The 57,671-nt window shown below is 61.4% G+C and carries 43 protein-coding genes; 6 read left to right on the top strand and 37 right to left on the bottom strand.

Going from position 1 to position 57,671, the window contains the following annotated elements:
* Nucleotides 1–578 precede the first annotated feature (578 nt).
* Nucleotides 579–851, top strand: coding sequence for a DUF2312 domain-containing protein (locus DC522_RS17950; protein WP_116530048.1), 273 nt, complete (start codon nt 579–581; stop codon nt 849–851).
* A 1,208-nt stretch (nt 852–2,059) separates the two neighbouring features.
* On the opposite strand, the gene DC522_RS17960 is transcribed toward DC522_RS17950, so the two are convergent.
* From DC522_RS17960 to DC522_RS18040, 17 genes are all read right to left on the bottom strand, one after another.
* Nucleotides 2,060–2,830: an SDR family NAD(P)-dependent oxidoreductase gene (locus tag DC522_RS17960; RefSeq protein WP_116530049.1), complete on the bottom strand. Its 771-nt coding sequence runs from the start codon at nt 2,828–2,830 to the stop codon at nt 2,060–2,062.
* A gap of 106 nt (nt 2,831–2,936) precedes the next feature.
* Nucleotides 2,937–3,833 (bottom strand): NAD(P)-dependent oxidoreductase, encoded by an 897-nt coding sequence (locus DC522_RS17965; protein WP_165820198.1) that lies wholly within the window; start codon nt 3,831–3,833, stop codon nt 2,937–2,939.
* A gap of 123 nt (nt 3,834–3,956) precedes the next feature.
* Nucleotides 3,957–4,793: a sugar phosphate isomerase/epimerase gene (locus DC522_RS17970; protein WP_116530051.1), complete on the bottom strand. Its 837-nt coding sequence runs from the start codon at nt 4,791–4,793 to the stop codon at nt 3,957–3,959.
* A 201-nt stretch (nt 4,794–4,994) separates the two neighbouring features.
* The gene (locus DC522_RS17975; protein WP_116530052.1) at nt 4,995–5,972 is read right to left on the bottom strand and encodes a quinone oxidoreductase; all 978 of its coding nucleotides are present in this window, start codon (nt 5,970–5,972) and stop codon (nt 4,995–4,997) included.
* A gap of 78 nt (nt 5,973–6,050) precedes the next feature.
* Nucleotides 6,051–6,365 carry a putative quinol monooxygenase gene (locus DC522_RS17980; protein WP_116530053.1) on the bottom strand — a complete coding sequence of 105 codons (315 nt, stop codon included), beginning with the start codon at nt 6,363–6,365 and terminating at the stop codon, nt 6,051–6,053.
* 7 nt (nt 6,366–6,372) lie between these two features.
* Nucleotides 6,373–7,824 carry an aldehyde dehydrogenase family protein gene (locus tag DC522_RS17985; protein ID WP_205769670.1) on the bottom strand — a complete coding sequence of 484 codons (1,452 nt, stop codon included), beginning with the start codon at nt 7,822–7,824 and terminating at the stop codon, nt 6,373–6,375.
* Between the two features lie 81 nt (nt 7,825–7,905).
* Complete coding sequence (locus DC522_RS17990; RefSeq protein ID WP_116530054.1) at nt 7,906–8,970, bottom strand: SDR family oxidoreductase; 1,065 nt, start codon at nt 8,968–8,970, stop codon at nt 7,906–7,908.
* Between the two features lie 3 nt (nt 8,971–8,973).
* On the bottom strand, nt 8,974–9,804 hold the full coding sequence (locus DC522_RS17995) for a sugar phosphate isomerase/epimerase (RefSeq protein ID WP_116530055.1): 831 nt from the start codon (nt 9,802–9,804) through the stop codon (nt 8,974–8,976).
* Nucleotides 9,805–9,861: 57 nt separating this feature from the next.
* Entirely contained in the window at nt 9,862–10,716 is an 855-nt protein-coding gene (locus DC522_RS18000; RefSeq protein WP_116530056.1) for an NAD(P)-dependent oxidoreductase, read from the bottom strand.
* A 35-nt stretch (nt 10,717–10,751) separates the two neighbouring features.
* The gene (locus DC522_RS18005) at nt 10,752–11,774 is read right to left on the bottom strand and encodes a Gfo/Idh/MocA family protein (RefSeq protein WP_116530092.1); all 1,023 of its coding nucleotides are present in this window, start codon (nt 11,772–11,774) and stop codon (nt 10,752–10,754) included.
* A 57-nt stretch (nt 11,775–11,831) separates the two neighbouring features.
* Complete coding sequence (locus DC522_RS18010) at nt 11,832–12,509, bottom strand: hypothetical protein (protein WP_116530057.1); 678 nt, start codon at nt 12,507–12,509, stop codon at nt 11,832–11,834.
* Nucleotides 12,510–12,695: 186 nt separating this feature from the next.
* Nucleotides 12,696–13,520, bottom strand: coding sequence for an IclR family transcriptional regulator (locus DC522_RS18015; RefSeq protein WP_116530058.1), 825 nt, complete (start codon nt 13,518–13,520; stop codon nt 12,696–12,698).
* 19 nt (nt 13,521–13,539) lie between these two features.
* Complete coding sequence (locus DC522_RS18020; protein ID WP_116530059.1) at nt 13,540–13,725, bottom strand: hypothetical protein; 186 nt, start codon at nt 13,723–13,725, stop codon at nt 13,540–13,542.
* Nucleotides 13,726–13,728: 3 nt separating this feature from the next.
* Nucleotides 13,729–14,529, bottom strand: coding sequence for an SDR family oxidoreductase (locus DC522_RS18025; RefSeq protein WP_116530060.1), 801 nt, complete (start codon nt 14,527–14,529; stop codon nt 13,729–13,731).
* A gap of 41 nt (nt 14,530–14,570) precedes the next feature.
* A complete protein-coding gene (locus DC522_RS18030) occupies nt 14,571–15,482 on the bottom strand; it encodes an NAD(P)-dependent oxidoreductase (protein ID WP_116530061.1) in 912 nt (303 codons plus the stop codon).
* Between the two features lie 70 nt (nt 15,483–15,552).
* On the bottom strand, nt 15,553–16,524 hold the full coding sequence (locus tag DC522_RS18035; RefSeq protein WP_116530062.1) for an NAD(P)-dependent oxidoreductase: 972 nt from the start codon (nt 16,522–16,524) through the stop codon (nt 15,553–15,555).
* Between the two features lie 64 nt (nt 16,525–16,588).
* The gene (locus DC522_RS18040; RefSeq protein WP_116530063.1) at nt 16,589–16,954 is read right to left on the bottom strand and encodes a cupin domain-containing protein; all 366 of its coding nucleotides are present in this window, start codon (nt 16,952–16,954) and stop codon (nt 16,589–16,591) included.
* Between the two features lie 153 nt (nt 16,955–17,107).
* On the opposite strand from DC522_RS18040, the gene DC522_RS18045 reads away from it, so the two are divergent.
* Nucleotides 17,108–17,575, top strand: a complete 468-nt coding sequence (locus DC522_RS18045; RefSeq protein ID WP_245444273.1) for a type II 3-dehydroquinate dehydratase — start codon at nt 17,108–17,110, stop codon at nt 17,573–17,575.
* A 26-nt stretch (nt 17,576–17,601) separates the two neighbouring features.
* Here the strand turns inward: DC522_RS18045 and DC522_RS18050 are convergent, their stop codons facing one another.
* The 6 genes from DC522_RS18050 to DC522_RS18075 all read right to left on the bottom strand — a co-directional run bounded on the left by DC522_RS18050 (nt 17,602) and on the right by DC522_RS18075 (nt 25,568).
* The gene (locus tag DC522_RS18050) at nt 17,602–19,269 is read right to left on the bottom strand and encodes an FAD-dependent oxidoreductase (protein WP_116530065.1); all 1,668 of its coding nucleotides are present in this window, start codon (nt 19,267–19,269) and stop codon (nt 17,602–17,604) included.
* Between the two features lie 20 nt (nt 19,270–19,289).
* The gene (locus DC522_RS18055; protein ID WP_116530066.1) at nt 19,290–20,231 is read right to left on the bottom strand and encodes an NAD(P)-dependent oxidoreductase; all 942 of its coding nucleotides are present in this window, start codon (nt 20,229–20,231) and stop codon (nt 19,290–19,292) included.
* Between the two features lie 27 nt (nt 20,232–20,258).
* A complete protein-coding gene (locus tag DC522_RS18060) occupies nt 20,259–22,046 on the bottom strand; it encodes a thiamine pyrophosphate-binding protein (RefSeq protein ID WP_245444275.1) in 1,788 nt (595 codons plus the stop codon).
* A gap of 361 nt (nt 22,047–22,407) precedes the next feature.
* Nucleotides 22,408–23,937, bottom strand: a complete 1,530-nt coding sequence (locus DC522_RS18065; RefSeq protein WP_116530067.1) for a tripartite tricarboxylate transporter permease — start codon at nt 23,935–23,937, stop codon at nt 22,408–22,410.
* Between the two features lie 31 nt (nt 23,938–23,968).
* Entirely contained in the window at nt 23,969–24,496 is a 528-nt protein-coding gene (locus tag DC522_RS18070) for a tripartite tricarboxylate transporter TctB family protein (RefSeq protein ID WP_116530068.1), read from the bottom strand.
* Between the two features lie 64 nt (nt 24,497–24,560).
* Complete coding sequence (locus DC522_RS18075) at nt 24,561–25,568, bottom strand: tripartite tricarboxylate transporter substrate binding protein (protein WP_116530069.1); 1,008 nt, start codon at nt 25,566–25,568, stop codon at nt 24,561–24,563.
* Between the two features lie 772 nt (nt 25,569–26,340).
* On the opposite strand from DC522_RS18075, the gene DC522_RS18080 reads away from it, so the two are divergent.
* Entirely contained in the window at nt 26,341–27,171 is an 831-nt protein-coding gene (locus DC522_RS18080) for a sugar phosphate isomerase/epimerase (RefSeq protein WP_165820199.1), read from the top strand.
* 135 nt (nt 27,172–27,306) lie between these two features.
* Here the strand turns inward: DC522_RS18080 and DC522_RS18085 are convergent, their stop codons facing one another.
* From DC522_RS18085 to tcuA, 5 genes are all read right to left on the bottom strand, one after another.
* Nucleotides 27,307–28,029: an SDR family oxidoreductase gene (locus tag DC522_RS18085; protein ID WP_116530071.1), complete on the bottom strand. Its 723-nt coding sequence runs from the start codon at nt 28,027–28,029 to the stop codon at nt 27,307–27,309.
* Between the two features lie 1,094 nt (nt 28,030–29,123).
* On the bottom strand, nt 29,124–29,675 hold the full coding sequence (locus tag DC522_RS18090) for an IS6 family transposase (RefSeq protein ID WP_245444277.1): 552 nt from the start codon (nt 29,673–29,675) through the stop codon (nt 29,124–29,126).
* A gap of 306 nt (nt 29,676–29,981) precedes the next feature.
* Nucleotides 29,982–30,947: a tripartite tricarboxylate transporter substrate binding protein gene (locus DC522_RS18095; protein ID WP_116530073.1), complete on the bottom strand. Its 966-nt coding sequence runs from the start codon at nt 30,945–30,947 to the stop codon at nt 29,982–29,984.
* A gap of 64 nt (nt 30,948–31,011) precedes the next feature.
* A complete protein-coding gene (tcuB, locus tag DC522_RS18100) occupies nt 31,012–32,169 on the bottom strand; it encodes a tricarballylate utilization 4Fe-4S protein TcuB (protein ID WP_116530074.1) in 1,158 nt (385 codons plus the stop codon).
* Entirely contained in the window at nt 32,156–33,544 is a 1,389-nt protein-coding gene (gene tcuA, locus DC522_RS18105) for an FAD-dependent tricarballylate dehydrogenase TcuA (RefSeq protein ID WP_116530094.1), read from the bottom strand. The genes tcuB and tcuA overlap by 14 nt, the downstream gene beginning before the upstream one ends.
* Nucleotides 33,545–33,944: 400 nt before the next feature.
* On the opposite strand from tcuA, the gene DC522_RS18110 reads away from it, so the two are divergent.
* Both DC522_RS18110 and DC522_RS18115 read left to right on the top strand, forming a co-directional pair.
* Nucleotides 33,945–34,625, top strand: a complete 681-nt coding sequence (locus tag DC522_RS18110) for a GntR family transcriptional regulator (protein ID WP_116530075.1) — start codon at nt 33,945–33,947, stop codon at nt 34,623–34,625.
* Between the two features lie 308 nt (nt 34,626–34,933).
* A complete protein-coding gene (locus DC522_RS18115) occupies nt 34,934–35,569 on the top strand; it encodes a LysE family translocator (protein WP_116530076.1) in 636 nt (211 codons plus the stop codon).
* A 150-nt stretch (nt 35,570–35,719) separates the two neighbouring features.
* Here DC522_RS18115 and DC522_RS18120 read toward each other — a convergent pair whose 3' ends face one another.
* The 5 genes from DC522_RS18120 to DC522_RS18140 all read right to left on the bottom strand — a co-directional run bounded on the left by DC522_RS18120 (nt 35,720) and on the right by DC522_RS18140 (nt 41,911).
* Nucleotides 35,720–37,189 carry a multicopper oxidase family protein gene (locus DC522_RS18120; RefSeq protein ID WP_205769673.1) on the bottom strand — a complete coding sequence of 490 codons (1,470 nt, stop codon included), beginning with the start codon at nt 37,187–37,189 and terminating at the stop codon, nt 35,720–35,722.
* A 58-nt stretch (nt 37,190–37,247) separates the two neighbouring features.
* Nucleotides 37,248–38,492 (bottom strand): MalY/PatB family protein, encoded by a 1,245-nt coding sequence (locus DC522_RS18125; protein WP_245444279.1) that lies wholly within the window; start codon nt 38,490–38,492, stop codon nt 37,248–37,250.
* A 48-nt stretch (nt 38,493–38,540) separates the two neighbouring features.
* Nucleotides 38,541–39,284 (bottom strand): SDR family oxidoreductase, encoded by a 744-nt coding sequence (locus DC522_RS18130; RefSeq protein ID WP_116530096.1) that lies wholly within the window; start codon nt 39,282–39,284, stop codon nt 38,541–38,543.
* Nucleotides 39,285–39,359: 75 nt separating this feature from the next.
* The gene (locus DC522_RS18135) at nt 39,360–40,583 is read right to left on the bottom strand and encodes an MFS transporter (RefSeq protein ID WP_116530078.1); all 1,224 of its coding nucleotides are present in this window, start codon (nt 40,581–40,583) and stop codon (nt 39,360–39,362) included.
* A gap of 8 nt (nt 40,584–40,591) precedes the next feature.
* Nucleotides 40,592–41,911 (bottom strand): tetratricopeptide repeat protein, encoded by a 1,320-nt coding sequence (locus tag DC522_RS18140; RefSeq protein WP_116530079.1) that lies wholly within the window; start codon nt 41,909–41,911, stop codon nt 40,592–40,594.
* A gap of 128 nt (nt 41,912–42,039) precedes the next feature.
* Here DC522_RS18140 and DC522_RS18145 point away from each other — a divergent pair, with 128 nt between their 5' ends.
* Nucleotides 42,040–42,867, top strand: a complete 828-nt coding sequence (locus DC522_RS18145; RefSeq protein ID WP_116530080.1) for a helix-turn-helix domain-containing protein — start codon at nt 42,040–42,042, stop codon at nt 42,865–42,867.
* A 413-nt stretch (nt 42,868–43,280) separates the two neighbouring features.
* Here the strand turns inward: DC522_RS18145 and DC522_RS18150 are convergent, their stop codons facing one another.
* From DC522_RS18150 to DC522_RS35420, 4 genes are all read right to left on the bottom strand, one after another.
* Nucleotides 43,281–43,571, bottom strand: a complete 291-nt coding sequence (locus tag DC522_RS18150) for a M48 family metallopeptidase (protein WP_116530081.1) — start codon at nt 43,569–43,571, stop codon at nt 43,281–43,283.
* 469 nt (nt 43,572–44,040) lie between these two features.
* Complete coding sequence (locus DC522_RS18155; RefSeq protein ID WP_245444281.1) at nt 44,041–45,084, bottom strand: AraC family transcriptional regulator; 1,044 nt, start codon at nt 45,082–45,084, stop codon at nt 44,041–44,043.
* A 179-nt stretch (nt 45,085–45,263) separates the two neighbouring features.
* Nucleotides 45,264–48,323: a calcium-binding protein gene (locus DC522_RS18160; RefSeq protein WP_116530082.1), complete on the bottom strand. Its 3,060-nt coding sequence runs from the start codon at nt 48,321–48,323 to the stop codon at nt 45,264–45,266.
* A 128-nt stretch (nt 48,324–48,451) separates the two neighbouring features.
* A complete protein-coding gene (locus DC522_RS35420; protein ID WP_116530083.1) occupies nt 48,452–57,532 on the bottom strand; it encodes a cadherin domain-containing protein in 9,081 nt (3,026 codons plus the stop codon).
* Between the last annotated feature and the right edge of the window lie 139 nt (nt 57,533–57,671).

Consider the following 57,671-nt stretch of genomic DNA (forward strand, 5'->3'; position numbering starts at 1 on the left):
GAGAGCCAAGATGAGTGAATCACGAAGCCGCCACACCGCATAGCCCCAACGATTCCGTCAGAACTGCCGTTGCTCTAAATCAGGGCAACTTCCGAGGCATTTCTCCAAGCGGCTCTGCTCAAGACTACTGGAGTGGCCACAAGAACGAACTTCCAGCAGCCGGCATTTCGGTGGTGGGGCCTCGGTCTACGCCGGCATTAGCTCCGCTGGGCGCACATCGATGATGTTCCATGTCGAAGCCGGATGCCATGCCTGCAACGGGGACGGACAGGTCAGGATAATGGAAACAATCCTCACGTCCGTCAGCATCGGCAGCGACGCCTGTCCACGCCCAGATCCGCCGATTTGAGGGCACCCCGCTGGTTATCGAAGGTCTGTTCTGGGTCAAAGTGGGAGCTTTAGGCAGGTTGAAGGAAGGACCGCTTGTCGCCGCTCAGCGGACCAACGCTTTATTTCCGAGGAGTGCCAGCTCCTGACGTTCCCTTTTGGTGACTTCCTGTGCGGCTGCTGCTCCGGATTAACCGGGTGCTTACTCCCCTGCCGGATAGTGCCGATCTAAGTACGGCAAAGGAGAAGCCATGAGTGACGTCGTTGGAATTCCGGGCAATCGAATCCGCTCGTTCGTGGAGCGCATCGAGCAGATCGAGACCGAAATCAAGGAGCTGAACGAGGCCAAGAAGGAAATCTTCTCCGAGGCCAAGGGCGAGGGCTTCGACGTGAAGGTCCTCAAGGAGATCATCAGGCTGCGCAAGCAGGATCAGGACGAGCGCGACGAGCACGACAGCCTGCTCGACGTCTACATGCGGGCCATGGACGAAGCCGGCCCCGCCCCTGTCGCCGAAGCGGCTTGATAACGTCTGAGTGTATCCGAAGATGAGAAGGCCGCCTGCAAAGAGGCGGCCTTTTTGCTCACCTGTACGCGGGACGATGCACCTGTCACATGCGGCATGCAATAGTCCGCCGTCGCCCACTCGATGGACGGAGCCGCAATGAAGGTCACGCGAGCGCCGGCGCCCGCCAGCCTCTATGGGAGCGGGCGTCAGGCGAATGACATTCCGAGCCAAAACGTGACGAAGGCAAGGGAGCTGACGATGGCGACCCACTCTGATGCTGTCAGCCTGCCCGAGCCCGACGTTGATGAATTGTCCGTGACCATGGTACCCCCATCCCCGATGTACCCTCGTTGCCGCCAAGGACATCGAAGTGCTCACTGAGACCGATTTCAAGAATATGGCGAGAGGCTCGGCCTCGATGTGCTGGGGAACACATCCGTTAGTACTGCCACCTTGAGGTCGACAGGAAGAAGTTCGCCGGGACAGTCATCCAGTCACCCCAGATCAACGCACGAGGACAGTCCCTGTCACATCACGCCAAGTGGCGAAGGCGCGATCCCGGGCAGCGCGGTACTCCTTGGCGAGAGGCGACGGCGCTCAAAGCGATAATGGATCGGGCCGTGGTGGCAAGGAATTGCTGGGCCTGTCGGGCGGACTTGAACCGCCTCACGTCGCGTTCGAGCTGGCGGGCAGGTTGGTGCGAGACCTCACGGCCATTGTTGAGACAGCGACTCTGCCGATGCTGGACGCTCGGCAGGAGTTCACGTTTCGCGGCGCCATAGGACCCAAGTTAATCAGTCATGATCGCTCTCGGCACGGAACACAATCCCTTCAGCAGCTTGCGCAACAAGCGCTGGGCTGCCTTGTTGCGGCGGCCTGGACCAGCACATCGAGCACGTTCCCGTGCTGGTCGACCACCAGAGATCGTGCGGTTTGCCTCGGATACGGACGAACCCTCATCCAGGAACCACTTGTCGCCGGGCTTGCGGCCGGCGGCGCTTGAGGCTGGTGGCCTAGACTCGTCCGAAGCGCAGGCTCGGGCTGAAGCACTGATCCAACCAGGCCGCCTGGTTGATGATCTCGGCTGGAAGGCGGAAACCCGGTAGGCTTTGAAGGTCGTGCTCATGCCCGAGACCCTGCCATAGGTTCCGAACCTCTGCCGACTTGATAGTTCCGCTCCTCGCTATGCCGCCAAGGTTAATAAGACAGTCCCGATGTCGAACAGATCAGCGCCTTTTCACAGCAAACGGTGAGAAGGCCTGCATGATTGGCATCATCTGCATGCGGTTGATATTCAAGTGCCGTGGCAGCGTGCAGGACCAGAAGATTGTTTCCGCAATGTCCTCGGCCGTCATTGGAGTGAGGCCCTCATAGATCTTCCCGACTCGTTCCTGATCCCCCTTCATCCGCACAACCGAGAATTCCGTTTCGGCCATTCCGGGCTCGATGTTGGTGACCCTTACGTTGGAGCCCAGGAGATCCGCACGCAAGTTGAGCGCGAACTGTTTCACGAAGGCTTTCGTGGCACCGTAAACATTGCCTCCAGGATAGGGATAGTCGCCGGCCACCGACCCGAGGAGGACCAAATGCCCTTCATCGCGCGCGACCATACCCGGCAGAACAGCGCGCACCGTGGAGACTGCGCCGTTGATGTTTGTTGCGATCATCTGCTCCCAATCGGTGATATCGGCCTCATGGGCAGGTTCGAGGCCCAGAGCAAGGCCAGCATTTGCAACGCACACATTGGGACGGTTGAAGGCCTCCGGGAGCAATTCAATTGCCTCGAACACCGCCTCTCGTTTCGTGACGTCGAGCTCGATCGTATGGCAGCGTTCGCCTAGCTCGTTCTTGAGCGCAGCCAGACGGTCCTGACGGCGCCCCGTTGCGATCACCTTCGCCCCCGCTTGATGGAAACGTCGGCACACAGCGGCACCGAAGCCAGCCGTTGCGCCGGTGACAAGCACGGTCAGTGTTTCTGGATTGAGCATCTGGATCATGTTTCAGTCCTCTAGGGTCGGAAGAAAGAGACGTCTGCATGTTGCCTCACAAGCGTCAACAGGCGATCGCATGCATTATGCTTACAGGCAAAACAACGGTTCACATTCAAGTGCGCTCATTTCCGATTGGTCGAAAAATTCTGTAAGCAGAGGTGAGGTCCTCGTCAGCAAAGCCATTGGCCATGAGCCACTGGTGAAGTTCCGCCACGATTGCCGTGATCGGCATGGCGGCGTGGACGGCCTGCCCAAGCGACTGTACCAACTTCAGGTCCTTTACCATGCTCTGAATGGTTCCCGTCGGCGCAAAATCATTCTCAACCATGCGAGGCCAGAGGTGCTGGAGCATTGTTGAATCGGCACGCCCGCCGGCCAAAGCCGCAGGCAGCGCCGCTACGTCGAGTCCCGTCCGCTTTGCCAGACCGAGCGCTTCCGCGAGCACCATCATCGTACAGGCGACAATGGTCTGGTTGATGAGCTTGGTCGTCTGTCCTGAGCCGATGTCTCCCATGAGAGTAATACGCTTTCCAAGATGATCCAGGAATGGTCGAACCCGGCCCAGATTGGCTGATGATCCGCCAACCATGATGGTCAGCGTTCCAGCCTGCGCTCCTGTCGTCCCTCCCGAGACCGGAGCATCCATCCACTCCCTCCCGCATCGGCTCTTCAGTTCCGCTGCCATCCGGATTGTCGCATCGGGAGACACCGTCGACATATCCACCAGAATGCCTCTGGATCGCTGTGCCGCGCTAATTCCTTCGGGGCCAAGGACGACCTCTTCCACGGCAGCTGTATCGCTGAGGCACGTGAAAATGATCTCTGCATTCTCAGCCAGGTCCCTCGGGCTCGAACTTGCGGTGGCGCCGGCCTGGAGCATGGGACCGAGTCGGTCAGGATTACGGGCCCAGACGTGAACAGGAAGTCCAGCGGACAGGAGCCGCATCACCATGGGGCTGCCCATCTTGCCCAATCCGATGTATCCGAGAGTGGGAGTCCGAGTGGTCATGCAATTCAGCTTTCCGTTTGATCCGAGGGCAGCCTGGCGCTTATCATCGCACGATCCGGCCGGAGGCGAGCCCATCAAGCTCTTGTACAGAGGTTTCCCCTGAGACGAGGGCGCAGCTCTGCGCTAGCGCGTGAAGCGGCCAGCTCCGCCTGCAGCACCGAGCTTTCGGGTGCTGTCAAAGAACTCCGCGGCCGGATCGCTGGTCAATCCCACCATTTCCAACACAGGTCGCTCGGTCCAACTGATCGAGCCGAGATCCTCCATGACCGCATCAAAATCGATAGTTCCGCACCCTATCGGATCGTGTTTGTAGACCGATAGCCCAGTGTCAGACAGGTGGATCATCTTTAGCCGCGGTCTGCACCGGTGCAATGCCGCCCGGATGTTCTCTCGAATGAATGCTCCATTCGCCACATCGTAGAGGACACCGACATCATCGGATCCGTAGGCTTCTATTGTCATCATCAGGCTTTCGGCATCGGGGACAAATGCAAAAGGCATGTTTTCGACGAGGATCCGCGTGCCGACTTTGTTCGCAAGAGGTACGAGGACGTCCAGCGCACGATAGAGGTGCCCGACAGCCTCTTCACGCAGGATAGGCACGAGCGGGTTCAACTTGCCCGGACCAATGACGACATCTGGCACGCATAGGTCGCCCGCCAGCTTGACCGTCTTGCAAAGCGAGGACAGTGAATATTCCCGCATCTCGCGTGTGGCGGCGGCGATATTCAGATCGATGTTCGGTTGATTGAGCGACCTCAAGGTGAGCGATCGCTCAGACAGGAAAGTCCTGAGCTGCCGGCGCGCGCCGCTATCCATATCAGCCGGCCACGCGTGCCCTGGATACATCACCAGTTCGAAGGCGTTGAAACCCCACTCTGCCAATGCACTCATGCATTGTTCGGCCGTGTGAGTAACAACATACGAGTATGTGGTGATGGCATAATCTGAAGCCGCCATGAGGTCTTAGCTCCTGTGGTTGATGCTCAGGCTCTGCGTCAGCCGGAAAAGCCGACAGAAACCTTGATAGATCGGACGTTTCGCGCCTAGCGCATCGTGCGGAAAAGTGGGCCCGGTTTTCCGCAGGAATGACGCGCTGCTCTATGGAGGGAGCATTGGATCAATCCCAAAAGTGCACGTCCACTTTTTTGGTCCGATGCTCTAAGGCAGCAGCAAGGATGCTCCTGTTGTCAGGCGGCCTTCCAGCGCTCGATGTGCCTGGGCAGCGTCGGTCAAGGCGAAGGTCTGCCTCACCGGAACCTCGACAACGCCACTCGAAATCACGCTGAAGACCTCTTGAGCCATCGCCAGGAGTTGTTCCCGGGTCGCCGTGAAGGTGGCTAGGGTAGGACGCGTCACGTAGAGGGAACCCTTCTGCGCGAGCAGCAGAAGATCGAAATTCCTGATCGGGCCTGATGCATTACCGAAGGCACAAAGGAGTCCCCTCGGCTTGATGCAGTCCAGAGAGGCCGGATACGTCGCCTGACCGATGCCGTCATAGACGACATCGCAAAGCCCGCCCTGCGTGTAGCTTTTGACGGCAGCCGCGAAATCCTGATCCGTGTAGACGATCACTTCGTCGCATCCCGCGGCCTTCGCCAAGGCGACCTTCTTTTTCGAGCCGACAGTTCCGATGACCTTCGCGCCCAAGTGCTTCGCCCATTTGCAGAGGATCTGCCCGACGCCGCCCGATGCCGCGTGGACGAGAATCGTTTGTCCCACTTCCACGCGGAACGATTGACGCAGAAGATAGTGAGCCGTCATCCCCTTCAGGCAGGCGGCCGCCGCCGTTCGATTGTCAATCGAGTCCGGTAGGGGAATGAGAAATCGGGTATCGAGATTGCGCATCTCGGCATAGGCGCCACCGGTCGTGGTCGCGTACACGACCCTGTCGCCCTCCTTGAACTCGGTCACGCCCGGACCGACCACCGTCACGACGCCGGCCGCCTCGTTGCCCGGAACGAACGGGAGTTGAGGTACCTTGTTGATGCCAGTGCGGAAATAAGTATCGATGAAATTGACGCCGATCGCCTGATGCCTGATCTGGACCTGTCCTGGACCCGGTGGCGCGAGGTCTTCATCCTCGACCCTCAGAACCTCCGGTGCGCCAGTCTCGTAGAAACGTACGACAACACTCATGAGGCATCCCCCCTCTTCAAGTCTTAGAAGGTCGAGCCGCGCATTGCGGCGTCCCGCCAGATCGCTCCGCGTCGGAGTTCAAGTCAGGCCATCCTTGTGGTTCTGCCTGCCGGGATTCCAGAACCACCATTTCCGATCCACCACCCAGTCCCTGACATCCTCGCGGAAGGTCAGGTAGTGTGGCGACTTCCGGTGGGCCTCAAGCGCAGCATCATCCGCATAGATTTCGATGAGGAGGAACAAGGTGGGATCATCCCGATCCTGAAAGAAATCGAATCGCAGACATCCTTCCTCCCGTTCCACGCTGGTGGCCGCGTGGCGCGTCAGCCTTGCGCGGAACGGTTCGATCACATCGTCCCTCACCTTCAGGTGAGCCGTATGCAGAAGGGACATCGTCAGCTCAAAGATTGAAAAGCATCAGGCGTTCTTCGGTCATGTCGCGGATCGCGTAGCGCGGGCCCTCCCGCCCGATGCCGCTATCCTTCACGCCGCCATAGGCGAGCTGATCCGTGCGCCAGGTCGAGCTGCCATTGATGATGACGCCGCCTGTGCGGATCGTGCGAACGGCCCGAATGGCGAGATCGAGCGACTTGGTGAAGACGCCGCACTGCAACCCGAACCGGCTGTCGCTGATCGTGCGGCAGACCTCGTCGAAATCCTTGTAGGGCAGGATGCTGACGACGGGACCGAACACCTCATCGCAAACGACCTTCATCGATGGGTTCACATCGACGAGAACGGTCGGCTGCAGTTGCGCTCCCCTGCGCTCTCCGCCCATGAGGACACGTGCTCCACCCGCAACGGCCTCTTTGACCCATGACTCGACGCGCTGCGCCGTCGGCTCGTCTATCAATGTTCCGACATCGGTCGATGGATCGAGCGGATCGCCGAGCTTCAACTTGGACACCTCGGAGACAACCCCCTCGACAAAGACGTCATAGACATCCTCGTGGACGTAAACGGTCTGCACGGAAATGCAGCTCTGCCCTGCAAGGCGCATGGAATTGCGGGCACAGACTGCGGCGGCCTCCTTGATATCCGCGTCCTTGTGAACGACCGTCTGCCCTGCTCCGCCGAGTTCGAGCGCGACCCGACGCAGGCCGGACGCCGCCTTGATTTCGGCGCCGACGCGCGTGGAACCGGTGAAGGTCACGAAATCGACGCGCGGGTCACGCACCAGAGCGGGCCCGACCTCGGGACCATAAAGTGTATTCATGACGCCCGCCGGCGTCCCGGCGTCGACGAACAGGCGGGCCAGTTCGTGCACCACTCCCGGCGCCTGTGGCGGCGCCTTCAGCACAATGGCGTTTCCGGCTGCAATGGCCGGCGCCACTTTGTGGCAGGCAAGATTGAAGGGAGCGTTGAAGGGCGTGATTCCGGCAACGACGCCAACCGGGAAGCGCAGCATCATGGCGATCTTACCCGCGCCCATCGCGCTGCCATCCAGCGGGATGTGCTCGCCTTCGATACGAATGGCCTCCTCGGCGGAAAGATTGATGGTGTCCTGGGAGCGCACGACCTCCGCGCGCGCATCCTTCAGGGCCTTCCCGGTCTCGCGGGACATGGTCTCCGCAATCATGTCGGCCCGTTCCACGAGGAGCGCGGAAACGCGCCGCAGGAGCGCAGCGCGCTCGAAACCGGGCATCCCGGCAATGATCGAGCGGGCGGCAACCGCGGCGCTGAGCGCTACATCGAGATCCTGCAGCGTCGAATGCGGCTGATACGACACGATCTCGTTGCGATATGGATCTTTCACTGGATCGGCCCGCGTTCCCTCGCGCCACTCGCCGCCGATCAGCATCGGAATGGTCGGAATCTCGGCACGGACATTCGCAGCTGTACTGGCCATCATCTCTCTCCCTCTTCTACCGGCGTGATTGGCCCCAAAGAACCTATCCGGCGGTATGTATCGGGCGGCATCGCCCGTGAAATTTCACTCGCGGCCAGGCAGTATCCCGGCTCTGCGGTAATCCTCGAATTGCTTCTGGAACATCTGTGCGGAATCCACCGACCCCGCGAAGCCGGTCTGACGAAGACGCGTCAGGCTGGAAAGAAGATCCCAGTCCTGCCGGAACACGAAATCGCCGAAGGCCCACAACGCCACCGATCCCAGCGGACGCCGCTGAAGTCCGCACCGTGCGACGATCCGGTCCCAGACAGGGCCTTTATCCTGCATCCAGGATGCAAGGCGGATATCCCGTGGCTCGCCGCATTTGACACTGAGCATATCGGCAAGACGCGGCCACATGTAGCGCCAACGGAAGGCGTCACCATTCGTGATGTTGAAGGCGCGGTTGGTCCCTTCCGGCCGGGTCGACAGCCAGAGGATCGCCTCCGCCAGATGATTGCCGTCCGTTACCTCCGTCAGCGTGTCATAGCCCAATGCGGTTCCGGGAAAGTCGAAAGGAACCGACAGCTCACGGCAGATGGCGGCATAGGCGGCAATGATGGTCGTGAGGTTACGTGCTCGCGACGGCGCGAAATCGCACACGACGTTCGGCCGGCAAGCCGACCAGGTCCACCGCTTGCCGCCTTGCAGCGCGGTAAGCGCGTCCTCTTGGTCGTAATAGAAATTGGGCGGCATGTGCCTGGGGTCGTCCTCCTGCGTTGGAGTACGATGGGGACCAAGGTGCACGCCGTACCATTTCGTACCCTCGACGAGGTGGACATGAGTCAGTTCGGACGAATGCGCCTCGGCCGCCTCGACGACGTTCGCGAGCATCCTGACATTGGGCTCGACATCCTCGATCCCGCCCTCCCCATGCGGCGCGCGGGCAGCATAGAAGACGTGAGTGATCGGCCCCGCCTGGGAGATCGCTCGTCGGACCGATCCCCCGTCGAGGAGATCAGCGGCAAGGTGAACGAAGCCGGATTCCTGCAGTGGCGCCGAGCGCGATACTCCGTAGATTGCCCAATCGCCCTGTCGCGCCATGGCCGCCACCAGGGAAGTGCCGATGGCACCGGTAGGCCCGACGACGAGAGCGCTCCTACGGACCATGGATCAGCTCCTTGCCTTGTATCCGAGAGCGGCGAGTTTTCTCGCGCTGTCGATCGTATCCACGTCGGGATTTCGCGAGATGACTTCGAGAACCGGCAGCTCGGAATAGCCGACTTCCTCCAGCACCGGAGGAACGGCAGCGAAGGGAACATCACCGAGGCCCACCGCATCGTGCCGATAGACCGACTTCCCGGTATCGGAAAAATGCACGAGGCCGAGTCGCTTCTGCACCGTCCTCAGGCCCTGGCAGGGGTCCTCGCCGATGAAGTGGCCGTTGGCGACGTCATAGATGATGCCGATATCGTCGTTTCCGTATTCGTCGAGGGTCCGCATGAGCGACTGCGCGTCGGGAAGGAAGGCGAAAGGCATGTTCTCGACGAGGAGGCGCACCCCGTTCTTCTTCGCGATGGGATAGAGATGATCGAGCGCCTTGAAGAAATGCCCGACGAGGAATTCGCGGCTGGGCGCGAAGAGCGGATTGGCCTTTCCGGGGCCGATGACGATGGCGGGAGCACCCAGCTCGCCTGCGAGCGTAACGAATCGAGAGAGGAGGCCCAGCGAATATTCGCGCATCTGCGGCGAAGCGCCGACGATATTAAGATCGATGTTGGGCATGTTGAGCGAAACGATCCGCGTGCCGCTCTCCTCGTAGGCTCGAACGATGTCGCGCTTCGTCGACGCATCAGCCTCGGAGGGCCAGAGATGGCCGGGATACATCATGAGCTCGAAGCCGGGATAACCCTGCTGGGCGAGATGCCGGATGCATTCGGCGGCAGACATATCGAACGTATAGGAATAGGTGTTGACGGCGAAGATCTTGGCGGGGTCGGTCATGGACAAGCGATCCGATCGGTTGAGGTGCGGAAACGAAAGAGCGAATTTCGCTGCTGCCTAGCGGATGCCGAAATCGCGCCATGTATATTGCGGCTCGTATCCGAGTTTCTCCCGGGCATGGGTGATGTCGAACACACCGGCTCTGGGGTTTCCGGAATAAACGTCGCGACGAATTTCCGGTATCTTGCCGAGGCGTTCCTCGTACATCTCCAGCGTCGGCCGCTCGTTCAACCCATCTGCGGCTCCGATGAAGAAGCAATCGTAGCTGCCGTCGGGATGCTCCAGAGCCAGCTGAATTCCCTGGGCCACGTCCTGGGGCGCGACATAGCCCCAGAGATGATAGTTGTGCACATCCGAGCCGCGCTCCCGCAGTTCCGGATACTCCGGCTCGAACACGATGTGACCGGGACGAATGACGAGAACCTCCAACTTGCCACGCGCGGAGAAGCACTTGGAGATGGATTCCGTCACCTCCTTCGAGAGCGAATAGACCTCGCTTGGCCGGATAGGATGCTTCTCGTCGACAGGCAGGTACTGAGGCGCCCAGTTTTCAGGGTTGTAGTGCAGGCCCGTCGCGGAATCGCTCGAGGCGACGATGGCTCGCTTCACGCCGGCATCCTCTGCCGCCTGCAGCACGGCCCATGTGCCCTGCGTGTTGACGCGAAAACAGGTCTCGGGGCTGCTCGTCCTCGGGTTCGGAACGGCTGCGAGATGGATCACCGCGTCCACGCCTTGGAACGCCTTGGTTAATCCTGCAAGGTCGGTGATGTCCACGTTTTGATAAGCGACCCCCGACACGTCCGACGGCTTCACGTCGATAACGGTGATCTCGTACTTGTCCTTCAGACGATCCACCACGAAACGGCCCAGACGTCCGCTCCCCCCCGTCACGACAACCTTCTTGTAGCTCATTTTATGCGTCCTCCCGATTTTCGCGCGTTGCGTTTTTATTGCATGAGGTCAATCCAGCGGCGCTCGGCATGCGAGCGATAGATCGCTTCTTCAATGCATAGGGCTTTCAGGTATTCGGATGCTACGTTCTCAACCGGCGTCCCTTCCCGAAGATGGCGCACCACGTGCGCCTGCAGGGCATGCACGGAGTCGCCCGCATATCCCTTGTTCTCCCAGGAATAGGTATGCTCCATCGCAGCGCCGCCGCGCCTGCGGAGCCAGATTCTGCCGAAACCGTCAATGCGCAGACTTCCGTCCGACCCTTCAATCAGCATCTCTCCCATAGTGAGACGCGGGTTCTCGGCCTCGAAGTCGATAAGCCGGTTGCCGTCGAAAACGCCGGCCGCGCCCGAAGCGAAGTTGAACGTCACATAGCCGGCATCCTCGCCGGCGATCGCCGGGTTGAGACGGCGCAGATGCGCGAAAACCCCGGTAACCTCGCCCATCAGATAGCGGAACACATCGATTGTATGGATCCCGGTCTCGTGGATGAGAAAGCGCGGCATCTTCTGGAAGTAAGGCTGCCGGTCCAGATAGGCGGAGGGTCCCTGTCCGTCGCCGGGACGCATTCTGAAGAGCACGTTGTAAGCCTCACCGATCGCGCCGTCGCGCAGCAGGCGACCGGCCTCGCGGTTCCAAGGACGGAAGCGCCAGTTCTCATGTGCAACGATGAGGGTGCCCGTGCGCCCGGCGGTCTCCACCAGGGCTTGTGCCTCTTCGAAGGTTGGCGCCAGCGGCTTCTGGCAGATGATGGGAATGTTGCGCGCGGCTGCGAGCCTGACGAGGGCCGCGTGGCTTTCAGGGGTCGTGATGATGTCGACCAGATCCGGCTCGGTGGCGTCGAGCATCTCCTCGGGATTGGTAAAGACCGCTTTTGCTCCATAGCGACGGGCGAATTCCTCCGCGCGGGCCGTGTTGGAATGGACGCAGATGCCAACCAGTTCGACACCGGGGATTCGGCTCCAGCTGTCGTAATGATAGGTGCTGAAGAACCCCGTCCCGAAAGCAGCGACACGCATCTCGACCTCCGTCCCTATCATGGGGCCAATAGATATCTCATAATAACAAATGTCAATTTACAATGTTGAATTTTGCGCGAGGAAAGCGAGTGCATAGATTCCGCTTTGCGCGTCTTTCGAGATGTCCTCGGGCAAGGCGGAGAGTAGCGCGTTCAAAGCCTCGTCGGCGGCCCCGCGGTCGGTTGCATGCACGATGATGACGGAGCCGACATAGCGATCCTCGCCTCCGCGCAACTGCTTTTCCCTCGTCGCGATCGTCGAGCGCTCGTGGTCGGCCTCCCAGAGCTCGAGACCGACAATGCGGTCCTTGTTTCTGAGAATGTCCGACACCGTCGCCCAATTCCGATCGGTAAGGGCAGTCTCATTCCCCTTGGCACCAATGCGCAGGGTTACGGCATATCCGCCCTCGGCTTGGCCCACGCGGCTCTTCCGCACGCAGACAGTGCGTGAATTGTTGAGGAAGCGTGGTTGAGATTGCAGGGTCCAGGGTGTCGGGTCGTTGAGACGCGCGAGATATGCCTCCGAGGAGAGGACGCCGACATTCCGCGTTTCGTAGCGAATGAAGAGGGCGGGACTGCCCTGGACGGCATGATAGCGCCGGACGCTGATGAAGCCGGGAACAGCCAGCCGCTCGAAATGGTGCTCGGCATTATACCAGGCGAGAACCTTCGAGGTGTAATCAGGGATGACATCGTGCCAGATCGCCAATATCCCGCGCTGCTCAGCTGCCATCATCACACCCCATTTTTACAACGATGTGAGTTAAACGCTCAAATTGAGAAAAGGCAACTGTCTATTGGCGTGTGGCGGCGGGATCCGCGTATTTTCAAACCGCAGGAGCAAAGGCGGCCCGCGACACCGTTCTTACAGCAGGATGAAAGATGTGCAGCGACCTCTCCAGCGCTGCACATCCTGTTGGGATCAGGCCGACCGCCGATAACCCAGCTCCTCCGACAGCTCGGCAGCCGTTGTCCGGACACGTTGCGTAATCAAGTCCATTCTCTGGAGGTTCATGCGCCAGATCGGGCCCGACACGCCGACAGCCCCGACAGCCTGCCCGGTGAAATCGTAGATGGGCGCAGCGACACAGCGTACTTCGTCGTTGAACTCCGCATCATCGAACCCGACCCCGGACTGCCGCACGCGCTCGATTTCGGCGCGAAGCTGTGTAGGATCCGTAATTGTTTTTGGCGTCCAAGCCTGCAATTCCGCGGTCGCCAGATAGGACTCGAACTGAGCCTCCGGCATAGCGGCCAAGAGCACCTTCCCAAGCCCTGTGCAATGGGCCGGGCGAAGTCCGCCTGCGCGCTCGACGAGCTGGAAGGCCCCGGTCCCCGCGACGCGAGCTGCAATGACCACATCATTGCCGGAGCGCAGCGCCAGGTGACTGCTCTCGCCGCTCTCCCGCGCCAATTCTTCGAGGAAGGGCGTTGCCGTCGCAATCAGATCGACCTCGCTCGAGGAGCTGGCCGCCAGGCTGAAAATGGTGCGCCCCAGGTGGTAGCGCTTGGTCGCTTTGGCCTGCCTGACCACACCGAGTTCGACCATTGTGCGAACAAGATGGAAGGTGGTGCTGGTGTGCAGCCCCACGCATTTGGACAGCTCGGCAAGGCTGATCCCTTCCTGGTGCTGGGCAATATGGCCCAGAATGGCGAAGGCGCGCTCGATCGACTGGACTCCGCTCCGCTCCTTGCTCGTATCATTATCAAGTTTCACGGCCTCTTGAACGGACGAGGTCTGTGCCATGTTGTGAACTCCAATTCGATCACTGGAAAAGCTTCAGCAGGTGCTTTGGCTTGCGGCCCCGGCAGAACGGAGGCTTTTCACCGTTATAAGGGGCCTTCAGGCGGAACTCCATATGCCATATTGCGGAATAGTGGGAGCCTCCTTCCAAAACAATGTGACCGATCGCCTTGCCCTGCCTCTCGTCCGGAAAGCCAAGTCCTTTCATCGTTTATTTCCATCCCATCATTTCCACCCCGCCGCAGACGCTGATGGCCTGGCCGGAAATCGCCATGCCGAACGGGGAGCAAAGATACAGGGCCATGTTGGCGATATCCTCGCGCTCCACCTTCGCCCCGAGGGCGACGGGATCCAGCACCCTCCGCTCCATGTCCTCGGGCGACATCCCCAAGGCTGCGGCGCGCCGCTCCACGAGGCCTGAGAACCGCGTCGTGTTGACGTGGCCGGGCAAAATCGCATTGACGCGGATCCCGTCGCGCCCGACCTCCATGGCGAGACTCTTGGTGAAGCCGATCACCCCCCATTTCGCGGCGGCATAGGGTGTACGGTTCGGATAGGACAGGCGCCCGGCCACGGAAGCAAGGTTGACCACGTGCCCCAAGCCTTCCCTGCGCATCAGCGGCACGGCCCGCTTGGCGCAGTGAAACATGCTCTCGACATCGATGGCGAGAGTTTCCCGCAGCGCCTCGGCGCTGACATCGGTGACACCACCCGTCGGCCCCGCAATGCCGGCATTGTTCACGAGGATGTCGAGACCGCCGAGCCGGCGCTCCACCTCATCGAACATGGCGTTGACGGCTGCGGGATCGGAGACATCCGTGCGGCTCGTCGAGATCTCCGGAATGTCCGTCTTGATTTCATCAATCGCCTCCGGCGCCACATCGCAGACATGGACGCGCGCTCCGGCGGCCAGAAATCCCTCGGCGATGACGCGGCCGATGCCTGCGGCGCCGGCAGTTACGACAACACGCTTGCCGGAAAGGTTGACCGGGAGGAAACGCTGCTCAGTCATCGTTATCTTGCTCCTTTTGCTGGTCCGAGTGGAAAGACCGCTCAGACAGCCTCCTTCAGCAGGGCCACGGCGCGGGCATCGTATTGCGCATCGAATCCGAGCACCTCGCGGCTCCGCGTCAGATCGTAGAGAGGCGCAAAGGGATTCTGCTCGTAGATTTCAGGACGGCGGACTTCCGGCAGCCAGCCGAGCACCCGCGCGAGCCGCTCAAGCGTGGGTTCGGGCGAAAGCGTCACATTGGCGGAGACAAAGAAGCGGTCGAAGCCAGTATATTTCATCTCGAGCGCGAGGCGGAATGCGCGGGCTGCGTCACGCGGGTCCACGTGATGCCAGCAAGGGCCGCCACCTGCGGAGGATGGGCCGCCTGCCGGGGTGCCCTTGTACGTCTCGGGCGACATGGATCGCGCGCGGATCTCGCCGTACATTTCCGGATACGCTACGAAGACGGGGCGCAGAACGATCACTTCCATCTTGCCCCGCAAGGCGAAGCTGCGGCCCAAGTCCTCGCCGAGCAGCTTGCTGAGGCCGTATGGATCGGTCGCGTTCAGAGGATGATCCAGATCGACCGGCAGGTATTCCGGAGGGCGCATCGCCCCCTCGCGCACCGTGAAGCCGACCACGGAATCGCTCGAGCAGATCACCACCCGCTCGACACCTGCCTCCTCTGCGGCGGTAAGGAGCAGATAGAGACCGACGACGTTCACCTTCATGGTCGTCTCGCCGGTGCCCGACCAGATGTTCGGGATAGCGGCGATCTGGATGATCGCATCCTGTCCCTTCACGGCCTCCGCCACGGCGGAGGGATCGGTGAGGTTGCCGACGCGCCAGTCGATAGGCGCGCTTCCCTGCTTCAGATCGAAACCGGTGACCCGACAGCGCCCTGATAATTCCCGCACGATCGCCTGACCGAGAAGCCCGCCTGCGCCGGTGACCAAGACATTTTCGTATTTCATGACGTTTCCTCCAGAGAGACGACGCGCCCCTCTTTTCCCGTTTCAACAAGCCGTCGAAGAAGCTGTGTCGTCACCGTTGCAGGAGCTTCACATTGTCCTTCATCCAAGCGGCAAAAGCGGCAACGCCCTCGTTCAACGGAAGCGAGGGCGCAAAGCCTGTGTCGTCCTTCAGGCGCGTGCCTGCCAGCGCCCCGCGCATCCGGTTGTAGGTGGTCCATGGCAGGGTCCCCGGTCCGACCTCGACAAGCGCATCGGGCACGGCGGCCCTGACGGCCTCGGCCACGTCATAGGTTGTCCAATTCCGGCCATGCCCGATATGGTAGATATCGTGATTGAGGATCGGCGCTCTGTAGGCTGCGAGCAGCCCCGACGCCACGTCGTCCACATGCGTGAAGCTCGCTGCGAAATCGCCGCCGCCCGCTTCCCGGATCGGGATGCCCAGAACGGCCTCGCGCAGGAAGGCGACGATAGGTCCTCGCGGAAGATCGCGCTCGGCGGGAACCAGCGGCGGACCATAGACGAAGGAGATCCGCACTGTCGCAGCCGAGAGCCCGTATTGCTTGCGGTACATTCCGACGAACAATTCGCCAGCAGCCTTTGTGGAGCCATAGAGCGTGGACGGCGAGAGCGGATGATCCTCCATGAGAGGCTCGTCAAGAGGCATGTCCTTCTGAAAGACTGATCCTGTGCCCACATAGATGAAGCGCCGCCAGTTCCGATGCCGTGCCAGCTCCAGCAGCGCGGCGGTTGCGGTCGCATTGGTCTGCACCGTCTCCCACGGGATGGCGTGCGCTACCCGGTCGTTCGGCACCGCCGCCGTATGAATGCAACCGTCGATGTCATGCGCGGAAGTCACGGCGGCGAGGGAGAACAGGTCGTCGAGAGCACAGCGGATCCATCGAACGCCGCCTCCGAGCTGATCGACGACTGTCTGCGAGACGGGCGAGCGGTGTTGAGCAACCACGTCCATCCCGGATTCCACCGCAAGCCTGACGACGGTCAGTCCCACATGCCCTGTCGCGCCAGTGACCAGGAGCGCCATCTCATCTCCCCTTTATGTCGAGAAAGGCAGGAGTCCTCTTTTCAGCCTCCTGCCGGATCGTCGGCTACTCGTCGTAGATTGGCGACGTGATCACCAGGAACACGAGGTTTTCCAGGCCAGTGTTGTAGAAGGCATGCTCGACTCCTGGCGGGATGAACACGACGTCATGCGCGCGCACGACCTGCTTCACATCGCCATGCTCGAACAGGCCCTCGCCCGAAAGCACGTGATAGATTTGCTCCTGCACTTTGTGCTTATGGCGCGCGACATAGGCCATGGGAGCGTACGAGGAAATCCGATGATCGATCTGTCTCGCCCCGAGTTCCTCCTGGTCGACGAGAGGCTTCGATAGTGCCCCGCCATGATGACCGGGAAACTCCTTCCACGGCACTTCGGCGATATTGCGTATCACGGCTTTCGGTTGGTTCATTTCTCGTCGCTCCTGCCTTTTGGATAGCTTTTTGACATTTCGCTATGTGAGATTTCTTATGTCAATGTAGAATATTCGGATATGTACCGATGGACTGGGTGCGCATCCTTTCCGCAACCCGCCTTTCCAAACCGCAATGCCATGATGAGGGTAATGATGCAGGCAACGAAACGCTGGAAGATCCTGATGCTTCAAGGTGCCAACATGAATTATCTCGGGCGTCGGGAGCCCGAGCGCTACGGCACCACGACTGCAGCGGAAGTCGACACGATGATGACGGCCTATGCGGCGGAGCGTGGCGTCGACCTCGAAATCTTTTACACGAACATCGAGGGCGAGGCGATCAATCGGATCTACCGCGCCAACGATCAAGGTATGGACGGATTGCTCATGAATCCCGCCGGTTTCCAATATGCCGGCTTCGCCCTGCGCGACTGCCTTGCCGCCGTCAAACCGACCCTGCCCTATGTGGAAGTTCACATCACGCACCGCTCCATTACGGGTGGTCTTCAGACGGTGACGGCGGAAATGTGCGAGGGCTTGGTGCTTGGCTTCGGCACCGACTCTTATCTGCTCGGCTTCGACGGATTGCTGCGGATTCTGGAGCGGCGGCGGCGATAGCCGCGCCGCCATGTCTTGATGGACCATCATCGAAGTGCCGCCGCATCTTTTGCCGCCACATAGCCGAATGTCAGAGCGGGGCCCAAGGTAATTCCCGGGCCGGGATAGGCCCCGTTCATCACAGAATTCATGTCGTTGCCGCAGGCGTAGAGTCCAGGGATCGGCGCATCGTCCTCCGCGAGAACCCGAGCCCGTGCATCCGTTCTCAGGCCAGCAGCCGTGCCGAGATCCGCCGGATAGACGGCGACTGCGTAATAGGGCGGCTTGCGGATAGGCGCCACGCAAGGATTGGGCCTGACGCCTGCATCGCCCAGATGTCTCTGGTAGATGTCCCCTCCACGACCGAACTCGGGATCCTCTCCCATCTCTGCTTTCGCATTGTATGCATCGATAGTGTCCTGCAGCGCCTGCGGCGGCAGGCGGAGTTTTGCTGCAAGTTCCGCGATCGTCTCCGCGCGATGAAGATAGCCACTTGCAATGTCGGCCTTGCAGGACAGGCTGAACGGCTTGATGCGGCCCAATCCGTATTTCCAGAGGAAGCTGCTGTCGCAGATCAGATAGGCAGGGACGGCGCTGTCGGGTTGGCGTAGCATGGCCAGCACGAATTCATGATAGGAGAGAGCCTCGTTCACGAACCGTCTGCCGTTGCGATCCACCGCGATGAGCCCCGGCTTTCCCCGATCAGTGACCGTATGCGGGAACACACCTTGCGTGCCGTCCTTGCGTACGAAACACGATGCCGGCACCCAGAAGGCGCGGTTTGCGGCACGCTCATTGATGCGTCCACCCGCGGCGCGCGCCAATCTCGCGCCTGATGTCGCTCCGGAGGAAATCGTCGCCGAGACGGGCTGCGCCGCCGGAGGCAGATGTGCCTTGCGAAGCTCCGCATCGTGGGAGAAGCCGCCGCTCGCGAGGATCACGGCCTTGGCTCTCAGGCGTGCCCGCTCTCCATCATGGGAAACAGTCTCGACACCGCAGACGCGGCCCTCCTCCTCGATCAGCCGCTCGACCGCAGTGCCGAGGCTGATATGAACGCCCAATTCGAGCACAGACTTGAACAGCCGCCCCGTCAGCGCATTGCCTAGATAGAGTGTCGTCCCGCGCTGCGCCGTCATCCGCTGCCTGGCATAGCGCGCGAGAAGCTTCATGACTTTCCACGTCGACGTGGGCCGGCGAAACACGTTGCGCAGATGCGGAATATCCGCGCGGCTGATCATCATGCCGCCGAACAAGGTGAATTCCGGGAGAGGCGGCCGCAGCAAGGCGAACTTCTCTCCCAGCTCCGTCCCATCGAAGGGCAGCGCCTCGAGCACGCGTCCGCCGGATGTGGCGCCAGGAAGATTTGGGTAATAGTCGGGATAGACGGGAACGGGCTGGAATTTCAGTGATGTCTTGCTTTCAAGATACTCGACCGCCTCCCCTGCCCGCGCGAGAAACGCCTCACGCACGCTCTCATTCGCAAGACCGGGCACGGTTTCGCGCAGGTAGATCCGCGCCATGGCGACCGTATCGCCCTCCTGTTTGGGATTGGCCGGCATCCACACCATTCCGCCGGAGACGGCGCTTGTTCCGCCGATCAGCGGCGTCGCTTCCAGGAGAGCGACACGGCATTTCTCCGCAGCCGCCACGGCTGCTGCCGTGAGCCCGGCCGCGCCGGCGCCCACGACGACCACATCGAATTCTTCCTCTCTCATCGGCCCGATCCCATCTCAGATCAGGACGGCCGTCTTGCCGCGATATAGGCAGCAAACCCGTCGCGCATCGAGAAGCGCGGCGTGTAGCCGAGAGCCTTGTAGGCGCGGCTGCAATCCAGCGCCCCTTTGCGTACAGCGACAATGCCGGGTGCGACCTCGTATTCGCCCTCCGAGATCGCGATATCAGCCCCAAGAACGAGTTCGCGGATGATCTCGACCATCTCACCGAGGCTCAAGGCCACTCCAGTCGTGATATGATATGTGTCGTGCTCGTGCTTAGGATGGTCAAGGGCCTTGACGATGCCCTGCACGAGATCGTCGATGTAGATCTGATCGACCCGATAATCCGCGCCGCCCGCCACGTGCAGCCTGCGTCCTTCGATTGCCGCATCCAGGAACGTCTTCGGAATACGCGGACGCGGGAGTCCGGGTCCGTAGACCCAGCATGTCCGGATATGAATAACCGTCTTCCCATTGGCACGAGCAAAATCCCGGGCGAGTTGCTCCACGGCAAATTTCGAGATGCCATAGGGCTGCACCGGGAAACAGGGGTGTCTCTCGTCGATCACGTCGCTCTGGAAGGAACCATAGACCTCCTCCGACGAAAGATTGATCATGCGCGGCACATCGAACAAACGCATGGCGGAAAGCACGTTCAGTGAGCCCTCCACATTCACGCGCATCGTGTAGAGCGGGCTTGCCAGGGAATTGACGATTCCGACGACAGCGGCGCAGTGAATGACGGCATCTGGTTGGAACGCCTTCATCGCCTCGGCAAGCTGCGGCCATTCGGTCAGCTCTCCGGGGAAAAACCACACGTTCCGGTACTGCTCGCGCAGTCGCTTCAATGCAGGCCCCTCGGCGATGTCGAAGGCAGCAACCTCGTCCCCACGCCGGGCGAGGCTTTCCACGATAGCGGCTCCGATGAAGCCGCTACCGCCCGTCACGAATATTCTGGCCATTACGCCTCTATCCTCCCCGACTTCGTCTTATACCAGCTCCGTGGGCAGGATACGCTTGCCGAAGACCGGTTCCTTGTAGGGTACGGGCGGCAGTGCCCAGGCGCCGGTCGCCGGCGGGCGGACATCGGCGTCCACATGCACGTCGATGAGATAAGGCCGGTTGGCGCGGACCGCGTGCTCCAGTGCGCCCGCGAAATCCTCGGAACGCGTGACCGTGACAGCCTCCACACCTGCGGCCTTCGCCCACATGGCAAAGTCGGGGTTGTACGGCTCGCCGTTCGGTCCGGCATAGAAGGCCGTTCCGATCTCGCGCCCATTGAACAAGCCGTACTGGATGTCGCGGATCGCGCCCCAAGCGAAGTTGTTCCACACCACCCACACGACAGGGATGTTGTATTCCACCGCGGTGCACAGGACGTGAGGCACCATGGCAAAGCCGCCATCGCCGCACACGGAGATCACAGGCCGGTCGGGCGCAGCCAGCTTGGCGCCGAGTGCGCTCGATGGTCCGAATCCCATGCCGGAGAAGCCCCAGCTGTTGAGCATCGTCTGGGGGCGCCGCGCCTTCCAGAACTGCATGAACCAGTTGTGATGGACGCCGGCATCGAAGGTAATGATGGCATCGTCAGGCAGGACCGCGCGGCAGTCAGCGACGATGCGCTCCGGCCGGATCGGCTTGGTGTGCAGAGTGAAGTTCGGCTGCGTGAAAGCATCCCATTCGGCCCGCCAGCCGCTGATCTGACTCAGCCATTCCCGGTTGCGCGGCTCAGCGGTGACGCCGCGCTGGTCGAGGGCAACCATGATCTGCCTGAGGAAGCTGCGCGCATCCGCGAGGATCGGCAGATCTGGAGCGTAGTTGCGCCCGAGCTCGGCGTGATCGACATCCACATGGATCAGCTTGGTGGTTGGGAAGTTCCAGGAATAGCCTGGCATCCATGAGGACGACGAGCGGTCATCGAAGCGCGCGCCGACGGCCAGAACGAGATCGCTGAGGCGGCCTGCTTGGTTGGCCGGGTAAGCGCCATTGCGCCCGATGAATCCGAGCGAGAGCGAATCCTCCATGTCGATGCAGCCCATGCCGTTCGGCGAGCTGATGACAGGAATCGACAACCGGTGCGCCAACGCCGCGAGTTCCTCACACGCTTCCGAGATCGCAACGCCATGCCCGATGAAGAGCACCGGACGCTCGGCCTCGAGCAACATGTCCACCGCGCGGGCCACATCCTCGGGCGCTGCGGCGCTGCGGCGCTCGTTGAGAACGGCGCGCGCGCCGCTTTCGAGGCTGATATCAGCCTCTTCCTGGAACACGTTGAACGGGACATCGAGATTGACGGGCCCGGGGCGGCCGGACAGCATAGTCGACATCGACTGGCGCAGGGCCAGCGGCAGCATGTCTACCCGGGTCGGCTGGAAGCTGCGCTTCACGACCGGCCGCATGACATTCGCGAAGTCGGCTTGGTTGTGCCGGTTGATCTCCTGGAACGGGCTGCGATTGAACTGCGAGGTCGGAACATTGGCCGTGATAGCCAGAAAGGCCGAGGAATCGGTCATCGCGAGGGCCGTTCCCATGACGAGATTGGCAGAGCCGGGGCCGCAGGAGGTCAAGGTGGCCACCGGCTCATGCTTCACGCGGAAATAACCGTCGGCCATGTGGGCCGCCACCTGCTCGTGGCGGGGCGAAATTAACGTGATATCTCCCCGTGCCTCATAGAGCGCATCGAGCATGCCCACGTTGCCATGGCCGCAAATGCCGAAAATGTAAGGAACTTTCTCTTTGACCAGAAACTCGGTGATCAGTTCGGCGCCCTTAGGCATCTCTATCGTCCTCTCGGTTTTTCCCGGCACGAAGCCTATTCATTGCTCATAACGCATTTGCCATTTTGAAATGTCAATTGACATTATGAGAAAACTTGGCGGAGTACAAGCCGCCTGGCCTTCCCATGCGGTGATCCGGTCACGGCATCTCTCATTCCTGCCAGTTGCTTGCATCTGCAGCTCTGTGCCGCCGATCCTCTTGGGCTGGCAATAAGAAGCCAAATTGCTGCATATTGGAGCGGCCATTTCTTACAATGTCGCAAGAGGCTCCAAAGATCTTTTAGCGACACTGTCCCTGCCTAGCAATGCGTTCACGGGTAAATGCGGCGGAAGGTTTCCCTCTCGCCGCACCCGCTCCCCTTCACGCGGCCGATTGCCGGAAGCGGAAGCCGCGGAACAATCTCTCCCAACCTCGTCCAAGCCCCCGCTTGAACGCCTCGTTCTGCAGGCACAGGGACACAACGATGAGCGCCAGCAGCACCATTGCGACGGGCCGGGTCACAAAGGGCTCAATGCTGCCGGTCGAACCCAGCAGAGCGCGACGCAGGCTCACATCAGCCATGGAACCCAAGAGTACGCCAATCACGAGCGGGGCAACCGGATAGCCGATCTCCTCGAGCAGGTAGACCACAACCCCAAATCCCAGCATCAGATAGACGTTGAAGAGATTGAGACCGAGCGCCCAGGATCCAAGTGTGGCCAGAAACGCGACGACCGGCATGAGAATCGCAGTCGGAAGCCGTAGCACCATGACGGACAAGCGTGCCATGGAAAGGCCAAGCACAAAAATTCCAATAGCAGCCCAGAACAGCATTGCCCCCATCTGGGCGATAAAGTTCGGGAACTCGAAGGAGAGCATAGGCCCAGGTCGGACACCGTGCAGGTTCAATGCTCCGAGCAGCATGGCGGCAGGCGGGGAACCGGGAATACCAAGGGTGAGAACCGGGATGATGGCACCGCCAATACAGGCGTTGTTCGCAACTTCCGGACAAATGACGCCGGTCGGGTTGCCTTTCCCGAATGTCTCCGGATGAGGATCGGCTTTCTTTGCGGCATCGTAGGATGCCCAGGCGGCGATATCCTCGCCGACGCCGGGGATGACGCCAACGCCAACACCGATAGCGCCGGACCGCACGATCCCGAACTTTCTCTTCCAGAGTTCGCCCCAGCGCGGCCACAGACTATTGACCGTGCGTACGTTCCCGACCTGATCATCGAGATCGCGCAGAACCCGAATGATCTGAGGAATGGCGAAGCCGCCCAAAATAACCGGAACGATGTCGATGCCGCCCGCCAATTGAGGGAGACCGAAGGTGAAACGAGGATAGCCCTGGATCGTCTCCATCCCTACGGAGGCAACGAGAAGGCCGAGAAGACCCGCAATCCACCCTTTAGCAGGCATGTCCGGCGACGTGAGTGACCCGCAGATCAGAACGCCAAACAGCGCCAGCAGGAAGAACTCGGCTGAAGTGAACTGCAGTGCAAGTTGAATAAGAATGGGCGAAAAAGCAATCAATGCGAAGAGGCCGACAATCGTGCCGATTACCGAGGCCGTGGTGGACATCGCGATTGCCTCTCCTGCGCGGCCCTGCTGGGCCATGGCATAGCCATCGAGCGCGGTGGCGGCTCCAGCGGCACTGCCCGGAATGCCCAGCAGGATCGATGCATGTGACGGACCGTAGATCGCTCCGACGTAGGCGCCGATCAGCGCAATCATCGCGAGTTCGACGGGTAGAGTGAACGTGACGGTGCTGAGAAGCGCGACAGCAAGAGTTGCGGTCAACCCAGGCAATGCGCCGAAGATAATACCTAGCGTCACAGCACCAGCCATGACAGCCATATTGAGCGGCGTCACCATGGCGAAGATTTCATGAATAAAGGAGGCAAGCATCGTCGTCACCGCATTTCAGAGGGATAGTTGCTCAGGGCATCGGCACGAAGAGAAATGTCGAGAACAGGTAGGAGACCACAAAAGGAACACCGATGGACACCGCGAGGGTGACACCAATGGTCCTAACCCAGTGATGCTGGGCGTCCTTCCACCAGAAGATCGCAATCGACACGAACAGAAAGATGCTGCTGGCGACAACGAAATTAATCTTACCTAAACCGAGGAAGATGTAGGCAGCCATCAGTAGCGTGATGATGATCGCCCTATGGATCGGGCGGTTGCGTGGAAATCTGCGGAGCCAGTTCGAGACGCCCTCACCAATGCCCTGCAGCCCACCTTCTTTGATCGCCGTCAGCAGGACGCGTGCGCTGAACAGGATGAGGAGCGCTCCCACGACCGTGGGGAAGAGGCCAGGTGAGAGATACCATTGTGCGGCACCGCCTGTGAGCGTGCTCGTCCACGGCATCTGCGATCCGGAGTAGATCACGGCAATACCAAGGCCCATCATGGTGCATGAGGCAACGACGTCAGCACGCCGAAGTGACTTGTGCGGCAGCATATCCTGCTCCTTGAAAAGAAGTGGGACGGCGGGCCGTGGAGACCCGCCGCCATTTCCAGTGGACTCAAGGCTTAGCGATGCCGAATGTGTCAGGAGATTTCTTGGCGACGCCAAGTTCGTAGAGCTTCCAGCTCATGGCGTCCTCCATTTTCTGAAGGCTCTTTTCGGCTGCGTCGCCGTATTCACCATAAAGCTCGAACATACGCTCGCTCTTCAGCGACTGCACCTTTGGGTCATCCATCGCCTTTACGAAGGCCGCGTCGATCTTGGCCACGATCTCCGGAGGAGTATCCTTCGGGATGGCCATGCCAAGCCACTGGCGAGCGGGGATCTTCTGAATGTCGGGATACTTGGCGCCTGCCGCCGGAATCATCCCGATCTTCGGAAACTCGAAGGGCTTCATTTCGATCATCGCAAGCGGGCGCAGCTTGCCGGCGCGGATGAACTCGGTCTGTTCGGCAATACCGGTCACAACCGCATCGGCTTCGCCAGTGAGACCTGCCATATGCGCCGGGCCGCTGCCGTCATACGGGATGTAGTTCAGTTCGACGCCGGCGGCCTGCCCAAGAGCAAGGGCCTTCATGTGCCAGACGCAGCCGATGGGGCAATGCGCGACCTTCACCCCCTTCGGATTTTTTCTTGAGGCCTCGATCAGATCATCAAGATTCTTATAAGGGGAATCCGCTCTAACGGAGATTACGCCCGGCGCGCCCGCTACGATGTACCAGCGCCAGTCTTTTGTCCCGGTGCTGTGGAACTCCATGGCCTTGACGATCTGTTGCGCTTCCGAGGCGCCAAGCCAAGTGTAACCGTCATGAGGCTGCGACCAGACGTGATTCATTGCGACGCCGCCGCCGCCGCCCGTGCGGTTGGATACGTTGATCTTGCCGCCGAGATGCTTCTCCATAGCCTGCGCAAGGTAGCGGTTCGTCGTATCCGTACCGCCGCCAGCTGCAGCCCATACCGACAGATCGATTGGCCGCGACGGAAAGTTCTGTGCCAATGCAGATGATGACAGCATCATCGCACCCGCAACAAAGATTGCCTTCTTGAGCCATTTCCTTGACTGCATCGTTTTCTCCCTTAGCGCCTGAACTCGCGTTTTTCTTCATGGTCGTCCATTGGCCGGAGTTGAGGGAAGATCCGGACGCATCTGTCCGATGTTCTCTGCACTCCGTCACTTGAGACCATTCGCTGGCATTTTGGCTTACGAAGCTTCTTCAAGAATTCTGATCGGCACTCCATGATGGAGGTCCGACCGCCAGTCTGCGCCGATCTCTTTGAAGTCCTCGAGGCACCTCCCGCGCGACAATGGCCACAAATTCGTTGCCACAGAAGAAGCGTAAATTTTATTTTGGTGGCAAGTCAACTCTCATTATGAGATTCGTACCGAAGAGGATCACGATTTGTTGTTTATGCCTCTTCCGGCGAGGAAGCCTTGAATCATGACCCAGCCGTTATTTTAGAACGCTTAAAGCGTCAAACTGGGTCAAGCTCCGCCTCTTCCCAATGCAAAATAGAGCGCAGAGAACCTTCAGAAAGGAGCTATCTTTTCACAATGTAAATTGCAATTTCCAGATATCCATCCTAACCTCGTCAAGACCTCGCCAATCCGGGAGGCTTCGTGGCCAGAGGCTGCAACAACATCGATAGGACATGACTCGGTGATGCTGGCCCATCCGGTCTTGGGAACGCCGGTTGCGCGGCCGCGCCGGAGTGTGGCGCCAGATGTGGCTGGTCGGAGGGAGCCTCGCCCGACATCGCCATTGCCTTCCGATCCGAGCCTTTCGTGCCCGGGAACACCACAACCTGGAGCGATACCGCTACCTGCAAGGAAACCTTTCGTGATCAGACCCCTCGCCATCAATTGCTACTCCTACATCTGGCGCTACTCCGCCTGCGAGACACTTGCCCATCTTGCCGAGCACGGGCACCGTCGGTTCGAACTGATGGTGAACTGGCCGCATCTGTGGCCATCCGCGATGGGACACGCCGCTCGGCGTCGGATCAGCCGTCTGCTCGAAGAGAAGAACCTCAAAGTCCTTTCGCTTGCGCCGCCGATGCTCGACCTGAATCTCGTCAGCAACTCCCCTGAGGTGCGGCGCTACTCCATCGACCATTATATCGACGTCATCCGTCTCGCAGGCGAATGGTGTACGCCCTGGGTCGTTGTGGTGCCCGGGAAAATCCATCCCCTGCTCCCGCTGCCGTCGCATTTCAGGGACAAGTGGTTCGAGGATGCCCTCGAAGAGATGGACCGCGCGGCGGAAGCCGAAGGCGTCAAGCTGACGATCGAGAACGTGCCGTCGTCTTACCTGCCGCATGCCGACGACCTCATGCGGCGTCTCACGGAGATCGGCAATCCGCGCCTGGGCGTGACCTATGATGTCGCGAATGCCGTCTTCGTCAGAGAGGATCCGGCGGAGGGGCTGCGTGTCGTCGCGCCGAAACTGGAGTTCGTGCATCTGTCGGATACGGGCGTCACCACATGGGCTCACTCGACCATCGGCACAGGCGTGGTTCCATTCGACAGGATCGCTGTCGCCCTCGACGATATTGGATTCACCGGCCCCTCCACGCTCGAAGTCATTTCCCAGACTCCGGACGATGACATTGCGGCAAGCTGCGAAGCCCTCTCGGCTTTCGGCTGGAGCACGGCCGATGAGGCCCGATGAGCCGCGGCCTGTCTCCAATCTTCAATGCCCCAATGATAGAGACGCATGCCGGGCCAGCGCGCGATCCAGCCGCCTCCCGGTTTCATGACAGAGGAGCCGCACCGGGCTCCCCTAACGTTGGCGAATGTCCGGTTTTTAGATCAGGCCGCCATTGGGCTGCACGACCTGACCATGGACCCACGATGCCCTGTCGGACGCGAGAAAGCTGACGACATCGGCAACCTCCTCGGGGCGACCCACCCGGTTGAACGGGCTCAGGGCGGCGGAGCGCATGATCGCCTCCTCGGTCTTCCCGGAGCGGAACAGGTCAGTGTCCACCGGGCCGGGCGCAACCGCGTTGACCCGCACGCCGCGGCCTGCGAGTTCCTTTCCCATGGAGCGGACGAGGCATTCGACCGCCGCCTTCGTGGCGCTGTAGGGGCCGACGCCCGGAACTGCATGGCGCACAAGCGACGTGGTCAGGGCGATGATCGTGCCGCCATCGGCGACTCTTTGCGCCGCCTGATTCAGAATGTTGAAGGCCCCGATAAGATTGACTTCGACGAGCCGCCGGAAAGTATCCAGCGCGAACTGCGCCATCGGAGCCGGCGGCACGTTGATGCCGGCATTTGCGACGACGCAGTGCGGTGCATGGCCGAAATCCTTCTCGACATCGGCGAAGACCTTGGCGACAGCCACCGAGTCGGCGATATCGACCTGATATGCCTTAAAACTGGCGCCATCGACGACGGGCAGCTCGCGTGGGGCCTCGCTCACATAGGTGAGTGCCACGTCAAAACCGTCACGCGCCAATGCATTGACACTTGCAGCGCCAATCCCGCGCGATCCTCCGAAAACAAGAGCAACTTTCCGTTTCATCAGTATCCCTCGAAAATGTGCCTCAAACACAAGGAGGCAATTCTGGATTATCGATTGCCATGAAGGCGTTGCTCGCCTCCGGAGCTTCTTTCGTTTCGGCCGCCGTCACGAAAGAGGCGTCGGCCGCATTCGAGATCAGGCACCTCGTTGAAGGAGTTCGGGATGATCCCTCCGTCACTGATTGAGCAAACCCGTGAAACGCTCACCTTACACGGGCCGGGATAAGGCTTGCCCGGTTGCTCCAGGCTTACCTGTGAAGGGACGTAATGATTGCCAGAACGGTGAGAAGACCTGCGAAGATGGCAGGGTCGCCCGAAGACCGCAGCGGCATCTACTTCCCCGATTTATCCCGCGGTGCAGACCGCAATCCTCGTTGGGATTTGCTCGTTTCAATAACAGGATCGATGATGTTTCCTTCGTTCCATGGAGCACTTTCAAAACGAAACTGTAGCCCCTACTCGACCTTGCCCCCACCGTGCCAATGCCACTGTTGTTCATGTTCAATTTAGGCTGTTTTCTATCTATACGGCAAGCGTTTTCTTGTTGTGGGAACATTCCGCCCATCGATAAGCCGATCAGGGTACCGAGCGGTTGAGTTCCTGGATTTGGTGCTCTGCCTTTGGAACAATCGCAGTTCATAGGCTGACTGGCACGCAAGACGAGCGGGCCACCGCTTCTGAAGGATTCAGTAATGTACAATCAGTTCTCACAAAGCAGCAACATAGTCGCGTGTTTATTTAGCCTTTCAGAAGCTGCAGTTCGCGCCCAATATCTGGCGCTGCTTTGGAGCTGGGCTGCGAAACGAGTAGTCGGCTGTTTTGCTCCCTGCCGGGCACCCTGAGGCGTGGCATCGCCCTTCAGCAGCGGTGCATATGGCTGATATTCGCGCTCAATTGGCATGCCCCAGTTCAGGGATATGGGCCTAGGAGCGGTCAATGCTTTATGAGGCTTCGTTGCATCAACTTGGAAAGGCACGACGGAACCGGCCAGGAGAATCTCTTCAGGCGACGCGGCCGAAAACCTCGTTCCAAGACGGACTTCGCCTGTTGGTCGAGGCAGTTGTAGAACGGAGTGCCCCCGGCAGATCGTTCACGTCACTCGCAACCCTTGTGCGTAGTACGCGCCGTTCTCATCCGTCGAAAGCCGCACATCGGCCGGATCAAGCACCCGGGTGCGCCGAGGTCAGCCTCGATGACGTTGTTGGGATATTTCGGGGTCCGATGCTCGACATCGTTTCGACTGTAACCCCTCGCGTTGTAAGCGCGGATTGCCTTCGGGTAGGAGGCCAGCCCGTCAGTGGTGATCGAGGACGGCGGATAATCTCTCATCGTCATCAGAGCTTTTTGCAGGAACCGATAGGCGGCTCGGGTACTGCGGTGATCTGAGAGCATGAAGTCGGTCAGTTGCCCATGCTTGTCGACAGCCCGAAACAGATATCTCCAGCGCTCGCCAGCGCGCATGTAGGTCTCGTCCACCCTCCACGAGCCGGATCGATATCCTTGATACTGGCGGACTCTCTTTGCAATTTCCGGAGCATGGCGCTGAACCCAGCTGAAGACCGTGGAGGGATCAACTTCTACGCCGCACTCCTGCACCATCTCGGCCAGATCGCGATAGCTGACGCCGTACTTCCAGTACCAGCGCACACAACAGGATGATCTCGACCGAAAGCGACAGCGCCTGAATAGGAATAACAGGGCGGCTGCCCGAGGAGCCGCCCTTCCCCTAAACTCCCCAGGTTAGCGCAACAGTCCCGACGGGGTCGTCGAGCAACGATCAGGCGGTTCTGGTTGGATAGATCCCCCAAGGAACGAGTAAGGGTCTTAGCGGCTGGCGATCCTCTCGATTGCCACAAAGCATAAAGAAGGCGCCCTTGCCAGCGCGCCTTCTAAAATATCGTTGATTTGGAGTTCAGCTGATCCCCGACAGGAGGATACGGAAGTTCCCGGCGACTATTTCACCAGTCCGACGTCTTTGAGCACGGCGGTGGTCCGAGCCTGCTCCGCTTTGACGAACTCGTCGAGCGCTGGCCCCGTCAGGAAGATGTCGTCCCAGCCTTTCGTCGTGAGCGTTTTCTTCCATGCTTCGGATTTGGCGAGATCCTCGAACATCTTCGTGAGCCGCGCGCGGTCTTCCGCAGCAATTCCGGGCGGGGCAACGATCATGCGCCAGTTGGAGAGCTCGAGGTCAATCCCGCTTTCCTTCAACGTCGGCGCATCCACATCGGGCAGGCGGTTCGGCGTGGAGACAGCCAGCAAACGGAGCTTGCCGGCCTTGACTTGGCTCATGAACTCGCTGAGCGAGTTGATACCGGCAGTCACCTTGCCGCCAAGAAGGGCCCCCAGAGACTCGCCGCCCCCTGAAAAGGCAATATAGTTGGTCTTGCTGGGGTCGGCTCCGACGTTCTTCGTGATCAAGGCTGCCAGGATATGGTCCGGTCCGCCAGCCGATCCGCCGGCCCAGGTTACCTTCGCGGGATCGGCTTTGATCATCTCGCCAAGCTCCTTCATCGACTTGATCGGAGAAGCCGCTGGAACTGCAATCGCCTGCCACTCGCCAGTGAGACGGGCGATCGGCGTGACTTGGTCGATCGTTACGGGTGACTTGTTGGTAGCGATTGCGCCAACCATCACATACCCGCTTGCCATCAGTTGGGTTGCATCACCCTTCGCGCTGTTCACGAACTGGGCGATTCCGATCGTTCCACCCGCGCCCGGCACGTTGTTGACCTGAACGGACTTGGCAAGACCGGTCTCCGCAAGAGCCTGAGCGACCGAGCGAGCGGTCTGGTCCCAACCACCACCGGGAGCAGCGGGCGCCATAATCTTCAAGCTCGGGGCTTCGGCCGCTGCCGCTGACGGCAGGGCTGCGCCCGCTATCAACATCAATCCAATAAGTGTTCTGCGGTTGAACTTCATGTTCGTCTCCTCTTGATTGAATTTGCCGGCCGGCGTTTCCGACCATTGGCCAGTTAATGTCTCGTCACGCCCCCGCTTTAGCGTCCGGGACAGCAAGAGCCTTGGCCTTCGACGGAGTTGGCTCGTGGAGCGAACGGCGCTCCTTGGCGTAGCGAACAAGTGCGCCGAAGCGATAGATGCCGTGAACGAACTTGCTATAGGGCATGGTGATGAAGAAGCCGAACACGAAACCCATGTGCAGGGCGAGCATCGTTCCCATCGCCGGCGTCGCCCGCAGTACCAGGAGCAGCAGGCCGGTCAGGCTCACCAGGAACAGCATCACGATGAAAGCCATCTCCATGCTGCGCCCGTTCTCGTCCCTCAGGGCCGGATCACGCTTGAACTTCGCCCACATGAGGCCTGCCGGCCCGATGACGAGCCCGATCCCTCCAAGTGTTCCGAGGACCACGGGCAGGTCGTACCAAGGATAGGGGGCCTGCATACCGAGCAGATAGTGATAAAGGGTCGCCGTGCTCGTCGCAGCGAGGCAGAGAAAGAAGCCGTAGAAAGTCAGGTGGTGGAAGAGGCGGCGCCGATCGGACGGCCGATCATCCTCATTGAAGCAGCCCGGTCCGCCACCATCCAGGTAACGCAACGCCATGGTGTCCTTCATGGCTTGCCAGACGGAGACGCCGTTGGTCAGCGTCTCGCGCGTCTCACCGATGTCGCGCCAGAACATGCGAAAGCCCATGATCATCGCCGCGATGGCGTAGAAGAACGCAGCGCCGAACACGCCGGCCATCGCGTTGTGCGACATGATCCGGTAGAACGCGCCAGGTCCCGTCTGCACCCCGAACATCACCGCCGGGTCGTTGATTGCCATCAGACCGAAGAAGAAAACGCCGACACTGAGGGCCGCGATGAGGCTGATCGCCAAACCGTTCCGTTCGAAGAGCGGAGCCAACATCCGGGGCCAGGCGTAGAATCTGTAGGTGTCGTTACGGACCTTCGCGAGCGTCTGCGGCACGTTGACGTTGAACTCATGCGGAGGCGAGAACTGGCAGTCGGTGTAGCAGGCTCCGCAGCTGTGGCAGAGATTGGCCAGATAATTGAGGTCGCCGTCCGAGAAGGCGCGCCGCATCTCCATCGCCGGGAAGACGGCGCAGAGTCCTTCACAGTAGCGGCAGGAGTTGCAGACCGTCATCAGACGGTCGGCTTCTTCAAGAGCTTTAGTCGCGTGCATTTTTAGCAGCCTCTCGTCCGGCGATGCGCCCGAAGACGCTGCCGATTGTCATTCCGATACCGGCGGCATAGCCCTTGCCGAGAACGTTGCCCGCCATGATCTCTCCGGCGGCAAACATGTTGGCTGAAGGCTTGCCGTCGGCCATGAGCATCCGCGCCTCTTTATTCACGCGCGTGCCCAGATAGGTGAAAGTGATGCCGGGACGGACCGGGTAGGCATAGAAGGGAGCGGTACGGATTGGCCGCGCCCAGTGGCTCTTTGGCGGCGTCAGTCCTTCCGTCCGGCAATCATCCAGGATTGTGTGGTCGAAGGTGCCGGGCCGCACGGCTTGGTTGAAGGTCTCGACGGTTGTCTCGAGAGCATGGGGGTCGAGCCCGAGCTTTCCGGCAAGCTCTCTGATGCTGTCCGCCTTCACGGGTGGATAAAGCGACGGCATGAAGAGTTCGAGCGAGGGCCCGTCGAAGATGATGTAGGCGATCTGGTCCGGCTGGGTGGCGACAAGGCGCCCCCAGATGGCGTACCGCTTCGGCCAGATATCCTCGCCTTCATCGTAAAAGCGCTCCGCGTTCTTGTTCACCACGATACCGAACACGACGCAGTCGAGCCGGGTGATGATGCCGCCGTCGAATCTTGGTGCGCGCGCGTCAATGGCAACGAAGTGCCCCTGAGTGGGATCACCGATCTGCTGCACTCCCTTGTCCAGCAGCATTTTCAGTACCGATCCACGGTTATAGGGCGTGCCGCGAACGAGAATGTTGTCGGCGACCTCGCCCCAATATTGCTTCAGCCACTCGATGTTGGCCTCAAAGCCGCCGGCGGCCGCAACAAGACTTGACGCGCGCGCCGCATGCCGCTGCCCGTCATAACTGACAGTGGCTGACAGGAACATGCCATCGCGAATGTCCAGATCGACGACCTCGGCCTCGTAGACGATCTCGACCCCCAGGCTCTCTGCCGTGAGGTAGAGTGCATTGAGCATCGCCCGCCCTCCCCCAAGGAAGAACGAGTTGGTACGGCCGAGGCTCAGCGTCCCTCCGAGGGATGGCTGCCAGCGAACGCCCTGCTCGACGATCCAACGGAGGATCTCCTTGGATTCGCCGATCATGAAGCGGGCAAGTTCCTCGTCTGTCTGGCCGCCCGTGACCCGCAGCAGATCCTCCCAGAACTCGTCTTCCGTGTAGGGGCCAGTCAAGATCTCGGTGGCCGTGTCATGGGCACAGCGCATGTTTCGCGTGTGGCGCGTGTTGCCGCCGCGGTAGAACTTGGGCGCTGCTTCGAGCACAAGCACTGAGGCACCGGAACGACGAGCGCTAATGGCAGCACAGAGAGCGGCGTTTCCGCCGCCGATAACCAGGACATCGTATTTGCGCGTCAGTACGGCCGGAACCGCCCCGGGCTGCCCTGCCGCGCGTGCAACCGACGTTACATGTTTCGGCGGAAAATCTCTCGACACCGCAGTTTCGCTCTTCATCGCCTAGTCCCCAGCACTTCCTTGTCGGAGGCAGTTTACGCCGCCCTTCTGTGCGGCTTCGCGTTCGTTGAACCGGCACCGCAAAGCAGCGATTGGATCTCTTATGCCGCCGGACAAAAGCCGCCATCGAGGCACGTCCCGTCTGGAGCCCCCGCCCTGCATTCGAACGGAGGCTGCCTTGCGGCTAGCCCAATCTCGGCTTGATTTTTGTACCCCTTTGTATACAAAAATATCCAGACGTACTCCCTAGTCAAGCGGAATGTCTGATGCTTGATAGGAGGCATCAGCACCCTCAGGAGCGTGGATGGCAGATCAACCATTGAAGGAACTGGAACTGGTTGATCGGAGCAATGGTCTTCCGCTGAGCGAGGCCGTGTTCCGGTCCCTCTGCCAAGCCTTACGTGTGGGTCTCTACCGGCCTGGTGATCGGTTGCGGGAGGAGGACGTTGCCCAGCGACTAAAGGTCAGCCGTACACCGGTGCGCGAAGCCTTTGGGCGCCTGATGGCGAAAGGCCTCGTAGAGCCTGCAGGCGGTCGAGGCCTTATCGTCCGCAGCTTGGGAATAACCGAGGTGCTGGAGCTCTACGCCATGCGAGAAATCTTGGAAGGCGCAGCAGCCCGCTTGGCCGCGCAGCATGCCTCGCAGTTGGAGATCGAAGCGCTTCTCGACTTGGAGAATGCCTTCGAAGCCCGCGCGAGTGACCCTGCCGAAATGGCTAGGCTCAACAGGGCCTTGCACGAGGCAATCTTCCGGGCTGCCCGAAACCGCTATCTCGACAGTGCCTTGCAGGAGCTTCAGGATGGGATTGCGCTGCTCGGCGTGACCACATTCAGCATCACGGGCAGGCCCTCGACAGCGGCTAAGGAGCACCGTGCCCTCATTGAAGCCATCGCCGCACGCGACGCAGACCGTGCAGAGCGGCTTGCAAGGTTGCATATTGGTGAAGCCTTGCGATCTCGCCTGAAGCTGTTGCAGGACCGCTAGGCAGCACCAGGGCCAGATCGACCGAGCGAGCGACAGGTTCTTCCGGGGACGTCACCGCAGCCCGATCGGCAGCGGCCTGGGCCTCGCCATCGTCGAGGAAGCGCTCAATCGGGCCAACGCCCGTTTCGTCCTGCGCAACCGCCACGACCGCCATGGATTGCGGGCAGGGCCTAGCCTGCCCGCTTCCTGATCCCACCGGGGCACCAAGGGCCGTCGCACCGCCTGCGGGAAATAGTACCGGCGATGCCGACGTTGGGATATCGAGGCGACAACGGCGTCCGTGCCATGCACCCTTCGGAAGGAAAGCCATGCTTCAAGCATACCTCATGACGCTCGCGGCCGTGGCGCTCGGGCAGATCACCCCGGGACCGAACCTGATGGCCGTCGCAGGGGTGGCCCTTGGCCAGGGACGCCGGTCGGCCTTCTTCCTGACGCTCGGTATCGCGACGGCGATCTTCATCTGGGGCACCGTGGCGGCATTCGGATTGGCGACGATCCTGAAGCTCTATCCATCACTCCTGACTGTCATGAAGTTCCTTGGAGGTAGCTATCTCTGTTTCCTTGCGGTGAAGTCCCTGACGGCGGCCTGGCGTGGGGGCGACCCACGCATCCAGGCCCATTACGCTGATTGGACGTCCCTCGGCGCTTGGAGTCGCGGCTTGCTGGTCAATCTCACCAACCCGAAATCCGCCCTGCTGTGGAGTGCGGTCGCGACCTTCCTGTATGGATCGGGCCTGTCCACCTCCCAGGTACTCGGCTTCGCCCCCATCGGCTTTGCCTCGGCGGTGCTGGTCTACGGTATCTACAGCGTGCTGTTCTCGAGTGGACTGGCCAAGCGCGCCTATGCCCGGTTCGCACGGGGCATCGAGATCCTCTTCGGATGTGCCTTCGGTGCAATCGGCGGCAAACTTGTTGTGGATGCTGTTCGCGAGGTCACGAATTAGCCGAGGGGATCCATGCGAGGTCAGTGCAATGGCTCCATACGGACGATGCGTGAGACATCACGGATCGTTCCGCTTCAGGACATGCGAAATGACCGCAACGATCCGGCGTTAGGAAGCAGAACTGACGACACACGGGGGGCGGGGCAAACATTAACGGACGACGAACTGCCCCATCATCCCGTTGTCCTCGTGTTCGAGGATGTGGCAGTGATACATGAAGGGCGCTGCCACCGCAGGCTGCGTAAACCGCACAAGAAGCTCGACCGGCTCCTGCGCCACAACCGTGTCCCTGAGGCCCTGATCGCGAGGGCCCGGGGGCGCACCGTTGCGACTGAGCACCTCGAAATGGACGCCGTGGATGTGGAACGGGTGGGCCATCATCTCGCCCGAGACCTCCCAGATCTCCACGTCCCCAAGCCTGACCTCTTCGTCGATCCGCTCCATGTCGTACGCGCGGCCGTTGATGCCGTGCATGCCCATGCCGCCACCCATCATGCCCCTCATCATTCCGCCCATGCCCATCGTCATGGCGAAGCGCCGCCGGCCAACGGCGCGCGACGCGTCCAGACGCTCATGCGCCACGAGACGCTCCGGCACCCTCGCTCCGGTCGCCGCCCCACCCTGAGGCTCGAACCTGAGGACGGGCTCCCATCCATGGCCAATGAGGTCCGAGGCACGGGCCAGCATGCCCATCATCATGGGAGCATTGGTATCCGGCCCCGTCTCAAGCACCACGGGTCGGCCATCCGCGAAATCGACGAGGATCTCGGCCCGCTCGCCCGGCGCAAGGCTCAGGGACCGCAGCTCGATCGGCCTCTCAAGAAGGCCGCCCTCCGAAGCGATCCAGTGGAACGACCGATTGTCCCCGAACGCGAGATCATAGATCCGGGCGTTCGAGCCGATCACCAGCCGGAGCCGAACCAGCCGGCGCGGCACGCGGGTCACCGGATTGGCGGTTCCGTTGACCAGCAGGGTGTCACCCCGCCGTCCGTGCATGAGCGTCATCATTCCCTCGGGAAGAATGAGCCGTCCACTCTCGAACTGCCGGTCCTGCAGGACCAGGGGCAGGTCATCGACGCCGTATTCCGACGGCAGTCCGAGGGCCTTCTCGTCATCATCGGTGACGAGCAGGAGGCCTGCGAGGCCGGCATAGACCTGCTCCGCCGTGCGGCCATGCACGTGCGAGTGATACCAGAGGGTCGCCGCGGGTTGGCGGATCGGGAGCACCGGCCGCCATGTGGCGCCCGGGCGGATCATCTGGTGAGGGCCGCCATCGAGTTCCCCAGGGATGAGCAGGCCATGCCAATGGACGCTGGTCTCCTCGCCGAGCGCGTTCGTGACGGCGATCTCCACGTCGTCGCCGCGGTGGACGCGCAGCGTCGGGCCAAGATAGCTCCCGTTGTAGCCAAGCGTCCGGCTCTCCCGCCCTGGGAAGAAAGAGGTGCGGCCGGCTTGCGCCTTGAGCGATATCGACTGACCCTGGCTGCGGGCATCGATCAGCTCGGGAATCCGCAGTTCCCGCGGCTCGGCAGCCGCCCCCCGCCACGAGGATGAGGCAGCAAAGGCGGTGCCTCCAGCCAGGGCGGCGCCGGCCAGGAAAGAGCGGCGCGTGAGCATCATGGATCGTCCCTCCTCAGGATAAGCGAGATGATCGAAACGACCGGCACCTCTCCATCATTCACGAATGGGAGGTGACGGCACTCGTGATGCGGATGATCGCTTCATCGACCGTCGCTCTGGGGCAGCCGAGATTGACCCGCATGAAGCCTTCGCCCTCAACACCGAATTTGGAGCCAGGATCGAGCCACACCCCGGCCCTGGTGAGCATGAACGTCCTGAGCTCAGGTGCCGTCAGGCCAAGCCCCCGGCAGTCCATCCAGGACAAATAGAGGGAATCCGATGAAAGGACCCTGATCCTCGCCGTGGCATTGTTGATTGCGCTCGCGAAGTGGTCACGATTGGCGCGGACATAATCCAGCATGGCATCAAGCCAGGACTCCCCATGGGTATAGGCGGCCTCCGCCGCGACCATCCCGAGGACATTCACCTGACCGGAGCCATTTCTCTCGAGCTGGCGGCGCAGTTCCTCACGGAGCCGCTTGTTGGGCACGATGACGTTCGCCGTCTGGAGGCCGGCAAGGTTGAAGGTCTTGCTCGGCGCCGTGCACGTGATGCTGTTGTGTGCGAACGCTTCGCCCAACGACGCAAACGGAACATGCCGCTTCCGCGGGTTCAGGACGAAGTCCTCATGGATCTCGTCCGCGACGACCAGCACGCCGCGACGCGCGCAGATCTCGCCCATCGTCCGGAGGTCCTCCTCGGACCAGACGTTCCCGGTGGGATTGTGAGGACTGCATAGAATGAAGATCTTCGTGTTGTCGCGAATGGCGGCTTCGAAGACGTGCTCGTCGAACCGGTATCCGTCATCCGAAAGGACGAGCGGGGCATAGGCCAGACGCCGGCCGTTCAGAACCGGATCATCATGGAAATGGGCGTAGACGGGTGGCTGGATCAGGATCGTGTCACCAGGCTGAGAAAAGGCCTGGATGATCGTCTTCAATGCCGTGACGACACCCGGGGTTTGCAGGAGCCATTCCGGCGAGACATCCCAGCCGAAGCGCTTGGCCTGCCAGTGGATGACGGCATCGACATAGGATTTCGATGCGCCGCCGGGATAGCCGAGGATGCCGTGCTGGACGGCATCCATGAGGGCATCGAGGACGGGTTGGGGAGCCTTGAAGTCCATGTCGGCGACCCACATCGGCAGTGGATCGGCGGCGCACTCCTCCGGCGTCAGCAGTTTGCCGGAAAAGGCCCACTTTACCGAATTGGAGGAGCGTCGATCGATCACCTCGTCGAAATCGAAGCCCTTCTCGGCTCTACCGGGACCACGACGATTGAAGGCTGTCACAGGGCTGTTCACTTGCACGTCCTTTGATCGAATTGAGAGCTGATCGTTCGGCACCATGGCCTAGAGTTCCGCGCGTCCGCCGTCGACGACGATCTCGGTCCCCAGCATGTAGCTCGAGCTCTCGCTGGCCAGGAACAGCACCGCCGCGGCGATCTCCTCCGGCCGGCCCATCCGTCCGAGCGGAACCTGCGCACCGACCCTGGTAGCGTAGGCGCGGAACTCCTCGTCCGTCTGGTTCTTCCCACGGTGGATCGGTGTCTCGATCGAGCCGGGACTGACCGCGTTCACCCGGATCCTCCGCTCCAGGAGTTCGGCGGACAGGGTCCGCGCGAAGGAGCGGACTGCCGCCTTCGATGCCGAAAGGAGCGAGCGCCCGGGCGCTCCCACCTGGTTGAGCCAGGAGGTGTTGAGGATGATCGAGGAGCCCGATGGCATCAGAGGCAGCGCGGCCTGCACGGAGAAGAAGACGCCCTCCACATTGACGTCCATCAACCGGTCGTACATCGCCTCGTCGGTGCTCTCGATGGGCGTGCCGAAGGCGACGCCGGCGTTGGCGAACAGGATATCGAGTGAGCCGAAGGCCTCCTTCAGCTCCTGTTGCATGCGGCGGAGGTCCTCCCGCGAGGTCACGTCGGCGCGTATGGCAAGGGCAGCGTCGCCCAGTTCGGCGCGAGCGCTCTCAAGTTTCTCCGGGTTGGTTCCGGTGATGGCAACCCTGGCACCGTTGTCTTGCAGCAGCCGCGCAGTCGCGAGGCCGATACCGCTCGATCCGCCGGTGATGAGCGCTGTCTTCCCGTGAAGCATGAACATGAACCTTTCCCGTCAGGTACTGGCTATCCCTGCCCAAGCGGACGATCGTGGCTTGGTGCCTTGTGCATCTCATCCGATCGCTCGGCCGGGGCGGGATGACGCCGTGGGGGCAAGAGCCGCAACCGCCACCGCGAGGGGGAAGAACGACACCCACAGGACCGTGTCCCATCCGTAGGTTGTCAGCAGGCTCCCGGACGAGAACGAGCCCACGGCCATCGTGCCGAACACCAGGAAGTCGTTGAGCGACTGCACCCGCGTCCGCTCCTCGGGGCGGTGGCATTCCAGCACGAGCGCCGAAGCGCCCACGAAGCCGAAGTTCCAGCCGACGCCGAGCAGGATCAGGGTCAGCCAGAAATGCGCCACGTCCACCCCCGTCAACCCGATCGCGGCGGAGACGGCCGTCAGGGCCAATCCGGCGGCCACCACGCGGGGCGCGCCGAAGCGCGTGATCAATCGCCCGGTGAAGAAGCCTGGGCCGTACATGGCGATGATGTGCCATTGCAGGCCCAGATTGGACGATTCCTGCGACAGGCCGCACAGGCGCATCGCCAAGGGAGCGGCCGTCATGATGAAGTTCATGAGCGTGTAGGACACGACCCCGCAGATTACGGCGGTGATGAAGCGGGGCTGGCGCACAATGGCGCTGAGCGGACGGCCGCCCGCCACTTCCGCGGCTGTGGGCATCGGAACTCGGACGCCGAGCAGGACGAGAGCGGACACGGCCGCAACCGCGGCCTGCGCCAAGAACGTCGCCGCGAACAGGTAGGGCTGCCATAGGTCCATGGTGTAGGTGACAAGCTGCGGACCGATGACCCCGGCGAACACCCCACCCGCCATGACGGTGGACAGCGCCCGCGGGCGGCGCTCCGGCGGGACGCAATCGGCAGCGGCGAAGCGGAACGACAGGACCACGGCGGCGTAGGCCCCGCCGAAGAACATCGCCGCGCAGAACAGCCAGAACGAACCCAGCACGACCGCAAGGCTGGCCAGGAGGCCTACAAGCACGCCAGACCCCGTTCCCATCAGGAACGCGGCGCGGCGGCCATGGCGCCGGGCGATGCCCCCAGCCGGCAGGGTGCAGGCCGCCATGCCCACCACGAAGATGGAGATCGGCAGCGTCGCCAGCGCCTGGCTGGGCGCGAGCATGTTGCCGACGATGGCCCCGGTGGCGTACACCACCGCCGAGTTGGCCCCTCCGAGCGCCTGCGCGATCGCAAGCCTCCAAACAGCGGCATCGCCGGACCGGACCGCGGGCCCGACCCCGGCTACGGCATTGGCGTTCACCTGTGACATGGGGTTCCTCAGGCGGCGAGCAGGCCGTGCCAGCGGGTGTCGCGCGGCGACGGGCGACGGTGCAGGCGGCGGTCGAGCAGCGCACGCGCCTTCACGGCCTCGCCGCTGCGCATTAGGGCCAAGAGCAGCATGTCCTCGATCATCTCGCGCTGGGCGCCGCTGCCGCCGATGCGCACGACCTCGGCCGCGACCGGCTCCAGGAGGCGCACACAGCCCGCGTAATCCTCCTCCGCGAAGGCCAAGGCGGCGCGGCAGAGCGCCGGCACCACGGGTCCTGCGGCGAGAGCGCCGGCCTCGATCAGCTCCATCTGGGCCTTCACACGCTCCTCGACCGCGGCCTTGTCACCGGTCGCTGCCGCGAGGAGAGCCATGTGCACATCGGCGAAGGCAAAACCCGCCTTCTGGAAGTATCCCCCGGAATAGGCTGCGGCGTCCTCCCACAGCCCGGCCGGCACGGTGTGGCCGTAGGCCTTCAGCCGCCACAGGAACGAGGCGGTGTCGCTGACCACGTTGACCGGCATCCCGGCCGTGACCGACGGCTGGATGTAATCGGCGTAGATGGCCAGGGCCTGCTCCGGATCGCCGCGCTCCAGCGCACCGAGCGCGGAGTGCCAGGCGATGTGGCTGTGGAGGATGCCGGCACGGTCGTAGCCCGGCAGCCAGTCCGCGATTAGCTTCTCGGCTTCATCGTGCGCGCCGCCCTCGTACATGGCGTGCGAGAGCGCGTGCGCCGCATTGGCGTTGTTTCTGCGCAGGTCATAGCCGCGCTGCGTCAGCGCCCGCCCGAGCGCGACGTTGCCGTTCTCGGCATGGGCCCAGCCCCGGTAGGTGAGGAACCACCAATCGTCGGCATCGAAATGGCGGGCGTGGCGCTCGCACAGGTCCACCCGCGCCTGGTCGTGGTCGGCCATCCCGGAGAAGGCGAAGAGCCCGAAGGCGCCGAGCGGCAGCGACAGGATCAGGACGTCGCGCGGCCAGATGTCGGCATGCGCGAGCGCCCGCTCCAGCGCCTTGGCCGAGTGGCCGTTGATGGCCAGCGACAGGATCTCCACATGGCTGCGCTCGCGCTCGGTCCCGCGCCGGGCGACGATCTCCTCCGCCGCAGCGATCCGCGCCCGGGCCTTGGCCAGCTCGGCCCGGATGGCGTGCAGACGGGCGCGCGCCGCATGGGCGAGAGCGAAGTCCGGGTCGGCCGCGATGGCCTCGTCCAGGACCTCCGCGGCACCCGGCCAGGCCGAGAGGAGCAGGTCAACCCCGTGCCGGTAGCGGTCGGCCGCGCGGTCGGACGGCGTCGAGAGGGGCAGGCCGCGGCTATCGAAGCGGGTCATGGCAGGTCCTCGTTCTGGGATCGGCGGGCATCCGCGCGTGTCCGAGCCGTTTATACGCGATCGCCGCCTGTCCGTATTTTGACAGCCTGCCAGATGATGTAGAATAACCGCCAAACTGGAGGCCGAGCATGACCTGGGAGACGATTGAGGCACCACCCGGCTTAGGCCCGCCGCAACCGATGACCGTGCGTGCCCAGACGATCCCGGCGCGCCACTCCTTCCCGGAGCACGCCCACGGCTGGAACCAGATGGTGTACGCGATCTCCGGCGTGCTGACGGTGGCGGTGGAGGGGCGCTCCTTCGTGATCTCACCGGAGCAGGCGGTCTGGCTGCCGACCGGCCTGCGCCACCGGGTCGGATCCCTGCTCGGGGCCGAGTTCCGCAGCCTCTGGATCGCCGCCGAGGCCGGCCGTGGCCTGCCAGGGAGCCCGACCGTGTTCGCCGTCACGCCGCTGCTCAAGGCGCTCATCGTCGAGGCCACCGCGATCGAGGGCGAGGCGGAGCGTGACGGCTATGCCGGCCGGGTGACCGACCTGATCCTCGACCAGCTCCGGCGCGCCCGGCCCCTCCCGGGCGCGCTCCCGTGGCCGCGCGGGGGATCCTCCCTAACGGCTTTGTGCGAGGCGCTCTACGCGGACCCGGCCGACCCGCGCGGGTCGGAGGCGTGGGGCCGGGAGCTCGGGATGTCGGAACGGACCTTGGCCCGCCGCTTCGAGGCGGAGGTAGGCCTGAGCCTGCGCTCCTGGCGGCGGCGCCTGCGGCTGTTCAAGGCAATCGAGCTGCTGGGCGGCGGCCTGGACGTGACCCGCACGGCCCTGGAGCTCGGCTACGGCTCGACCTCGGCCTTCGTGTACGCGTTCCGGACCGAGATGGGGTGCAGCCCCCAGGCCTACATGCGCGGACGTATCGCGGATCGGAGCTCCCTGCGCCGTCAGGTCGGCGGCTCGTCGTCCTGAGCCCTACGGATGCTCACTTCAGGGCTGCCGGACATCTTGCATCTCGCGCTCATATCCGCGGCTTCCTCGTGTGGTCAGAACCCTCTCACGAAGCGTCGCAGAGAAGAAGCAAGATATTCCCCTATCCGAAGCGCTTTCTCAGGCCATTGAGAACGATGTCGACAATTTTATCCGCTTCATCTTCCCGGGCGATCGCGTCCACAAAAACGGCCGCATCCGACAAGAGAGGACTTCGACGTGGTCGGTGCAGGGTCAATTCAAAGGAAGCCCGCCGATTGGATATCACGGAACGCCGGAGGATATGGCGGCGCTCGATGTCTGTCTGGCCTCCGATCAATCGAGCTACACGATGAGCCACGTCAATCTCGTGGATGGAGAATTTCGGCTCTCACCTCTCTTCTCGTTCCCAAATTCTACGTAAATGACCCTGTCTCGCCAGCGCGGGGAAGGGCGCGCCTCGCCTCGTTAAGCCAGAAGGCCGCCTCATCGTGTCGCCAGTTCAGCCGCAAGGCGCTGCGGAAATCGCTGATTGCCTGTTCGTATAGGCCGAGACTGAGCAGAATACGACCGCGGATGAGGTGGAAGCGAACGGTATGAGGGGGAGTATTTCTAAGTTTGAGCAAGGATAGCACGAGCCTCCAGTAAGCAATGAAGCCAGAGAATGGCATTTTTGGTCGGCTCATGCTGTTCTGTTCGTTGGACATCGTCTTTTTTCCTAAGGGCGTATACTGGTCTCGCCCAGTTCAGCTCGGCAAAGCGGAACGGCATTCCTAGAGGTCACGAAAAAATTGGCATTGCTCTTCCTTTGGGGAAATCGAAAAGCGCACGACTTGTCGAAATTGCGCAGAAAACCTAGCGTTTCGAGGGTTTTCAGATCCGAACGGCTTTCGAATGGTGAGAGGCGAAAGAGGTCTGCAAGATAAGAGCGGTGCGTCGCTCCCGACAATCGACCCGCTGACGCTAGAGCCTCGGACCCAAAAGTGGACTTGCACCTTTGGGATCTCCCGATGCTCATTCTCTGGAGAAGTGCATCGTTTTGCGCGGAGAACCGGATCCACGTTTCCGCACGATGCGCTACCCTTCACTTGCCCAGCGCCCTTACCCGTTCTGAGTGCCGCTACTTCGGCCCTTGCCGATGCAGAACACGGCGGACACCCGCTTTACTCAGGGGCTTCAGCGATAAACCGCTTTCGCCAAGGTCTGCTTCGGCGTCTCGCCGAAGGTGCGCTTGTAGAGGGTGCCGAACTCGCCCATGTGACCAAAGCCGCAGGCAAGCGCGATCTCCGTCACCGTGGCCGCCGCTGGATCCGCAGCGAGCAAGGCCCGATGCACGTGCTGCAGCCGCACCGACCGGAGAAACGCCATCGGCGTCATGCCGCGAAAGCTCTGGAAGCCGTTCTGCAGGCTCCTCGCGCTCACCCTCGCATGGGCGGCAATGTCGGCAAGAGACAAGGGCTCGGAAAAATGCGCCTCGATGTAAGCTTCCGCCCGCTTGACATAAAATGGTGCTACTGCGGATTGCGGACGCAAAAGCGCATTCGTGTACGTGTGGCGGTGGGAAAGGAGGAAGCCGGTGAGTAGCGACTGCTCGAATTGCCGCCACGCGATCGGGGATTGCCTGATGAGGGCCCCCGGATCGGAGAGCTCTGCCTCCACGTACTCCAGCAGCCTGAGCCAGCTGTGCCCTGTAGAAGTATCGAGATCGACGCCGACATCGAAATCAAGGAAGCCTGGAATATCATAACCAAGTAGCTTGGCACAGCATTCCATGATCTTGTGCCGACTCGTAATAAGAACATGATGCTCTGCATCCTTCGGGACCACGATCACCCGCTGCGGCCCGGAGGGGAAAATGACTGCGTGTTGCTGTGAGATAGAAAACGTCTCCCCTTGGATCTTGAGCTGGCTGGGCCTGCTCAGGCTCGTGACGAAGGCCATTCGATCATTGGCATCTTCAGGGGCCTGGTTTATTTCAACATCGCTTTCGACATGAACCCGGAAGAGTCCGAGGTCGATCTGTCCTCGGTACCCGAACATGCCACCCGCAGGCGTCTCTCGTGAAGTTGAGATGAGGCGTTGGGGCGACACGAAGGTGTTGAGAGCGTTCTCCAATTCTTCGAGTTTGGCGGAGCGCCATGTTTGGTCGATGATCGGACCGTTCTGCGGTGCTGAATTGATTTCCTGACCTGGAGAACCTTTCATGGCTGCAGGGGACATGCGATTTTTCATTGTCTGACGGATCGCTACATGTTCGCCCCAGCGTCTCGTCGAGAGTGCGTTCATACAGGGCACCTAACTCGCGGCACTGACCCATTTCGTCGCAAGCCAATTCTTGCTGCCGCGGTAAAAAGCCCCGGCAGCAGTGCTGCCGAGGCCTGTTTAGACGAACATGTCCCTTAGACGACGAAGAAGTCTCTGGCGCTCATGGTCGTCAGGTTCGGCGAGACAGTGGCGAACTTCACCGCCAACCCTGCACCGGAGCCATCCGCATCATAGTACAGGGCGCCAGTGCTCTTGTTATAGATGATGTAGTCATTGGTATCCTGCGCCGCGGCGCCGATGGTGAAGAAATCGCTCTTCAGCTGTTTCGGGCTCGCCGCCGTGCCTGCTCCCAGCTTCTTGAAGATCGCGTTGTCGAGCTGGAAGCCGTCGTCCCTCACGGAGAACCTCAGGATCTTGTCGACATTGGTCGCACCCAACCTCGTGTTGAAGACGAACAGATCCCGTCCTGCATCGCCCTTCAGCGTGTCGCTGCCGGCGCCGCCGTTGATCTTGTCGTTGCCGGCTCCGCCAGAGAGCGTATCCCGACCCGTCCCGCCGACAAAGTAGTCGTTCGCAGCAGAACCGCTCGTTCTCTCCGAGGTCCAGTTCACGACATTGATGGTGATATCCTGCAGGAACGACAGGTTGTTGGCATCAATGTCATCGCCGTCCGCGATCGTGACCTTGAGCTTGAGCGTGTGGCTCCTGGCCCGCTCGTAGTCCAGGTCGAAGCCGTTGGCCACATAGATGGACTTCTTGTCGGCGCCGATCTTGAAGCGGCCGTCGGTGTTCGCCAGCGTGCCGTCGGCGAGCACGATCTGGTACGAGAACGCCTTGCCGTTCTCCCCCAGTTCGCCCGGCGTGAGATCGCCCACCTTGGTGTCGTTGGCGGCAAGCTCACGCGGCGCGGTGAAGGTCGTGAACCCGGCCTTGCCGGCCACCGCCTTCACCTGAACATGCTCGACCACAGGCACGCGGCCCTCCGCTCCATCCGTGACCTCGACCTCGAAGTCGGTGGTGCGGATCGTCCCCGGAGCGTCGGTGATCGGCGCCGCGTCGAACTTCACCACATCCATCATCACCTCGAGGGCCGCGGGCTCCCCTCGGAACGTGTAGATCCAGTAGTGGATACCGCTGGTGTTGTCCGTGAAATCAGATCTGGCCCATTGGAGACCTGCCGGAAGCATGAGCTCGCCGTGGTCCTTCAGGAACTTCACCTTCAGGGTCAGATTCCCATATTCAGCATCAAGGAGATCCAGCCCCTTGAGAGGACGGCAATCCGGCCCGGTATCGACGACCTTGGTCACACCCTCGCCGACTGTAACGGTCACCTCAGGCGCCTGGTCTCCGATGACATCCGTGATCACTTTGACCGTATCATTGATCACCGCGGGGTTGGGGTTGGCGCCGTCCAGCTCCTTCAGCGAGATGCGGAACTGGGTTATGATATCAGGAAGAGTAGAGTCGGCCCGGTTGTACGGATTGAACTTCAAGTCCGCGAGAAGGGCTTGCAGTTGTGCGATCGTTCTTCCCGTCCAGGTATACGTTCTGGTTCCGAGATCATCCTCGAAGTTCGTCAGAACCGTAGTTCCGAACTCGAGCACGCCGTCATCCTCATCGAAGGAGATCTCGAGCTCGAAGTTGCCGTTCGGCTGATCGTCCCCAAGGGTCACCTTCGTGAAGGGCGAGACGCTCGGTCCAATATCTGTGGCATTGGTCGTCGATCCTCCCCCTTCGACCGTGATCACCGGCGCCACGTTGGCGACGTTGTTCTTGACCACCACGTTGACGTCGCGGAAGCCCGTGCCGCCCTGGTTGTCGGTCGCCGTCACCCGCACGGTGTAGGTCGTGTCCTGGGTGATGTTGCCCAGCGCCGCCGTGTTCACCGACACCGTGCCGTTCGCGTCAACCGTGAACGCCCCGGCCGGGTACGTGCCCGAGAGCGCGTAGCCGGTGATCGTGCCGTCCGTGTCCGTGGCGTTCACGTCGAAGATCTGAACCGCGCCGGCATTCTCGTTGACCTCGACGTTGCCGCCCACGAGCGTGCCCGAGCCCGCCGCCGTCGGCGCCGCCACCGTCGGGTTCTGGTTGGGCACGTTGTTCTTGACCACCACGTTGACGTCGCGGAAGCCCGTGCCGCCCTGGTTGTCGGTCGCCGTCACCCGCACGGTGTAGGTCGTGTCCTGGGTGATGTTGCCCAGCGCCGCCGTGTTCACCGACACCGTGCCGTTCGCGTCAACCGTGAACGCCCCGGCCGGGTACGTGCCCGAGAGCGCGTAGCCGGTGATCGTGCCGTCCGTGTCCGTGGCGTTCACGTCGAAGATCTGAACCGCGCCGGCATTCTCGTTGACCTCGACGTTGCCGCCCACGAGCGTGCCCGAGCCCGCCGCCGTCGGCGCCGCCACCGTCGGAGCCGCGTTGGTATCGTCGTTGCGGATCGTGCCCGTCGCCGTGTTGCTCGTCCCGATCTGGGCGTTAGTGCTGCCCGTCGCGTTCAGCGTGATCGTGAAGTTCTCGTTCTGCTCGAAGGTGGAGTCCTTGCGCACCCGCACCACAAGCTGCGTGGTCAGGGCGCCACCCGTGAACGTCGCCGTGCCGCTCAGGACCTCGAAGTCGTTCGCGTCGATTCCCGTCCCGGCAATCGACCAGGCAACGGTGGTGTCCCCGTTCGCCGCGCTGTCGCGCACCAGCGTGTAGGTGTACGTCGTCCAGTCGCCCACCGTCGCCGACGTGCCTTCATCCTGCGCGATGTTCGTCGTGCCCGCCTGGAACTGAACCACCGGCGCCGGCGCCGTCTCATTGACAACGTCTCTCAGATAGACGTTGACGTTCAGTTGGTGGTAAACGCCCTCTGGGCCGGTACGTGTATCTTGCGAGTCCCGCAGCCAAAAGGTGACCTGAGGAAACTCACCAGCAAAGTCCGGATCTTCATAATCGAAGTTAGCAGGGCCACCGAGGGCAACGAGATACCAAACGCCACCTTCATTAATGACGCTAAAGCGCCCGCCCCAGTCCTCGACCATTTGGACTTTAAAGCTTCCAGAAGGGGGGGTTGCATCGATACCGTCGATGCGGGCGATTTTGGTCTGATTAGCAATATTCTCATCAAGGGTGATGGTTCTGTTACCATCGGAAAGGACACCATTGTAGGCGTCGTTTTCCGGAATATCGAGAAGTGTGAGTTGGACGGCCATGGAAGAGCCCCTTGCTGAGGTGATTGTGGTCTCGTTGCCCGCCATCGGGACGGAGAAACGCAGCTATATGTAAGGTTATAATATATTGAAAGGCGGGCCAGTAAAGCCCGCCTTCCTAGATTTTTCGCTTAGATGATGTGGAAGTAGTCGGCCGTGAGAACTGGCTTGGTGGTGCTGCCAATCTTGGCGATCAGGTTAGCTGCAACACCAACCCCGCCGCCGTCTCGGTCGTACCAGATCTCGCCAGTCGTCTGGTCGTAGATGATCCGGTGCTCAGCCCCTGCCGTAGCCACAGTACCCGCATGGAAGGCGCTGGCTTTCAGGATTCCGTTCTCCATGTGCTGGGCCTGAATGCCGGCGAAACGTGTTCCAAGCAGCTCGAACCGGTCACCCTGCACGGCGGGGTTGCTCGGGTCTCTCAAATCGAACTGGACGATCGTATCCACGTTGCGGGTCGTTATCGCAGCATCGAACCGGAAGGCATCGTCCCCAGTGCCGCCATTCAGGCGGTCAGCACCAGCCCCGCCGCTCAGAGTATCATTGCCAATCCGACCATTGAGCGTATCGTCGCCGGCCCCGCCCCTGAGGAAATCGTCGATACTGATCCCTGGGACTTCGGTCGTGAGACCACTCACCGTCTCCCTCGCAACATTGAGAATGGTCAGGGTGACGCTGAACTGCACTGGCGTGTTTGTTCCATCGGATGCTTCTACGACGACATTGAAGGTCCCATCACCGAGTTCACTGTCGATCTTCGTCTGGTCTTTGACGAGCAGAATCCCACCCGCCGTCAGCTCCACCCGTCCTTCCGCGTCGTTCACCAAGGTCCAGGTTAGTCCATCGGTATCAGTAGCACTGAACTGACCAATGATGCTGCCGCGCGCCATGTTCTCGAGAACAACCAGATCCGAGAACTGAGGGTTTGTCGGCGGAGTGTTCTCAGCCGCCGAGTGCACGGTCACCGTGCCGGTCTGGCCCGCGCCCGCCGTGGGATAGGCCTCGTCCGTCACCGTCAGGTTGAAGGCGATGTCCTCGGACGCCCCTGCCGCCAAGTCACGCGGGTTGAAGCTCAGAGCCTGCAGCTTCGTCTGCAGATCCGCCGCATCTGTGCCCGTCACCGTGTAGGTGGCGATGCCGCCGTCCACACCCACCAGGGTCAGACCTGTGCCGCTGAGCGAACCCAGGTTGTCCTGGAATGTGATCATCGCCGTGGTCTCTTGGCCGGCATCGTTGTCAATCACCACCGAGCCGAACGGCGCCACCGTGCCATTGTTGGCGTCGGCATTGATCGCCGTGCTCGGCAGGCCGCTAACCGTCGGGGCATCGTCCCCGCCCCCGCTATCGCCGACAGCCGTGGACACCACGCTGATGCGAGTGTTGCGCGCCGAGGAGTTGCCGTCGCTCACGGTGATGCTGAAGTTCGTGGTCACCTGCGTCCCATCGGGATCCTCCGAACGGTCCACGGCGTGGAATTGCAGATTCCGCACCGCATTCTGAACATCCGCGATCGACCCCGAGACCTTGTAGACACCGGTCAACTCATCGTAGGTGCCGATTTCGTAGCCCTCGAAGAAACCTTCGTTGGCCGAGTCGAGGGCGATCGTCACCGTGATGGTGTCGCTGTCCGTATCCGAGAAGGTCACGTTGCCGAAGGGCGAGACGACGCCATTGTCCTCCGTTGGAACCGAGAGATCGGTCTCGGCTCCGCCAATCACCGGCGCAGCGTTCGACGGATCGTCCACCGTGTCGGTGACGTAGACATTGAGGGTCTTCGTCAGCGAGCGGTTGTAAGAGTCCGTCGTACGGACCGTCACCTCGTAGTACTTGCCGAAGAAGTCCGTCTTCAGCAGCGGATCGGTGCTCTCCCAGTCGAGGCCTCCGACTGTCTTCAGGACGACATCGCCGTTGGTGTCGCTGGCGATCCGGAAGCGGCCGCCGGCCCCATCGCCCACGATCTCGTAGGTGAAGGTATCGTCCGCATCCGGATCGATGGTCGCGAGGGTGCCGACGACGCGGTCTGCCAAGTTCTCGGCCACGAAGTTCGGCGCCAAGGTGATGCCGAGCGGGTCGTTGCCTGTACCCTGACCGTCGAGGACGGTGACGGTGTAGTTCAGCGTATCAACCAGATGGTCGGTGCCGCCGTTCCGGTCCTTCACCGTCAGAGTGAGCGTGAAGGTCTCGTTCTGCGTGACTGTCAGCTTGCTCTTGTCGGCCACCACGATCCGCTTGTTGACCACATCGACCGCGAAGGCGCCCTCCATGGCGGGCGGCACGCCGGAGATCTCGTACACGAAGAGCTCGTTCGCGTCCTGATCCGTCACCGTGAAGGTGGCCAGCACGTCGCCGTTCTGGGTGTACTCGCCGATCGATACCGTATCGTCGGTCGTCTCCAGAACCGGCGCCTCGTTCACATCCGTGACGTAGACCTTGATCTCCTGCTCGGCCGAGGACAGAGCCGGGTTGGCGCTGTCGGTGGCGATCACCTTCAGGCGGTAGAACCGGCCGGTCGCATCCTCCTCGAGGCCCGCGCCCGGCGTGGTGGTGATCGCGTCCTCGAAGTTGAGGCTGGTCGCCACCTTGATCTGGTTGCCCTCGATCCTGAAGTGACCGGCGCCGTCGAAGCCGGTGACGAAGGCGTAGGTCAGCGTCGCCGGGCTCTCGTCCGCGGCGGACAGGGTGCCCACCACATCGCCCACCTGCAGGCTCTCGGCCACCGTGTCCGTGGTGGCGTTATCCAGCTCAACGTTCACTGGAGCCTGGTTGCCGGTCACGGAATTCACGCTGACCTCGCGAATGGCCATCGCGTTGTCGGTGTCGAGCACCAACACTTGGAAGTTGGTCCTCTCCGACACGCCGTCGGGCTCTTCGGGACGCGACCTGGTGTGGAAATGCAGGTTCTGGACGATCGCCGTCACCTGGTCGGCCGTGCCCCGCACGAAGAGTTGGCCATCTCCTGTCGTGTAAGTCAGGGTCGCTCCCGGGAAATTGGCTATATCCGGCAGGTTCTCGAAGTTACCCTGGCCCACTTCAAAGAAGATCTGGACCTCAATATAGGTGTTCGGATCGTTGTCGTTCCCGCCATCCTCGGCGTCGGAGAAGCTCAGGTCCTGGAACGGATCGATCAAGGTGTCGTCACCCACCGTCCAGTTCACCTCGCCATCGGGAGCGAGCGTGATGACCGGAGCTGTGTTCTCCGGCGGGCCCACGTCGCTGATGTAGACCTTGACGGTCTCCGGCGCAGAGGTCAGGCCGCCCGCGGTCGCAGTCACCTGAACTTCATAGTAGCTCTTGCCGGTTTCCTCATCGTAATGAGTCTCGTAATCGAGCGGGCCGGAGACCACCAGGTACCAGTCCGAGCCGGATTGCCGGATCTCGAACGGGACGTTCTGATCGACAAGGCTGTAGCCGGTAATGGGATCGCCATCGGGATCGACGGCGGTCAGCGTACCGACGAACAAGCCTGCGCCCGTATCCTCAGGGATCTCTTGGGGCTGCTGAGTTAGAGTGATATTGGTCGGCGCCTCGTCCACGTTTGTGACGTAGACCTTGATCTCCTGCTCGGGCGAGGACAGAGCCGGGTTGGCGCTGTCGGTGGCCACCACCTTCAGGCGGTAGAACTTGCCGGTTGCGTCCTGCTCGAGGCCCGCGCCCGGCGTGGTGGTGATCGCGTCCTCATAGTTGAGGCCAGTCTTCACCTTGATCTGCTTGGTGGTGTTGTCGATCTCGAAGTGACCGGCGCCGTCGAAGCCGGTGACGAAGGCATAGGTCAGCGTCGCCGGGCTCTCGTCCGTGGCCGACAGCGTGCCCACCACATCGCCCACCTGCAGGCTCTCGGCCACCGTGTCCGTGGTGGCGTTGTCCAGCAGAACATTCGTGGGCGCGTCATTGCTCGTGCTGTGGACCTTGACGGTGATCCGGTCGTCCAAGTTCCCTTGGTCGATGATCCGGACGTTGAACTCCGTGGTCACGGAAGCCGAACCGCTGGGCCTGTTGAAGGGCCTGAACTGGAGCGCCGTGACGGCGGCGTTCACCTGTTCCAGCGTGCCTGTGACTGTATAGGTACCCTCGATCTCATCATAGACGTAGTTCACGCCGTTGATGAAGTTCTCGAGGGTGCCCATGCCAGCATCGTAATTGATCGTGACGGTCACCTGACCGGTGACAGGATCGGTATCCTGATCCGTGAAGACGAGGTCCTGGAAGGCCGAGACGGCCAGATTGTCCGGCGTCGTCCATTCGATTTGACCGTTCGTTCTGACGCTGACGTCAGGCGCAGCATTGCTCGTGTTGTGAACCGAGTGCACCCAGATGTTCGGCAGTTCGCTGACCGATCCGCCCTGCCCGTCACTGACCTCGATCCGGAACACTGTCGAATCGATGCTGCCGTCCTGCGCGTCGGGTCGGTCCGTCGGGTTGAACTTCAGGGCGCGGACGCGCCCGAGCACTTCCGTCAGCGTTCCGCTGACAGTGTAAGTGCCACCGGTATGCTCGTCACCGCGGTAGTCCACGAACGTTCCGCCGTAATCTCCGATCGCCATGATCGTGACGGTGATCGTGTCCAGGGGATCGGGATCGGCGATGGTGATGCCGCCGAAGGGGGCCACGAGATTCGTGTTCTCGTTGTCCGCGATCGTGAAGGTCGCGTCCGGCGCGGTGAGCGTCGGCGCGGTGTTGTTCGGGTTGACGGGATTGATCGTGAAGTTCACCGCCTCAACGATGCTGTAGCCCGTCCCGGCATGATCCGTGATCTTCACGAAAAGCTGCATCGGCGTCGGATCCTCCACATCCGGTAGCGTGCCGGAGACGGTGATCTGTCCGGTGTTCGGATCAATCGAGAATGGCCCGGTATACTCGGTCGGGTCGTTGAGAGAACGAACGAGCGTGTAGACGAAGCTCTCGTTCGGCCCGGGAAGATCCGGATCCTCCACCATCGTGACAGTCGCGACACTCGTCCCAGGCTGGGCGTTCTCGACGACCGAGGGAACGACGTTGAACCACGCGTTTGTCAGCGCCTCGTTCACGTCCGTGACGTAGACCTTGATCTCCTGCTCGGCCGAGGACAGAGCCGGGTTGGCGCTGTCGGTGGCCACCACCTTGAGGCGGTAGAACCTGCCGGTCGCATCCTCCTCGAGGCCCGCCCCCGGCGTGGTGGTGATCGCGTCCTCGAAGTTGAGGCCGCTCGCCACCTTGATCTGGTTGCCCTCGATCCTGAAGTGACCGGCGCCGTCGAAGCCGGTGACGAAGGCATAGGTCAGCGTCGCCGGGATTTCGTCCGTGGCCGACAGGGTGCCCACCACATCGCCCACCTGCAGGCTCTCCGCCACCGAGTCGGTGGTGCCGTTGTCCAGCAGAACATTCGTCGGAGCCTGGTTGCTCTGGCCGTCGAGGATTGTGACGGTGAACCCCTGGGTGTCGAACAGATGGTCGGCACCACCGTTCTTGTCCTTCACCGTCAGGGTGAGCGCGAAGGTCGTGTTCTGCGTCACCGCCAGCTTGCTGCTGTCGGCCACCACGATCCGCTTGTTGACCGTATCGACCTCGAAGGCACCCGCCATGGCGGCCGGCACGCCCGAGAGCTCGTACACCAACTGCTCGTTCGTATCCGGATCCGCCACCGTGAAGGTGGCCAGCACGTCGCCGTTCTCGGCGGTCTCGTCGATCGTTACCGTCGCGTTGGACGTGGCCACATCCGGCGCCTCGTTCACGTCGGTGACGTAGACCTTGATCTCCTGCTCGGACGAGGACTGGTTCACGTCGTCGGTGGCCACCACCTTCAGGCGGTAGAACTTCCTGCCGTCGATTTCCCGCTCGAGGCCAGCCCCCGGCGTCGTGGTGATCGGGTCCTCGAAGTTGAGCGCCGTCGCCAGCCTGATCTGCTTGGTGGTGTTGTCGATCACGAAGTGACCGGCGCCGTCGAAGCCGTCGACGAAGGTGTAGGTCAGCGTCGAGGGGTCCTCATCGGTGGCAGAGAGATTGCCCACCACGTCGTCCACGCGCAGGCTCTCGGCCGCCGTGTCGGTGGTGCCGTTGTCCAGCAGAATATTCGACGGGACCGCATCGTCATTGATTTTGATCGTGATGGTGGGCGTAGACGTGCCCCCACGGGTGTCGGAGAGGGTGATCTGATACTCACGCTCCTCGCCGCCAGGGCCGACCTGGAGCGCATCACGATTGAAGACGAAGATCTTGTTGTTGATGATCTGGAATGCGTCGTCGTCACTGAACCGCGTCCCATTCGCAAAGGTGAATGAGACGCTGTCGCCATCCTGATCGTTTGCGATCAGCTCCGCGACGTAGCTGCCCTCCTCAAGCGTATCCCTGATCTCCCCATCTCGCATCACCTGGAGGATGGGAGGGTCGTTCGCGTCCGTAACGTTGATTCTCAGCTCGCGTGCCTCACCCAGTGCGCCACTCCACCGGTCCTGCGCACGGACCCAGATCGTGTGGTATTTCTGCCCTTCGTAATCGAGCTTCCGCCCCGCCGCGACTTTGATAGAAGGACCGTCTATTGTGAACAGCCCGTTCGCGCTCGCTGCGTCACCATGGTCCGGATCGAATACGAAGGTCGACACGAAATCGTCGTCAGGATCGTACGCCGTCAGCCCGGCGATGAAGGACGACGCATCCTCTCGCACGTTTGTCGTGATCGTCCCACCGTGGAATGTAGGCGCCCACGGAGCGTAGTTGACGTCGACGATCTCGACGCGAATGGTCGAGATCTTCTCGGACGCGCCGCTCCCGATGACGGTATCGGATTCGACGGCCCGGACCTGGATCTCGGCGTATTTGTGCTCGTTGCCGTTGCTGTCCCATTCCACCACGAAACCGTCTTCGCCATCGACGACATGCCTGTAGAGAATTCCGTCGACCATGCCGATCCGGCCGTAAGTCACCCCGTTCTGATCGACTTCCGTAGTCACGTAGAACGCACCGGCCGGGTTGCTCACGATCTCGTAATTGAGCGGTCCGCCGATCCCGTCGTCGGTCGAGCGGACTTCGGCGACGTTGTCCAAAGCCTGCATGTCGTTGACGGCGAGTGGCCCGCCGATGACCACCGGCGCCTCGGCGCTGTAGTTGAGAACGATCCCCTCGGCGAGATACACATTCTCGATGTTGGCCAGCTTTTTCGCGTCGTAGTACTGCACCGATATGTAGGCCGCATCCAGGCCTTCGGCTCCGCCGTTGTACTCTCGCGTGTCATCGTTCCGGTCGTCGACGTAATAGACGTCGTTGCCCTTGCCGCCGATCATGGTGTCAGCGCCGGCGCCGCCTGTGAGCGTGTTGTCGCCGTCGTTGCCGATGATGCGGTTGTTCAGGCTGTTGCCGGTCAGTTCGGCCAAGTTCGAACCGAGAGCGGTCACATGCTCCACATTCGCGATGTTCGCGATGCTATAGGAACCCCAGACCATCACCGTGTCGTTGCCGCCGCCTTCGGCCTCGACGATGGTGTCGCCACCGTCGATCCAGTACACGTCGTCGCCCGCGCCGCCCTCCATGTAGTCGGAGCCTTCTTCGCCGAGAAGAATGTCGTTTCCTTCCCCGCCGAAGAGATCGTCAACGCCGCCGCCGCCGTGGATCTCGTCGCCCCCCTTACCGCCCACGAGCCTGTTGGTGGCACCGTCCCCGGAAATCACATCGTTGAAATTCGTTCCCTCGACATTGGTGATCCCGCTGAAGCTGTCCTGGATGCCGTTCTTCGAGGTCAGCCCCGACGTCATGTCGACGACGACGCGCACGCCCAGAGATTGATAAGTGAGCCAGTCGGCCAATCCGTCCGCGCTCGATCCGACAATCGTGTCCCATCCGTCTGATCCGTGGAACAGGTTGTTGCCGTCTCCGCCGCCGAGATAATCGCTACCCCCGCTGCCATAGAGCGTGTCATTCCCCGCCCCGGTCGTCACGCGGGTGACGTTGATCAGCGTGTCGACCTCAGCGCCTAACGTGCCAGTGCCCGCCTGGAGATTGATGAGCCAGTTGCCCCTAGGTTGCCCTCCAAAGGTCGAGTCCATATCGTAGCGAACATGACCGGCGATCAATCTATCGTTACCTGCACCGCCGACCAAGATGTCATCTAGATCTCCTCCGTACAGGGTGTCATCCCCACCGTTTCCCTTCAGGGTATCGTTCGCGAAGTCATAGGATTGAGAGGCACTAGTCCCGTACAGGATATCATTTCCGTCGCCGCCCCCTAGGTGGTCAGCGCCCGTGCCACCACTGACGGTGAAAGTCCCGTCCCCGCTGCCCCAAAGCGTATCGTTGCCGTGACCGAAGTCGAGATCGTACTCAGTCCTGCCGGCAAAGGCGTCTATAGCAAAATGATCCGAATAATGAGACCCAAGAATAATATTAAAGTAGTTGTCGGTACCATATCCAAGCCTATCGGTTTCACCCCAAGTATCATGGGCAGTATTACCGAGGACTTGAACTTTGTTCGGGCCCAGAAGGACTGACGTAGATATCCCATACGCAAGCAGAACGCCGCGATCTCCAGTCTCCTGACTATAGTCGAGGGTGTTGATCCCGCTGCCGCCATTAAGCGTATCGAGGCCCGCCCATCCGGTGATTACGTCGTTGTCCGCGTCACCGTAAATCTCGTCGTTCCGCGCCGACCCGACGATGGTGTCGTTGCCATCATAGCCGTGGAACAGCCAGGTGTCCCCCGAGGGGGGCAGATTGTCCCTATAATCAATGAGGTTGTCGCCTTGATCCGCCCCGGGAACAGGTCTCTTCCCGAGCGTCCCGAAGTCTCCGGAGGCCGAGGCTTCTGAGCCGTCGCCCGATGTCAGCGACGAGGTCGAGGGGCTGGTTTCACCGGCAGACGAAAAAGTCCTGGTCGACGAAGCGGAGGTCACCTCAGGCGCCGCTTCCGCCACGACGATCTTCGACTGCTCCTCGACGGAGGACGGAGAAGCCTTGATCTCGGCAGGCGCATCGGGAGCCGGGATTGGTTCAGGAGACGCGACGGCATTCGCCGCAACAGACCGCTGCCCATCCAGTTCGTCCTTCAGGTCGAGAGCAGGGATTGGCTCGGGAGACGCCAACCCAGCAGCCGTTACGATGGACCGCCGTCCGTCCAGCTCGTCCTTCAGAAAGTCGAGGGCTGGTGTCGCAGCCTCTGCCCGCTCGATATCGCCCGGGAGCGTTTCGTCGAGCACGCTGCCGACATCGACTGCCTTGCCGCTGATCTTGTCGAAAACGGGCTTGTTCATGGTGACGTTCCCCTTACTTCCACCTGACAGGCGCCTGAGCCCAAAGGGAATTCAGGCGAATGTTACATCGTTAGGAACATCTTAAGACAGCCAGCTCCGCTGACAGCTCCCTGTATATACAGGTAACGATAGGGAATAT

The organism is Microvirga sp. KLBC 81, assembly GCF_003075415.1.
Lineage (GTDB): Bacteria > Pseudomonadota > Alphaproteobacteria > Rhizobiales > Beijerinckiaceae > Microvirga.

Bases quoted from the DNA above. Each gene is read 5' to 3' on its own strand.
- DC522_RS18010 (WP_116530057.1), bottom strand. From the start codon at position 12,509: ATGATGGCAGCTGAGCAGCGCGGGATATTGGCGATCTGGCACGATGTC.
- DC522_RS18120 (WP_205769673.1), bottom strand. From the start codon at position 37,189: ATGATGCTCACGCGCCGCTCTTTCCTGGCCGGCGCCGCCCTGGCTGGA.
- tcuB (WP_116530074.1), bottom strand. From the start codon at position 32,169: ATGCACGCGACTAAAGCTCTTGAAGAAGCCGACCGTCTGATGACGGTC.
- DC522_RS18045 (WP_245444273.1), top strand. From the start codon at position 17,108: ATGATGCAGGCAACGAAACGCTGGAAGATCCTGATGCTTCAAGGTGCC.
- DC522_RS18130 (WP_116530096.1), bottom strand. From the start codon at position 39,284: ATGCTTCACGGGAAGACAGCGCTCATCACCGGCGGATCGAGCGGTATC.
- DC522_RS17950 (WP_116530048.1), top strand. From the start codon at position 579: ATGAGTGACGTCGTTGGAATTCCGGGCAATCGAATCCGCTCGTTCGTG.
- DC522_RS17965 (WP_165820198.1), bottom strand. From the start codon at position 3,833: ATGACCACTCGGACTCCCACTCTCGGATACATCGGATTGGGCAAGATG.
- DC522_RS18055 (WP_116530066.1), bottom strand. From the start codon at position 20,231: ATGGCCAGAATATTCGTGACGGGCGGTAGCGGCTTCATCGGAGCCGCT.
- DC522_RS18035 (WP_116530062.1), bottom strand. From the start codon at position 16,524: ATGGCGCTCCTGGTCACTGGCGCGACAGGGCATGTGGGACTGACCGTC.
- DC522_RS17990 (WP_116530054.1), bottom strand. From the start codon at position 8,970: ATGGTCCGTAGGAGCGCTCTCGTCGTCGGGCCTACCGGTGCCATCGGC.
- DC522_RS17975 (WP_116530052.1), bottom strand. From the start codon at position 5,972: ATGAGTGTTGTCGTACGTTTCTACGAGACTGGCGCACCGGAGGTTCTG.
- DC522_RS18060 (WP_245444275.1), bottom strand. From the start codon at position 22,046: ATGCCTAAGGGCGCCGAACTGATCACCGAGTTTCTGGTCAAAGAGAAA.
- DC522_RS17980 (WP_116530053.1), bottom strand. From the start codon at position 6,365: ATGTCCCTTCTGCATACGGCTCACCTGAAGGTGAGGGACGATGTGATC.
- DC522_RS18025 (WP_116530060.1), bottom strand. From the start codon at position 14,529: ATGACTGAGCAGCGTTTCCTCCCGGTCAACCTTTCCGGCAAGCGTGTT.
- DC522_RS18065 (WP_116530067.1), bottom strand. From the start codon at position 23,937: ATGCTTGCCTCCTTTATTCATGAAATCTTCGCCATGGTGACGCCGCTC.
- DC522_RS18115 (WP_116530076.1), top strand. From the start codon at position 34,934: ATGCTTCAAGCATACCTCATGACGCTCGCGGCCGTGGCGCTCGGGCAG.
- DC522_RS18095 (WP_116530073.1), bottom strand. From the start codon at position 30,947: ATGAAGTTCAACCGCAGAACACTTATTGGATTGATGTTGATAGCGGGC.
- DC522_RS18020 (WP_116530059.1), bottom strand. From the start codon at position 13,725: ATGAAAGGACTTGGCTTTCCGGACGAGAGGCAGGGCAAGGCGATCGGT.
- DC522_RS18040 (WP_116530063.1), bottom strand. From the start codon at position 16,954: ATGAACCAACCGAAAGCCGTGATACGCAATATCGCCGAAGTGCCGTGG.
- DC522_RS18140 (WP_116530079.1), bottom strand. From the start codon at position 41,911: ATGACCCGCTTCGATAGCCGCGGCCTGCCCCTCTCGACGCCGTCCGAC.
- DC522_RS18155 (WP_245444281.1), bottom strand. From the start codon at position 45,084: ATGTCCCCTGCAGCCATGAAAGGTTCTCCAGGTCAGGAAATCAATTCA.
- DC522_RS18085 (WP_116530071.1), bottom strand. From the start codon at position 28,029: ATGAAACGGAAAGTTGCTCTTGTTTTCGGAGGATCGCGCGGGATTGGC.
- DC522_RS18145 (WP_116530080.1), top strand. From the start codon at position 42,040: ATGACCTGGGAGACGATTGAGGCACCACCCGGCTTAGGCCCGCCGCAA.
- DC522_RS17995 (WP_116530055.1), bottom strand. From the start codon at position 9,804: ATGACCGACCCCGCCAAGATCTTCGCCGTCAACACCTATTCCTATACG.
- DC522_RS18070 (WP_116530068.1), bottom strand. From the start codon at position 24,496: ATGCTGCCGCACAAGTCACTTCGGCGTGCTGACGTCGTTGCCTCATGC.
- DC522_RS18150 (WP_116530081.1), bottom strand. From the start codon at position 43,571: ATGTCCAACGAACAGAACAGCATGAGCCGACCAAAAATGCCATTCTCT.
- DC522_RS18135 (WP_116530078.1), bottom strand. From the start codon at position 40,583: ATGTCACAGGTGAACGCCAATGCCGTAGCCGGGGTCGGGCCCGCGGTC.
- DC522_RS18015 (WP_116530058.1), bottom strand. From the start codon at position 13,520: ATGGCACAGACCTCGTCCGTTCAAGAGGCCGTGAAACTTGATAATGAT.
- DC522_RS35420 (WP_116530083.1), bottom strand. From the start codon at position 57,532: ATGAACAAGCCCGTTTTCGACAAGATCAGCGGCAAGGCAGTCGATGTC.
- DC522_RS17970 (WP_116530051.1), bottom strand. From the start codon at position 4,793: ATGGCGGCTTCAGATTATGCCATCACCACATACTCGTATGTTGTTACT.
- DC522_RS18030 (WP_116530061.1), bottom strand. From the start codon at position 15,482: ATGAAATACGAAAATGTCTTGGTCACCGGCGCAGGCGGGCTTCTCGGT.
- DC522_RS18005 (WP_116530092.1), bottom strand. From the start codon at position 11,774: ATGCGTGTCGCTGCTTTCGGGACGGGGTTCTTCAGCACCTATCATTAC.
- DC522_RS17960 (WP_116530049.1), bottom strand. From the start codon at position 2,830: ATGATCCAGATGCTCAATCCAGAAACACTGACCGTGCTTGTCACCGGC.
- DC522_RS17985 (WP_205769670.1), bottom strand. From the start codon at position 7,824: ATGATGGCCAGTACAGCTGCGAATGTCCGTGCCGAGATTCCGACCATT.
- DC522_RS18110 (WP_116530075.1), top strand. From the start codon at position 33,945: ATGGCAGATCAACCATTGAAGGAACTGGAACTGGTTGATCGGAGCAAT.
- DC522_RS18160 (WP_116530082.1), bottom strand. From the start codon at position 48,323: ATGGCCGTCCAACTCACACTTCTCGATATTCCGGAAAACGACGCCTAC.
- DC522_RS18050 (WP_116530065.1), bottom strand. From the start codon at position 19,269: ATGAGAGAGGAAGAATTCGATGTGGTCGTCGTGGGCGCCGGCGCGGCC.
- DC522_RS18000 (WP_116530056.1), bottom strand. From the start codon at position 10,716: ATGAGCTACAAGAAGGTTGTCGTGACGGGGGGGAGCGGACGTCTGGGC.
- DC522_RS18075 (WP_116530069.1), bottom strand. From the start codon at position 25,568: ATGCAGTCAAGGAAATGGCTCAAGAAGGCAATCTTTGTTGCGGGTGCG.